Here is a 56,166-nt window from a genome sequence, read left to right as displayed (position 1 = left end):
CACGAGGTTCCAGATTTCGATGTAGCGGTCCTCGTTGGCCTCGGGGCCACCTTCGATGCCGTACTCGGGGCCGCGGTCGTAGTAGATCTCCGAACACGGGCCGCACGGGCCGGGGATGCCCATGGACCAGTAGTTGTCGGCCTTGCCGCGGCGCTGGATGCGCTCCGGCGGCAGTCCGGCGATCTCCTCCCAGAGTCCGATGGCCTCGTCGTCATCGAGATAGACGGTGGCCCAGAGCTTTTCGGGGTCGAAGCCGTAGCCACCCTCGGACACCGAGTTGGTCAGCAGATCCCAGGCCAGCGCGATGGCGCCGCGCTTGAAGTAGTCGCCGAACGAGAAGTTGCCGGCCATCTGGAAGAAGGTGTTGTGCCGGGTGGTGATGCCCACCTCGTCGATGTCCGGCGTGCGGATGCACTTCTGCACGCTGGTCGCCTTGTCATAGGGCGGGGTGCGGTCGCCCAGGAAATAGGGCACGAACTGCACCATGCCGGCGTTGACGAACAACAGGTTCGGATCGTCCAGGATCACCGATGCGCTCGGCACCTCGGTGTGGCCCGCTTTCACGAAATGATCGAGGAATCGTTTCCTGATCTCGTGTGTCTGCACGTGCTGCTGTCCTTCATCGACCGGGTAGTTGCCCGCATAACAGTACCGGTCTGCAGGTTCACGACTTTGACCCCAGCCCGTACATCCATTGTGCGTCGTACCGCCGGGGAGGACAGTTGTCTTTATCCCGGTGGCGCCACCGGAGCGCCGCCCTGAACAACAAGGGGGTGGACCGTGTTCGCACGTTCTACCACGATGATGGCGCGCCCTGACCAGATCGATGCCGGCATCGCCCACATCCGCGACGAGGTCATGCCTGTGCTGCAGGAACTGCCCGGCTCCATCGGCCTGTCTCTGATGGTCGACCGGGAAACCGGCCGGTGCATCGCCACCAGCGCCTGGGAGTCCGAGGACGCCCTGCACTACAGCGCCACAGAGGGCCGACGGCTCCGCAACCTGGCCGCCGAACGGTTCGGCGCCGGCGCCCCGATGGTCGAGGAATGGGAGATCGCCGTCCTGCACCGCGAGCGCGGCAACGGCGCGTGCGTGCGGGCCACCTGGCTCACCGTGCCGCCGGATCTGATGGAGGCCGGCATCGACTACTTCCGCGACACCGTGCTGCGGCAGATCGAGCACCTGCCCGGGTTCTGCAGCGCCAGCCTGCTGGTCGACCGCGGCTCGGGCCGCGCGGTGTCGTCGGCGTCGTTCCGCACCCGTGAATTGATGGAGGACTACTGGGAGCAGGCCACGGCACTGAAGATCGAATCGGTGCAGGCGGCCGGCGCGTCGGAGATCGCCGACTGCGCGTTCGACCTGGCCATCGCGCACCTGCGGGTGCCCGAACTCGTCTAGCGCCGGCCCGGGGCAGCCATCAACGACGCCGCCGGATGATGGCGCGCAGCTTCTCCAGTCGGCCGCCGATCTCCCGTTCCGCCCCGTGCGGGGTGGGCCGGTAGTAGTCGACGCCGACCAGCTCATCGGGCGGATACTGTTGCGCCGCAACACCACCCGGGTGGTCGTGTGCGTATTTGTAGCCTTGCGCGTGGCCGAGTGCGGCCGCACCGGCGTAGTGCCCGTCGCGCAGATGCGTCGGTACCTGACCGGCCTTGCCGGCCTTGATATCGGCCATCGCCGCCCCCAGGGCGACGGTCACGGCGTTGGACTTCGGCGCTGTCGCCAGGTGCACCGTCGCGTGGGCCAGCGTCAGCTGGGCCTCCGGTAGCCCGATGAGCTGCACGGTCTGCGCGGCAGCCACCGCCGTCGGCAGTGCGGTGGGATCGGCGATGCCGATGTCCTCGCTGGCCAGGATCATCAGCCGGCGGGCGATGAACCGCGGGTCCTCCCCCGCGGTCAGCATCCGCGCCAGGTAATGCAGTGCCGCGTCGACGTCGGAGCCGCGCACCGACTTGATGAACGCACTGACCACGTCGTAGTGCTGGTCGCCGTCGCGGTCGTAGCGCACCGCGGCCTGATCCAGCGATTGCTCGACAACCTCGACAGTGACGCGCTCTTCGCCCGCGGTTTCCGCCGCGACCTCCAGCGCCGTCAGGGCCCGCCGGGCATCCCCGGCGCTGAGCTTGACCAGCAGCTCCACCGCGTCGTCGTCGACATCCGCGCCGCCCAACCCGCGCGGGTCGGTGATCGCCCGCTCCACCACGGCCCGCACGGCGTCGGCGGTCAGCGGCTGCAGTTGCAGGATCAGCGACCGCGACAGCAGCGGCGCCACCACCGAGAACGACGGGTTCTCCGTGGTCGCCGCCACCAGCAGCACCACGCGGTTCTCGACCGCGGCCAGCAGCGCGTCCTGCTGGGTCTTGGAGAAGCGGTGCACCTCGTCGATGAACAGCACGGTCTGGCGGCCGTGGATGGCGGCGCGCCGGGCCTCGTCGATCACGGCGCGAACGTCCTTGACGCCCGCCGACAGCGCCGACAGCGCCTCGAACCGACGCCCCGTGGCCCCGGAGATCAGGGACGCCAGCGTGGTCTTGCCGGTACCGGGCGGCCCGTAGAGGATGACGCTGGCCGCGCCCGATCCCTCGACCAGCCGGCGCAGCGGCGACCCCGGTTTGAGCAGGTGATCCTGGCCGACGACCTCGTCGAGTCCGGCCGGCCGCATCCGCACGGCCAGCGGTGCGGCCACGACGGAACCGGACGCCGGCTCGGCATCGCCTCCTACATCGAACAGCCCGTCAGACACGGGTCCAGCGTGCCACGTCGCGAGTTCAGTGCATCGGACAACCACGCGGGACGTCGGGCGTGCGGTCGTGGTGCCGGTAGGGAGTGCCGGTGATCCCGCCGCGCCGGGCCAGCATCGTGGCGATCTGTACGTTGACGGCCCACCACGGATCGCTGTGGCGGGCCCGCAGCGCACGCCGCAGCCCGGCACCGGGAATGCGGTCCAGGACCATGCGGGACTTGACGCCGGCGTGCACAGCGACACCGGTCAGCGCTTTCCACGGCTGGATGGCGACATCGCGGTACGGCGTCGCCGACACCAGCGCACGTGCCAACGCATCACCGCTGTAGTAGGCGACCATCCCGACCACCGGCGCGACGGCGGCGCGAGCCAGCAGGCCGGGCAGGCCCGCGATGCCGCCGAGGCCGTCGGCCGCCGCCTGCGTCATCTGCGCGGTCCAGTCGGTCGGACCGCCGGCCGTGGAGATCATGTAGTCCGCCAACATGATTCCGTCCTGCGCGGTGGTGGGGATGATCTCCGGGGTGACCCCGAAGACGTACGCGATGTAGGCCCAGTAGCGCATGACGGCATCGAACTCGGCGACCGAGCGTCGTCTGCCGTGATTGTGGTCGGTCAGCATCGGCAGCAGGCCGAACGTCACCGCCGCACCCATGGTGGTGCTGGTCGAGATCGGGTTGCCGTGGACGCTGAAATGGTCATCGCCCCAAGACCTGCGCAGCCCCAGGCGGACCTGCGAATGCATGAGCCGGACGCGCACGGTCTCCTTGAACTCGGGGCTGTACCGGTCAATGAAGCCCGGCTTGGTCGCGTCGTGGAACCATTTGGCGGTTTCCAGGTTGCGCACCAGCGGAGCGGTGACGAAGCGCTTGGTGGCGCCGGTCGCCGACGACACCTCGGCGCCGACGAAGGTGCCGATCGCGTCCTGGATACCCATCCCGACCTTGCCTGCCAGCGAGCAGTCGATCCACAGCCGCCTACCGCGCTCCCACACCACCGGATCGTGCCAGTCCGGTGGATTGTCAAGGCTGGCAAACAAATCCACGAGTTCAGCCGGCGGGTCGTCGAGGCTGTCGATCCCGTGATCGAGCGCCTGCTCCAGCAATCGGCGGCCGCGCGCGACACTGATCACCCGGAACCGTTCCACCACCGCATCCATCAGCGGGTCGCCCTGCCAGTAGTGGTCGATGAACAGCTCCAGCAGGTCGCGTTGTGCGTCGGTCAGCGTTCCTGGCCGGAACTCGTCGAACACGGGCCGGTCCGCCCAGGCGGGGGCGCGACGCAGCCGCGGCGGCGCCGGCCGCATCGGCATGCCCGGCCGGTAGTAGTAGTCGTACGGGTGCAGGTCCTGCTGCGCCGGGATGGTCATGACGCGATCCGTTCGACCGGGCTGATGGATCGCACCCGTCGGTTGGCGGCTTCCACCTCGCGTATCTCACCGAGCATCCGCGGGGCATTGAGCAGCGTTCGAGCGAGTTGCCGATATCCATTGCGCACCAGTAGATTCGGCTGCTTGAAGCCGACCGCCTGCTGTACCGGTTCGGGCATCATGTCCATGATCACCCAGTACGCGAAGTCGTAGATCGGGCGCAGCGGCGTGATGCCGGGCGGGTTCAGCAGCTGAAGATATTTGATGTTGTCGGCGTTGAGCCCCACCTCGGCCGCCGACGGGGATTCGGTGAGCACGCGGCGGCATTCGGCTCGGGTCTGCGGCAGGTCCGTGCCACCCAAGGCCTCCCCGACCCGCGCGTAGTCGCGATAGAAGTCGTCCAGATCATTGCCGCGCAACGGCTTCGGGTGATACCGGCGGTGCGCTCCCGCCAGGCCGTCGACCACGCTGGCGTACGTCCACCGGAAGAACTCCGGTTCATCGGCGTCGTACGTTTTGCCGTCCGGCCGCGTCCCTTTGACCCGGTGGTGCATGGCCTTCACGGTCTGGCACAGCGACTCGGCGGTGTCGGTGGAGCCGTAGATGACCCCGGTGAAGAACGAAAAGGTATGTCCGGCACGGACGATGAGCCCGCTGCTGGAAAAGGTTCCGGACCGCACGCTGCCGTCGGGACGGCGTCCGACCAGCTTGGAGTGGTCATACACCGAGTACTGGATGTCCTGGTGCAGGATGTCGATCATCGCGGTGTTGACCATGCCGACGACCACCGACGGGGTGTGCGTGTGCACGTACCAGGCGGCACTGTCCGGGCCGAACCACCCCGGGTCGCCGGCCGGGCCGTCGAACCGCGCCTTTTTGAAGTACTCCGGCCGCTGGATCTCGAAGAACAGGTCCATGGGGTTGAGCAGCGCTGTCGGGCGCCTGCGCAGTTCGGCCCACACCGGCGACAGGTCGGGCACCGACCCGTCGTCGAGTGGCACCACCATGCGGATCAGGTCGTCGAGCAGCATCATGACTGGCCACCTCTCTGTGGCTGTGTTCGCCATCACATTCAGCCTAGAATCGAGCGGAACTCGTCTTCTACTCACTTTTTCTTCCATCAGGATGGGTTGAGAGGTTCGCTAAATGTCCAGTTCAGGCCGCAGTGTGCCGGTGCAGAAGCGCTCGCAGCAATCGATCAACGAGATTCTTGATTCGACAGCTCAGCTTTTGGACCGAGATGGTTATCACGCTGTGTCCACCAACCAGATCGCGAAGAACGCCCATGTGAGCATCGGCACCGTCTACCGGTACTTCGCCGACAAGGACGCGATCATCGTCGCGCTGCGGGCGCGCACCGAAGACGACATCATGCGCCGCTTGGTCGCGGCGCTCGCCGAAGGTCTGTCGCTGGACATGGTGACGGGCGCCCGCCATGTGCTCTCGGCACTGGTCGACGCCCTCGAAGACCACCGGGGCGTGATGGGCGCCGTGATCAACGACCTCCCGCTGGGCAGCCAGAGCAATGTGCTGCCCGGTATCGAGGAGCACCTGTATCACATTGCGCGCCTGGCGTTGTTGCACCATTACCCGCATCTCCCCGACACCGCGGTCGACGAGATCCTCTATCTCGGGATGGGCATGATGCTCCAACTCGCGCTGCGAATCGCCATCGACCGCCCTGCCGGGATGACGAAGGAGGCGCTGCTGGACCGGGCCGCCATGCTGGCCGTCAGCTCCAACTCGATCCTGATCTCACGGTCGGAGTGACCGCCCGGCTCAATCGGCGGGTGCGGTGACGAAGTCGATCAACTCCTCGACCCGTCCGATCAGCTGGGGTTCCAGGTCGTTCCAGTCCCGCACCCGGCCGCGGATCCGCTGCCACGCCTGGGCGATGTCGGCCTGGTCGGCGTGCGGCCAGCCGAGCGCGTCGCAGACCCCGTGCTTCCACTCGATGCCGCGCGGGATCACCGGCCACGCCTGCCGCCCGATGCGGGCGGGTTTGACGGCCTGCCAGATGTCGATGAACGGGTGGCCGACCACCAATGTGTGCTCGCCGCCGGGGCCGCGCCGCACCTGCTCGGCGATGCGCGCCTCCTTCGACCCGGACACCAGGTGGTCGACGAGCACGCCGAGGCGGCGGCCCGGCCCTGGTTCGAATTCGCGCACGATGGCGGCCAGATCGTCGACACCGCCGAGGTACTCGACCACGACGCCCTCGACCCGCAGGTCGTGGCCCCACACCTGCTCGACGAGTTCGGCGTCGTGGCGGCCTTCCACGTAGATTCGGCTGGCCAGCGCGGTGCGGGCGCGATGTCCTTGCACCGCAACCGAACCCGATGCGGTGCGGGTGGGGGCGGCGGGTGCGGTGCGCTTGGGCGCGGTGAGGATGACGGGATTGCCGTCGACCAGGTAGCCCGGACCGATCGGGAACGGCTTGCGGTAACCGTCGAAATCCTCGAGGACCATTCGGCCGTACTCGACCTGCACCACAGCGCCCACGAAGCCGGTCGTGGCGCACTCGACCACGAGCCCCTTCTCGGCGGGCTGCTCGGTCGAACGCTTCTTGGCGTTCGGGTTGCGGGCCAGCACATCGGATCCGTATCGGTCGCTCACAGGACCGATCCTAGAAACCCGCGCGGGCCAGATCTGGTTGCGCCACCCGCGTTTTCGTCACGGCCCGGTTACGAATGACGGGTTACGGGGCCTTCTCGACCTTGATGTCGCAGGTGATGCGCTCGCCGTCGACCTTGACGATCTTCATGTGCGCGACGTACTGCACCTTGCGCGGTCCGGTGAAGTGGCAGTCGAACTGGCCGCCCTTGGTGGCCTCCACGTCGGACGGGCACTTCACGTCGGTGGGCGTGAACTTGTTCTGGTCGGACACCAGTTTGACCACCTGCTTGGCGGCGTCGTCCGCTTTGACCGTGGTTTTCGAGCTACATGCAGCCGGCGAGAGGGCCACCAGACCCATTAGTACCGCTGCCCCCACCCTTACGCACATCATGGGCGCGATCGTGCTCTATCGCTGTGGGCCGCGTCAACGCGCCGCGCAGAACTGTGCCGGCGATCAGGCCGATTCGTTCACCGCCGCGTGGATGAACCGCATCTTCTCCAGTACCGCGGCCGGCAGCACGAACGGGTAGAGGTCGTCCTTGCCCATCGACCGGTTGACCATGTTCAACGCCCAGGCCAGCGGTAGCCAGAGCTCGATCAGCGTGTCAAATCCGCTGGGCCCCAGCACCCGCCGGTCGAAGGTGGCCCCGGCGGGCGCGAAACCGAAGGCCGCCGCGGTGTCGAGGGCATCACGGATGTGCAGATAGTGCGCGAACGTCTCGGCCCAGTCCTCGGCCGGATGCATGGTGGCGTAGGACGACACGTACTGCCGCTCCCAGCCGGTGGGCGCACCGTCGCGGTAGTGCCGGTCCAGCGCCGCCTGGTAGTCGCTGTCGGGGTCCCCGAACAACGCGGTGAAGCGTGCGCTCGCCTCTGCTGACGGCTGCACGAGCCGGTAGAAGTAGTAGTGCCCGATCTCATGACGGAAGTGGCCCAGCAGAGTTCGGTACGGCTCGGCCATGGCGACGCGCAGCTGTTCGCGGTGCACGTCGTCACCCTCGGCGAGGTCCAGGGTGATGATCCCGTTCTGATGCCCGGTGAGCACCGATTGGTGCTCGCTGGACAGCAGGTCGAAGCCGAGCCCGTCCATCGACAGGCCCAGTTCGGTCAGCTCCACGATCAGTCGGCGCTTGGCCTGCTCGGCATCGGCAAACGCCGACATGGCCTTGGTGTCATCGTCACCGGGACGGGTGCGGGTCAGCGCGCACGACACGCACAGTTGCGGCACCGGACTGACCCGAACCAGCCAATTGCATTCGGCCAGATGCAGATTCGCGCACAGCTGGTAGTCCGTCGAGGCCACCGAGCCGGCATGGTCGCTGTTACCCGTGCCGTCGGGGGGCGAGATCACCAGCAGCGCCATGTTCTCCAGCGAGAAGCCCAGTGCGCTGCCGCAGCCCAGGCATACCGAATTGTCGAACGCCAGCCGCTGACCGCAGTTGGGGCAGTTGAAGTCACGCATGCAGTGGGCCTCCGGCCAGCGGTGCGACGTCCACCGAAACGTCGATGACGCTGCGCTCGGAGTCGGTGTAGATGATGCCGCGCAGCGGCGGGACGTCGGCGTAGTCGCGGCCGAACCCGACCACGATGTAGCGCTCGTCGACCATCTGGTCGTTGGTCGGATCCAGCCCCAGCCACTGGTTCCCCGGTGTCCACACCGAGGCCCAGGCATGGGTGGCGTCGATGCCCACCATCCGTTCCTTGCCCGGCGGCGGATCGGTGGCCAGGTAGCCCGAAACATAGCTGGCGGCAAGGCCGTTCGCGCGCAGGCAGGCGATGGCCAGGCGGGCGAAGTCCTGGCACACCCCCTCGCGGGCAACCAGCACCTCCGCGACCCGGGTGGACACCGTCGTCGACCCGGACCGGTAGGTGAAGTCGGTGAAGATGCGCGAGTTCAGGTCGCGCAGTACCTCGATCAGCGGCCGCCCCGGAGCGAAACTCGGTGCGGCGTAATCCTTTACCGCCTCGGTGATCTCGGCGGATTTCAGATCCAGCACGAACTCGGCCGCCAGCGCCCCGTCGGGCCCGGCCGGGCGGGCGTGCTCCCACGGCGCCACGGCAGCCCCTGCCCCATACCACTCGACCGGCGGCGGGTCGACCTCCACGATGCTGCGCCCGGTCACGATGAGTTCGTGATGTGGTTCTGTCACATGAAAATACGAGCTGATGTTGCCGTAGGCGTCCCGACTGGTGGAGCGGTCGGCCGGCTCGGGATCGATGTTCAACCGATACGACTGGCAACGCTGCTGATCACTGTCGCGTGGGGTCAGAAACCCGCGGCCGTACGAGCTGGTGACGACGTCGGAGTAGCGGTACCGCGTGCGATGGGTGATCTGGTATTCGCGGGTCATGGCATCTGCCGCCGTTCGTCAGGACCCCACAGCGGCTGCATGCCGCTCGGGAGGGCCAGGTGCGCGGCCCGGATCAGCTCGGACAACTCCCGCAGATCGGCGTGCATACCGTCGAGGAGCTCGGCCAGTTCGGCGCGCCGCCCCTCCTCGGTGACGTGCTCCAGGTCGGCCGGATCCTGACGTCGCAGGCGGGCGGCGATCTCGTCGATCATGCGTTCCGGGCGGGTGGACCCGGTCGAGGACGGCAGTGCCCGCAGGTCGGCGCGCAACCGCTCGAACTGGAAGGCCAGCGACCGCGGGTTCTCCTCGTCGAACAACACCAGGTCGGCGATGGCGGCCACGCTCACCTGTCCCAGCATGCGCCTGCGGTACATCACCGCCGATTCGCACACCACGAGCACCGACTCGCTGACGGTCCGCTCGGTCTCGACGCTGTGGCCGGTGGTGAGGGTGGCCCGCAGCAGCGCCGTCAAGCCGAGGCCGCGCTCGATGCGCTTGCCGATGTCCATCATGGTCCAGCCCACGTCGCGGACCATGGATTCGGCCGCCACGCCGGACAGGGCCAGCATCCCGGCCAGGGTCTGGCTGGGCGCGGTGGACAGGTACGCCTCGCCCTTGGTCTTCGAATTCGGGGGCGACAGTGTCGTGCCCTGGCGCTGCCGCGCTCGGTCGGATGGCTGCAGCACCGCACGTTCGACGGCGGCCAGCACCATCCAGGTGTCGTTCGACATCTGGTCGCGGACCGCGCGCGCGGCCAGGCCCAGCCGTTCGACGGATTGCGCCAGCGAACCCGGGCGGTGCCGGTCGGCGGTGAGCGCCCACAAGGTCGTCGGCGTGATGGCCAGCTGTTCGGCGTAGTCGCCGTCGGCTCCGGTGTCGGTGCCGGTGATCTGGCCGAGTGCGGTCAGCAGTATCGGCACGCAGTCACTGCCGGCGAGGTCTCGCCGGTAACGGAATTCGTGGTAGCGCTCCCGGGTGACGGTGAGCAGTCGCGCCGTGAACTCGGCGCGTTCGGCGTACCGGCCCAGCCAGAACAGGTCGGAGAGCACCCGGGGCGAGCTTACCGCGCGCGTCGGGCTCGGAGTCATACCCGGTAGGTCGACCGGCTGCGCCTGCACCACCGCGGCCCGGTCGGGCGAACGCACCCAGACATCCTTGGCCGCAATGGTTTCCATGCCGTACGCGGCGTGTCCCCGCGCCAGCACGTAACCCAGCCCGCCGATCATGGGCGCGTAGCCGCCGCGCTGGGCGACGGTGAACAGCCGCATCCCGACGCTGCCCGCGGACAATCCACTGGGCAGCAGGTCCATCGGCGCCGTGGAGAACTCGGGCAGTTCCTGGCCCATCCACTGTGACGGGGCGGCGGTGATCCGGGCCGCCAGCTCGGACCGCTTGGCCGCGGACAGCGCTGGGCCGACGATCGCCGGGCCGCCGTTCACCGGCCGGATCAGCAGGGTGGACATCTTGCTCAACAGATGCGAGCGCTCGGCGTCGATACCGCCCCAGAAACATCGGGCGCTCGGCAGTTCCGGGGTCTCGCCGGTGAGCAGCTCGGCCAGTTCCGGCAGGAATCGGGTGATGCCCGGGCTTTCGAGGATGCCACTGCCGAGCGTGTTCACCACGGTCACCGCCCCGCGGCGCAGTACCTCGACGAGTCCGACCACGCCGAGCCGGGAGTCCGGGCGCAGATCCAACGGATCGGCATACTCGGCGTCCACGCGGCGCAGTACGACGTCGACCCGCTTGAGGGTGCCGAGCGAGCGCATCCAGAGCTTGCCGTCGCGCACCACGAGGTCGGCGCTCTCCACCAGCGGGAAGCCCAACACGCTGGCCAGGTAGGCCTGGTCGAAGGCCGTCTCGGAATGACTGCCGGGGCTGAGCACGACCACCACCGGTTCCCGCGCGGCCTCTGGCGCGGCATCGATCAGCGCCAGCCGCAATGCCTGGGACCACGGCGACGCCGGACGCGGGGCCACCTTCTCGTACAGCTCGGGCACCGCGTGCGCGACGACCCGACGGTCGGCCAGGGCGTACCCGGCCCCGGAGGGCGCCTGGGTCCAGTCGGCGTTCACTGCGAAGCCACCGTCGCGATGGCGGCTGACGTCGCAGCCATGCAGGAACAGCTGGTGCCGGCCCGGCACCGCGATACCGCGGGCCGCACGCACGTAACCGGGATGGCCGTACAACAACTCCGGCGGCAGCACGCCGGAGGTGATGGAGCGGCGGGCCCCGTACAGGTCGGTCAGTACCGCGTCGAGCAGCCGGGAACGTTGCACCAGTCCGGATTCGAGGGTGGACCAGTCTGCCGCGGACAACACCAAGGGCAGGGCGTCGAGCTGCCAGGTGTCCACCACCGGCGTGCCGTCGACATCGATGACGGCCGCGCCATCCCGGTCTACCTGCACGTAGCTGATGCCGTCGTTGTCGACGAGTTCCCGCACGACCCCGCGCAGCTGATCGAGGCCGGTCCGACCGCGGTCCCGAACGCAGTCGGTCAGCTCCTGCCAGGCCGGCCGGATCGCGCCCGACTCGTCGACCAGCTCGTCGTAGCCCGCACTGGCGGCCAGGTCACGGACGTCGAACAAGGGCTCCTGGGCGCGGTCGGCCCGATACCCGGCCAGTGGGTCGCCGACGGGCGCCGCATCCTCGGCCAGGGCTGGGGAACTGTGTGTACGGAGAACCATTACCGCAGAACGGTACGCACCCGGCGCAGATCGAGGATGCCCGACGCTCCGCCATCGGTGGATTGGCGGGCCTGCTTCTCCCGAAGATCGGCCAGATCGACCGTGCCGGGGGTGAAGCCGATGGCCTCGAAACGCCGGCTGCGCCGGGACTCGGCCTCGACGGCGTTGACGGGCGGGGTGTCGTACGCGCGCCCGCCCGGGTGCGAGACGTGGTAGGTGCAGCCGCCTTTCGAGAATCCGGTGAACCCGTCGACCAGTTCGAAGCGCAGCGGGCCGTCGACGGTGATGGTGGGGTGCAGCGCGCTCGGTGGCTGCCAGGCCCGGTACCGGACCCCGCCGACCTGGACGTCGGGGTTGTCGGTGGCCAGCAGCGGGACGGGGTGGCCGTTCACCGTGACGAGGTGGCGGTGCCGGTCGGCGCCGATCACCCGGACCTGCAGCCGCTCCACCGAGGAGTCGACGTAGCGGGCAGTCCCGGTGCCGGTGGATTCCTCACCGAGCGTGTTCCACGGTTCGATGGCCCCGCGCAGCTCCAGCTCGACGCCGCCCGCGATCACGCTGCCGATCCGGGGAAAACGGAATTCGGTGAACGGGTCCAGCCAGCTGGTGTCGAACGCGATGCCGTGCGCCCGCAGGTCGGCGGCCACTTCGGCGATGTCTTGAACAATGAAGTGCGGCAACAGGTATCGGCCGTGCAGGTTCTCGCCGTGCCGGATCAACGGGGCCCGCAGCGGCTCGTCCCAGAACCAGGCGACCAGCGACCGCACCAGCAGCGACTGCACCATGGCCATCTGGAAATGCGGCGGCATCTCAAAACCACGCAGCTCCAGCAGGCCCAGGCGACCGCGCGCGCTGTCCGGGCTGTAGAGCTTGTCGATGCAGAACTCGGCGCGGTGCGTGTTGCCGGTGATGTCGGTGAGCAGGTGCCGGAGGGCGCGGTCGGTGACCCAGGCGCGGTTTTCGCCGTCATCGGCAACCCGCGCGATCTCGGCGAACGCGATCTCCAGCTCGTACAGCGCCTCGATCCGACCCTCGTCGACCCGCGGCGCTTGCGACGTCGTTCCGATGAACCGGCCGGAGAACAGGTAGGACAGCGCCGGGTGGCGTTGCCAGTACGTCAGCATCGACACCAGCAGGTCGGGCCGGCGCAGGAGCGGTGAGTCGGCGGGCGTGATGCCGCCGAGGGTGATGTGGTTGCCACCGCCGGTACCGCCGTGGGTGCCGTCGACGTCGAAACCCTCGGTGCCGAGGCGGGCCTGCCGGGCGGCCTCGTACAGGGTCTCCAGTTGTGCGGCCTGTTCGGCGAAGGTGGCCGTGGGTGCCACGTTGACCTCGATGACACCCGGGTCGGGGGTGACGGTCATCTGCTCCAGTCGCGGGTCGGACGGTGGCCCGTATCCCTCGATCACGACGGGGACGCCGAGCTGGGCGGCGGCCTGCTCGATGCGGCCGATCAGGTCGGTGAAGTCGTCGAATGTCGTTGTGGGCGGCAGGAATACGTACAGCAGACCGTCGCGCACCTCGGCCACCAGCGCGGTGGGTGGTGCGCCGTCGGCGCTGACCACCGCGGCGGGCCGGTTCGGGACCGTGGCGCTCTCCCCCGCCAGCGGGTCGGCGTCCGGGACCGGCTGCGGCGGATGCCAGCTGATCGAGCTCAGCGGCAACCGCAGCCCGGCCGGCGAATCGCCCGCGGTCAGCACCAGCCGACCGCGGCGCAGTTGCCAGTCGGCGGACACCCAGCCGGTGTCGTCGTCTCGGCGATGCAGCGGCAGGACGTGGGCGGCAGGTTCGGTCACCGCGGCATCGAGCTTGTCCACCAGGGCTTTCCGCTGTGACGCAGCGTCGTCGGTCAGGTCCTCGGTGACCGGATCACCATCCGGCCGGCGCACGGCATCGGCCAGCCGGGCGAGCGCATCCTCGTACGCCGGACGCACCTGACTGTCCGGCAACCCGAGCCCGGCGGCGATCTCGGTGAGCAGCCGGCGGTCCACATCCGGCGCCGCCGTGTGGGTTTCCCCGGACCACGGGTCGGCCAGCAACGCCGGGTCGGTCCACAGCGGTGTCCCGTCGGTGCGCCACATGAGACCGATCTGCCAGCGCGGCAACGGTTCTCCCGGATACCACTTGCCCTGGCTCCGGTGCACCAGCCCGTCCGGGGCCCACGCCTCCTTGAGCTGCGCGGTGAGCGCGGAGGCGAGCGTGCGCTTGTGCGGTCCGTCGGCGGCCGTTGTCCATTCCGCGTCCGTCTGGTTGTCGATCGAGACGAAGGTGGGTTCGCCGCCGACGGTCAGCCGCACGTCGCGCTCGGCCATCCGTTTGTCGATGACCGCGCCGAGGGCCCGGATCGACTCCCAGGCCGATGCGGTGTACGGCAGGGTCACCCGCGGGTCCTCGTGCACCCTGGTCACCACATTGACGAAGTCCAGGGTGGTTTCGCACGGTTCGACAGCCCCGGTGATCGGCGCGGCCGACTCCGGATGCGGGGTGGCCGACAGCGGGATGTGGCCCTCGCCGGCCAGCAGGCCCGACGTCGGGTCCAGGCCGACCCAGCCGGCACCCGGGATGTACACCTCGGTCCAGGCGTGTAGGTCGGTGAAGTCGGCGACCGGTCCCGACGGCCCGTCCAGCGCCTCGATGTCGGCGCTCAGCTGCACCAGATAGCCGGACACGAAGCGGGCCGCGAAGCCCATCCGCCGCAGGATCGCCACCAGGAGCCAGGCGGAATCCCGACAGGACCCGATGCCGGTGCGCAGGGTGAAATCCGGTGCCTGGACGCCAGGTTCGAGCCGGACGCTGTAGCCGACGTCGGCATTGACCGCCCGGTTGAGCGCTACCAGGAAGTCGATGGTGCCCGTCCCCGGCACCACCTCGAAGTCTCGGACCCAGGCCTCCGTCAACTCGTCGGCGTCGTCGACCGGGCGCAGGTAGGGCTTGAGATCCTCGAGCAGGTTGTCCGGATACGTGAACGGGACGGTTTCGGCCCATTCCTCGATGAAGAAGTCGAAGGGGTTGATGACCTTGAGGTCGGCGATCAGTCCGACGGTGATGCTCAGGCTGGTGGCGCGGCTCGGAAAGACCAAGCGCCCCACGAAGTTACCGAAGGCATCCTGTTGCCAGTTGATGAAGTGATCGGCCGGTTCGACCTGCAGCGAGTACGCCTCGATCGGGGTGCGCGAGTGCGGGGCCGGGCGCAACCGCACCACGTGCGGGTACACCTTGACGAGTCTGTCGAACGTGTAGCTGGTGCGATGCTCCAGCGCCACCTTTATTGCCATAGCCGATCCCACCACAACAACTGGCGGGTCGCAGGATGGAGAAGCTACGTGAGCTCCACCGCGAGGTCGAAGTCACAGAACGCTTCCTTGACCGCTTGCATGAGTTGGTCACGGGTGTTCTCCGAGCCGACCTCCCAGGACGCCACCGATATCCACACCGCGCCTGCCATCGTGCCGGCGGCCAGCATGAGACGCCCGTCCATGCGGTCCAGGTCGGAGCCGGTGACCCCGGGCTCGGGCGAGCGCGACATGAAGTAGTCCGCGGGTGTGCCGTCCGGGCAGTTGACCGCTTCAGGGAGCACACCGACGTTGGACGAGCCGATCGGTTTGCCGATCCGCATCACCATCTTCTCCAGGCGGCGCACCAGGAATTTTGGGGTGTACGGCGTCAGCGGCAGCGGCGCCATCAGCAGGTCCCGCTTCGCGGTCATCTCGGCGAACGCGACCTTGACATCGCCCCGGAGTCCACCGAGGTCGGCCGCCACGTGCTCCGGATCGACGGTCACCGTGATGGCATTCAGCGCGTTGCCGCGGGTGTCACCTTCCACCCGCTCACTGACCGGGATCGACAACAGCACCTTGCCGTCGGTGTCGACACGGCCGATGTGGGCGCCGATGCGGCTCGCGATCCCGGCAAGCAAGACATTGCTGCTCCCACCAAGTGCGCGGGCCCGGTCGTCCCATTCCCCCTGGTCGACGCGCGCCGCGACCGTCGGCAGATGCACCGGCCGCTCCGACCGAACACCGAGCGACACCGGCGCTGCCTTGGCCGATGCGGCGAGATCGGCCGACTCTGCACGCGCCAGCTGGGCCGCGCCGACGACGGCAGCCGGTATCTCCGCGATGGCGCGCGCCAAGATGCGCAGGTCCTGCCCGAGCGCCTGCTTGCGAGTGCGGGACCGTGCCGCGGGATAGCGCAGGTCGCGGCCGGTGCCTGCGACGGCGTGAGTGATCGACTCGATCAGCGCGCCGGCGTCGGCCACGGTGTGCGACACCACGAGCGAGACGATGGAACCGCCGCCAACCAGCGGCTGGACTCCGAGATGCCACGGCGGTCCGTGCTCCGGGTCCACCTCGATGTCGGCACGCTCGTCGGCGAACTCCCACATCGCGTCGCGGGCGCGTTCCGTGGTGGCGATGTCGATGCCGGTCGGCGGGCTGGACACCCAGTGGTGACGGCCCAGTGGTACCGATGATCGTTCGACGCGTCTGCCCAGCAGCCCGTCCGCCAAGTTGCGCTGGAAGCGCCGCAGTCCGTCCAGGTCAACGCCCCGCTCGTAGATCCAGACGTACTGGATCACGGGACCACGCCCGAGCGCCCGCCGCGCGAGGTAGGACGCCTGGTCCATGTAGGCCAGCGTGCTGTCAGCCGGATCTTTCATAGCGCGCGGAGGCCTTTCTGGCGAAGGTGCCGCTGCGGCACTTAGTGTGGCAGCCGCCGGTACTGTAGCGCCTCTGGCAAATTCTCAGGCCGAAATCTACCGAGCCGGACGGACCGGCTTGATTCCGAATACGTGCGGCGGAACTGGTACCCCGCTGCGCACCGGAACCGGCGGGCCGCAGGGCGGGGAAAGCTAGCTGCGGCGGGCCCGGTTGTATCCGGCGAGCACCAGCACCGCCGCGATCACGATGCCGATCATGTTGACCGCCAGCTGCCCGGCCGATGCCAACGCCACATCCCAGTCGCCCGTGGTGGCCGCCACGACGGCCATGCCCGCGGCCGGAACTGTCGTCACCGAGATGAAAACCCCAACCAGTGCAGCCGATTTCGACGTCACCAGGGACAGCATCCCGGCAGCTCCGGCCAACAGCGCCACGACGAACGAGAACGGTCCGACCTGGAAGATGAAGTCGACGTTCTGCAGTTCATGGATGCTGCGTACCGCCACCCAGCCCAGTGCTTCGAATCCGAGCGTGGCCAGTGCTGTGACGAGCATCGCCGCCGGGAATCCGACGAGCAAGGCCAGCGCCGCGCGCTTCGCCAGATAGCCCTTCCGCCGGACCACCGCGACCGCCAGGGCGGCCAGCGGCCCGAATTCGGGACCCACGACCATGGCGCCGACCACGGTGATGGCCGAGTCGGTGAGTACGCCGACCGCGGCCAGCAGGCAGGCGATGCAGAGGAACGCCATATAGGAGATGCCGAGGCTGCTCTGCTCGCGGGTGCGCAGCACCAGTTCGTCCCAGACGACGGCGTCTTCGCCGTCGCCGTCGATCTCGTCCTCGGCGCGGTAGGCGGCGGTCGACAGCACTGTGTCGAGCGCCTCCATCGTGATGGCGCCGTCCTGGTCGATGCCGAGCGACCGCAGCCCGCTGATCAGTCCGTCTGCGGCGTCGCGGGCGATGTCGGCGGTGATGACGTCACCTCGCGGATCGATCGCCGCTCCGGGGTGGGCCACCACGTTGGCGATGCCGCCACGGTGCCGATAGAGGTTGAGCACCGATTCGGTGAGCTCCGGCGGGGTGATCACACGTAGATGCAGCACGGCCGAAGACTACCGACCGCGGCGACGGGCCAGCTTCATTCCGAGTTCGTCCGGCGGGACCTCGTGTCCTGCCGCGCACCGGATCTCCACGGTGGCGTCGGCGCCGCACCCGAGGTGGGTGAGCCGCAGGCCGGTGTCCCCCAGGTGGTGCCGGCCCCATTCGAACATCGCCCACACCACCGGCATGAAGTCGGTGCCTGCCGGGGTCAGCACGTATTCGTCGCGGCTGCGCTGGCCGGGCTCCTGGTACGGCTGTTTGGTCAGCAGGCCGGCCTCGACGAGTTCGGCCAGCCGGGCCGACGTGGCCGCCTTCGTGATACCGACCCGCCGCGCAAAGTCGTCGAAACGCGTTGTGCCGTAATAGGCCTCGCGCATGAGCAGCATGGCGGACTTGGTGCCGACCAACGACATCGTCTTCTCGATGGCGCACTGACCGACGGCCGACCACTTGTCACGTTCGGCGAGGACACCCTGTAGCGCTGTCATGCGAATCACTCTACCGCTGGGTTGCTCTTGCCATACTCAGGTGTTAGATCTGAGTATAGGAAGCAGTACTCAGCGTGGAGTTACAGGAGGATTCTCATGTCGGGTTACACAGACCGCGACGCCGTGATCGTGGCCGCGGTACGCACGCCGGTCGGCAAGGGCAAGGCCAATGGCGCGCTGCACGACGTCCTGCCCGCCGACCTGCTGGCCCACAGCCTGCGGTCCGTGGTGGCACGTACCGGCATCGACCCGGTCCTGGTGGACGACGTCATCGCGGGTGCCGTCACGCAGGCCGGTGACCAGGCCGCCAACATCGCCCGAAACGCCTTGCTGGGAGCCGGTTTCCCCGAGAGCGTCCCCGGCACCACCGTCGACCGCCAGTGCGGCAGTTCGCAGCAGGCCATCTCGTTTGCCGCGCAGGGCGTGCTGGCCGGCTCGTACGATGCGGTGATCGCCGCCGGCGTCGAGTCGATGTCCCGCGTCCCGATGGGCGCCGGAGTCCTGCCGGGCAGCAACCCGTTCGGCGCCGGCCTGGCCGAGCGCTACCCCGACGGCCTTGTCCCCCAAGGCATCAGCGCCGAACTGATCGCCGCACGCTGGAACCTGTCCCGCACCCAGTTGGACGAGTTCTCGGCCGCCAGTCACGAGAAGGCCGCCCGCGCTGCCAAGGACGGATTGTTCGACAACGAACTCGTGCCGGTGGCGGGGCTGGCCGCCGACGAGATCATCCGGCCGGGCACCTCCGTCGAAACCCTGTCCGGGCTGAGGCCGGCGTTCTACAGCGACGCCTACGCCGCGCGCTTCCCCCAAATCCGTTGGGAGATCACGCCGGGCAACTCGTCGCCGCTGTCCGATGGCAGCGCGGCGGTCATGATCACCAGCGGCGCCTTCGCCCGTAGCCACGGCCTGCAGCCGCTGGCCCGCATCCACACCATGACCGCGGTCGGCTCCGACCCGCTGTACATGCTCACCGGCGTCATCCCGGCCACCGAGAAGGTGCTGGCCCGCTCCGGGCTGTCGCTGTCGGACATCGACCTGTTCGAGGTGAACGAGGCGTTCGCGCCGGTGGTGCTGGCATGGGCTGCCGATACCGGAGCCGACTTGGCCAAGACGAACGTCAACGGCGGCGCCATCGCCATCGGCCACCCGCTCGGCGCCAGCGGCGCCCGCATCATGAGCACCCTGGTCAACGCCCTCGATCAACGCGGCGGACGCTACGGCCTGCAGGTGATGTGCGAAGGCGGCGGCATGGCGAACGCCACCATCATCGAGCGGTTGTAAGACCTCCTGAATGACGCAGCCCCGGCAGTCCGTCCCCCTGTCCTGCCGGGGCTGCGGCCAGGACGCTCAGGCGCGAACGAGCTCGAACAGTGGGATGACGCGTGACGTCTTCGCCTGGTAGTCGGCGAAGACGGGGGCCACGGCCGTGATCAACGGATACGTGGCCTCACGCTCGTCGTCTGGCAGTTCGCGGGCCACGACGTCATAGGTTTCTATCTTCCCCGTCGCTTCGCTCGCCCCGTCGGTACCGATCTCGATGCGGGCGCCGGGGTTGGCGCGCAGGTTGTGTACCCAGTCGGGATGGGTGTCGGCGCCAGCTTTCGAGCCGACGATGAGGATCTTGCCGTCGACCGGCAGGTAGGCCAGCGGCGACAGCCGCGGCTGGCCCGACTTGGCACCGGTGGTGTGCAACAGCAGCAGGTTGCCGCCCTCGAACTGGCCACCCACCTTGCCGCCGTTGGCGCGGAACTCGTCGACGATGCCGGCATTGAAGGCGTGGAAGGACGCAGCGTCCGTGAATTCGGTCATGACTGACCCAACCTCGTGAACTGACCCAAATGTTCCCGTTCCTCCGCGATACTTGTCTGATATTTGACGGAGGTGCCAATGACGCCAGAAGTCGACGCCGTCGTGGTCGGAGCCGGATTCGCCGGCTTGTACCTGATCCATGAACTTCGCGAGCGCGGCTTCTCGGTTCGCGTCTTCGAGGCGGCCGACGACATCGGCGGCACCTGGTACTGGAATCGGTACCCCGGCGCGCGGGTCGACATCCCCAGCCTCGACTACATGTTCAGCTTCGACCCGGACTGGCAGCGGGACTGGAAGTGGTCGGAGAAGTACGCGACCCAGCCGGAAATCCTGCGCTACCTCAATCACGTCGCCGACAAGTTCGACCTGCGTCGCGACATCACGCTGGGCACCAAGGTCACCAGCGCCCATTGGGACGACGGCACCTGGCGGGTGCGAACCGACCAGGGCGACGACGTCACCTGCCGTCACCTCGTGATGGCCACCGGATGCCTGTCGATCCCCAAGGAACCCGACATCGCGGGCATCGAAACCTTCACGGGCGAAACGTATTACACCAACCGCTGGCCCCACGAACCCGTCCACTTCGCCGGCAAGCGGGTCGGGGTGATCGGCACCGGATCGTCGGGCATCCAGTCGATTCCGCTGATCGCCGCGCAGGCCGCGCGGCTGACGGTCTTCCAGCGCACGCCGTGTTTCTCCATCCCGGCGCACAACGGCCCGGTGTCGGCGGAGAAGCAGGCCGCACTGGCCGACGAACCCGCCTACCGCGCCGCCGCGCGCGCGTCGTTCGGCGGGGTGCCGCAGGAGCGCACGCTGATCCCGACGTTCGCGGTGCCCGAGGCCTACCGCGAGCAGCGCTACGAACGCGCCTGGCAGATCGGCGAGCTGCTGGAAACGCTCAACATGTTCTCGGACCTGATGAGCAACCCGGCCGCCAACGAGTCGTTCGCCGACTTCGTCCGGGGCAAAATCCGCGCCGCGGTGCGCGATCCACACACCGCAGAACTGTTGTGTCCCAACGATTATCCGGTGGGCGCAAAGCGCCTCTGCCTCGACACCGACTACTACGCCACCTTCAACCAATCCCATGTGCGCCTGGTCGACCTGCGGACCCAGCCACTTGTCGGCGTCACCGAGACCGGCGTCGAGACCGTCGGCGAATCCTTCGACTTCGACGCGCTGGTGCTCGCCACCGGGTTCGATGCCATCACCGGCGCGGTGGCGGCCATCGACATCGTCGGCCGCGACGGACTCGCACTGAAAACCAAATGGGCACAAGGGCCGTCGACCTACCTCGGCCTCACCACGGCAGGGTTTCCGAACCTGTTCCTGATCACCGGACCCGGTAGTCCGTCGGTGCTGTCCAACATGGCGGTGTCCATCGAGCAGCACGTCGAGCTCGTCGCCGACACATTGGCGTACCTGCGTGCGCACGGCTTCGACACCATCGAAGCGACTCCGACCGCCGAGGCCGGCTGGATGCAGCACGTCGCCGATGCCGGCGCCATCACCATGTTCCCGCAAGCGAATTCGTGGTACGTCGGCGCGAACATCCCGGGCAAGCCGCGGGTTTTCATGCCCTACGCGGCGGGTGTCGACTTCTACGCCGCCGCCTGCGCCGACGTCGTCGGCCAGGACTACCTGGGCTTCCACCTGACCGGGCCGGCCGGTACGCAATGCCACGACGGCGTGGTCAGGCGGTTGCAGCCCGATGTCCAGCTGGTGCTGGAGATGGTCGCGGCGATGAATCCGCCTCCACTGGAATCACTTCCGGTCGAGCTGGCCCGGGCCGCGATGGTCGAGGCGAACAGCACCCGGCCGCCGGGACCGGAGGTGGGTGAGGTCCTCGACGGCGGATTTCCCGGGGCGGCAGGCGAACTCGACTACCGGCTGTACCGGCCGGCGAGCCCCGGACCGCACCCGGTGATCGTCTACTTCCACGGCGGCGGCTGGGTGCTGGGCGACGCCACGTCCGACGACCCGCTGTGCCGCGATCTGTGCGTCCGCACCGACGCGCTGGTCATCTCGATGAATTACCGGCACGCGCCGGAACATCCGTTCCCCGCGGCCGTCGACGACGGCATCGCCGCGCTGCGGTGGGTCGCCGACCAGGCCGCCGCGCTCGGCGGCCTGCCCGACCAGTTGGCGGTGGCCGGATGGAGCGCGGGCGGCAACATCGCCGCGGTGGTGTGCCAGTGGGCCCGCGACCATGGCGGCCCGCGCATCCGCGGGCAGCTGCTGCTCACCCCGGTGACCGACGCGCAGCCCTACCCGTCATACGTGGAGAACGCCGACGGCTACGGACTCACCACACCACTCATGCAGTGGTTCGCCGCGCTGTACGACGGCCCCGCCGACGATCCGCGACGGGCCCCGCTGCGCGGCGACCTCACCGGCCTGCCACCGGCAATGGTGGTGACCTGCGAATTCGATCCGCTGCGCGACGAAGGCAACGCGTACGCCGCCGCACTGGCCGCGGCGGGTGTGCCCACCGAGCACGTCCAGGCCCGCGGCCACACGCACCTGTCGACGACGATGGTCGACCTCGTCGTGTCCGGAGCCCCCATCCGCGCCCAGATGGCCGCGGCGTTGCGGGGGTTCCTGACTACTTAGCCTCGGCCTTCTGAGCCTCGGCCTTCTTGGCCTCAGGCTTGAAGTCGATGCCCGACTCCTTGCGCTGCTGCGCGGTGATCGGCGCCGGGGCGTCGGTCAGCGGGTCGACGCCGCCGCCGGACTTCGGGAACGCGATGACGTCGCGGATCGAGTCCACCCCGGCCAGCAGCGCCGTGATGCGGTCCCAGCCGAAGGCCAGGCCGCCGTGCGGCGGTGCGCCAAAGGTGAAGGCGTCCAACAGGAATCCGAACTTGTCCTGCGCCTCGGCTTCGTCGATGCCCATCATCGCGAACACCCGCTCCTGGACGTCGCGGCGATGGATACGGATCGAGCCGCCGCCGATCTCGTTGCCGTTGCAGACGATGTCGTAGGCGTCGGCCATGGCCGCGCCCGGGTCGGTGTCGAAGGTGCCGATCGAGTCGGGCTGCGGCGCGGTGAACGCGTGGTGCACGGCGGTCCACGCGCCGGAGCCGACAGCGACGTCGCCCGATGCGGTGGCCGCGTCTGCGGATTCGAACAGCGGCCAGTCGACCACCCAGGTGAAGGCCCAGGCGTCGGGGTCGATCAGGTCGAGGCGCTTGGCGATCTCGATGCGCGTCGCGCCCAGCAGGGCACGGGCGCCCTTGGCCGGACCGGCCGCGAAGAAGATGCAGTCACCGACCTTCGCGCCGACCTGCTCGGCCAGACCGGCACGCTCGGCGTCGGTGAGGTTCTTGGCCACCGGGCCACCCAGCTCGCCGTCCTCGCCCACGAGCACGTAGGCCAGGCCCTTGTGACCGCGCTGCTTGGCGAACTCCTGCCAGCCGTCCAGCGTGCGGCGCGGCTGCGACGCACCGCCCGGCATGACGACCGCACCCACGTACGGCGCCTGGAACACCCGGAACGGGGTGTCCTTGAAGTAGTCGGTGCACTCGACGAGCTCGACGGCGAAGCGCAGGTCCGGCTTGTCCGAGCCGAACCGGCGCATGGCCTCTTCGTAGCTGATGCGCGGCAACGGCAGCGGCAGGTCGACGTCGATCAGCTGCCACAGCGCCGCCAGCACCTCTTCGGCCACGCCCATCACGTCATCGGCGTTGACGAAGCTCATCTCGAGGTCCAGCTGGGTGAACTCCGGCTGGCGGTCGGCGCGGAAATCCTCGTCGCGGTAGCAGCGGGCGATCTGGTAGTAGCGCTCCATGCCGGCGACCATGAGCAGCTGCTTGAACAGCTGCGGGCTCTGCGGCAGCGCGTAGAACGAGCCGGGCTGCAGGCGGGCGGGCACCAGGAAGTCGCGGGCACCTTCGGGGGTCGAGCGGGTCATCGTCGGGGTCTCGATCTCGACGAAGTCGTGCTTGTCCAGCACACCGCGGGCCGCCGCGTTGACCTTGGAGCGCAACCGAATTGCGTTGCCCGGGCCTTCGCGGCGCAGGTCGAGGTAACGGTACTTCAGGCGGGCTTCCTCGCCTGGGGTCTCGTCGAGCTGGAACGGCAGCGGGGCACTTTCGGACAGCACCTCGAGCGTCGTCGCGTTGACCTCGATGTCGCCCGTCGCGATGTCCTTGTTGGCGTTGCCGTCGGGCCGCACCTCGACGATGCCGGTGACCAGAACACAGAACTCGGCGCGCAGCCGGTGCGCCTGCTCGAGCACCGCGGCGTCACGGAACACCACCTGGGAGACCCCGGACGCGTCGCGCAGGTCGATGAAGATGACGCCGCCGTGGTCGCGCCGGCGCGCCACCCATCCAGCCAGGGTCACCGTCTGACCGGCGTCGGTGGATCGCAACGAACCGGCGGCGTGACTGCGCAACACGAATATCTCCTCAAGAAGTCTGAATTCGAGCGCTAAGTCTAGAGGGGCGCCTCGACCGGTAATTTGGCGACAGTGAGCTTTGCCCTCGTAGGACCGGGTGCCATCGGATCGACGATCGCCGCACTGCTGTACGCGGCGGGCCGCGAGGTGCTGCTGTGCGGGCGGACGCCCCGCGGCGCCATCGAGGTTCGGGTGGACGGCAGCGCGCCGATCGTGCTGCCCGGCCCAGTGCACACCGATCCCGATACCGTCGCCGGACCGGTCGATGTGGTGCTGCTGGCGGTCAAGGACACCCAATACGCCGCGTCGGCGCCGTGGCTGGCCCGGCTGTGCGGTCCGGACACTGTCGTCTGCGCGCTCCAGAACGGTGTCGAACAAGCTGACAGGCTGCGCCCCTACTGCCCCGAATCTGCCGTCGTACCTGCGGCGATCTGGATTGCCGCGGAGACCCAACCCGAAGGCTGGGTGAAGGTGCTGCAGGCCCCGCGCCTGGTGCTGCCCGACGACCTTGCCGCGACGAGGCTGGCGGCGGCCATGGACGGCAGTGGGATCAACATCGAACTGGATCCGGACTTCCTCAGCGCTGCGTGGCGCAAGTTGTTGGTCAACGCCGTGGTGGGCTTCATGGTGCTGTCCGGCCGGCGCTCCGGGATGTTCCGGCGCGACGACGTCGCCGCAGTGGCCCGCAGGTATCTGGCCGAATGCCTGGCAGTCGCGCGGGCCGAGGGCGCGACACTGCCCGACAGCGTGGTCGACGAGATCGCCGACACGCTCAAGCAGGCGCCCACCGATATGGCGACGTCCATGCTGATCGACCGCGAAGCCGGCCGCCCACTGGAATGGGACATCCGAAACGGCGTCATCCAACGCAAGGGCGCCGCGCACGGCATCGCCACCCCGATCAGCGACGTGCTGGTGCCACTGTTGGCCGCGGCGAGTGACGGACCGGGTTAACGCAGCAGCCGGCGCACCTCGTCGTCGCTGACCTGGTCGAAATCGCAGTAGGACTCCCCCACTGCGGCGAACGGCGTCGGCAGGTCGGCGCAGACCACGTCGTCCGCGATCCCGGTCAGCTGCCGGCATGCCGACTCGGTGCCGACCGGGACCGCCACCACCAGCGTCCGCGGTCCGCTCTCCCGCACCACCTCGGCGGCCACGCGCATGCTGGCGCCGGTGGCCATGCCGTCATCGACGAGGATCACGGTCCGCCCCTTCACGTTGGGCGGTGGCCGCCCCTGGCGGTAGTCGGTTTCACGCCGCACCAACTCGCGGCCCTCGGCTTCGGCGACCTCGGACAGCGTCTGCTGCGAAATTTGTAGCGGCCCAACCACATCCTGATTGACGACGATGTGCCCACCACCGCCCAGCGCGCCCATGGCGTACTCCTCGTGACCGGGCACGCCCAGTTTCCGGACGACGCAGGCGTCCAGCGGCGCATCCAGCGCGGCAGCGATCTCCGACGCGACGGGCACCCCGCCGCGGGCCAGGCCGAGCACGAGGACATCGCGTCTGCCGCGGTACGCCGTCAGCAGACCGGCCAGTACGCGCCCTGCCTCTGCACGGTTACGAAAGACGCGCCTCGATAGATGGTTTCGCGTGCCTCAGATCCTATTCCCATCAGCGCCGTTGCGTGGTAATCCGTAATTGACACCAGCCAAATAAATAGCGTCGAGGAGGCAGAAGTGAAGCTCACCGGAACAGCTGTTGCGGTTCTCTCGGTGGTCGGCATCGCCAGTGCACCGATCGCGTCGTCGGCCGGCTATCCGCTCGTCGGCAAGCTCGGCAGCACCTTGAAGATGACCGACAGCGTCGGACAGGTCCAGCTGAGCTGGCAGGTATCTGACCTCAAGCCGAGCTCCGATGTCATGCCGGGCTATCCGGTCGCCGGAAAGCTGTGGGAGGCCACGGCCACTGTCCGCGCGCTGAGCGGCCCCGTCACCCCCGGTGTTTCGCAGTTCAACGCCGTCGCGCCGAACCGGGCCAGCTACCGCGTGCTCTGGATGGTCGCCAGCCCGATCAACATCAGCGGCGCAACCATTCCGCAGGGCGGGCAGTCGACCGGGAAGATTCACTTCGACGTCACCGGTGCCGCACCTACGACGGTGACGATGAACAACGGCATGGAAGACCTGATGGTCTGGACGCCGTGAACCAGTAGACACCCTGCTCTAGGGTGTCTACTCATGAAGACCTACCAGTGCGAGCCCGTCGGCGTCGACTTCATCGACAGCGCACCGTTCCGCTTCGTCAGCAAAGTCGAGCTGGCGATCAAACCGGAGCAGCTGTTCGAGGTCTTTTCCGATGAGACGTCCTGGCCGCGCTGGGCGACCCTGATCACCAACGTGGAGTGGACCAGCCCGAAACCGTACGGCGTGGGCACCACCCGTACGGTGACGATGCGCGGTCATATCGTCGGCGATGAGGAGTTCATCGGCTGGGAGCCGTTCTCCTACATGGCTTTCCGCTTCAACACCAGCACCTCCAACATGCTCTCGGCCTTCGCCGAGGGCTACACGGTCGAGGAAACCCCGGACGGTTGCCACCTGACGTGGGTGATGGCCATGAAGCCCAGCGGCCTCGCCGGTGAGCTGGGCATGCGGGCCGGGCGCCCGATGATGGCGTGGTTGTTCCAGCGGTTCCTGCACAACCTGCGCCGCTACTGTGACGAGCGCTACGGGGACGAGCGTTACGGCGCGTAGAGCCCTGCCCAGACCTGCCGGCGCACCTGGTCCGGGTCGTCGATGGTTTCGTCGCGCATCGAGCCGATGACCCTGGTGGCCCGCCGGTCGGTGTCGTAGGCCGGCCAATCGGCCATGCTGTCGCTCTTCGTGGCGAAGTCCAGCCGCTCGCGGGACGCGAAGTCCAGCCATAGCCGCTGCATCCGCCGGCCGACCGACGGCTGCACCTGACGGCCGAGCGGGTGCAGTATCCGGCCCATGTAGGAGCCGTAGCTGTGCTGGATGTGCACGATCTCGCTGCCGTGCGTCGCGCCGAGACCCAGCACCTTCAGCGTCCACGTGGTGTGGTCGAACCGGTAGACGTGCGTCGGCGCGTGCTGACTGTAGGCATCCGAGAAGGCCCACGTCGGGGCGCCGAACATGACGTCGGAGCCGATCCCGATCAGCGCCCGGCGCCGCGGATAGCTCGGATAGGCCTGCAGCACAGCTTCTTTCGCGTCCGGTGCGACGCGCGCGAAGTAGTCGTCGACCATCGGGACGGTGGTGGGCAGCATCGGCGGCTTGCCCCACGCGAACATCGACGCCTCGCGGCTGTTGGTGCCGACGATCAGCGGCACCTTCGCCACGGCCCCGGCCTGCGCGGCCGACACCGGATGCGCAGGTAGCAGGTCGACGCCGTAGGTCAGCCCGTAGGCCAGCTTCGGACTGTTGGCCGCGCTCTCCCCCTGCAGCTGTCCGGCGGCGCGGCGCAGTTGACGCTGCGGTAGCCCGACGATCTCGTCGACGGGGATGTCCAGGCGGCGCACGAACTCATGGGCCTGGCGGGCCCGGGTCTCGCGGTCGGCTATCAGCGGCAGCGCCGGACTCTGCGCGATGGCCCGGCCGAACAGTCCGTCGGCGGCGGGACTGGCCAGTAGCGCCAGCACTGATGTCGCACCGGCCGATTCGCCGAAGACGGTGACCTGGTCGGGGTCGCCGCCGAACGCGGCGATGTTGTCGCGCACCCATTGCAGTGCCGCGATCTGGTCCCGCAGGCACAGGTTGTCGTCGAATCCCGGGCCGAGGTCGCCGAGTTCGAAACCGCCGAACACGCCGAGTCGGTAGGTGACGTTGACGACCACCACGTCGCCGTTGGCCGCCAGCCGGGATCCGTTGTACAGCTGCAACTGACCGGCCCCGAACACGAAGGCGCCGCCGGGAATCCACACCATCACCGGCAGTGAGCCCGTCACATCGGGTGACCACACAGTGACGGTCAGGCAGGCTTCGTCCCGCATCTTGGGGTCGTCGCGCCCGCCGCCGACGAACGACTTGCCCTGCGGCGGGATGGGTCCGTGGTCGATGGCGTCACGAATGCCGGACCACGGGATCAGCGGTTGCGGAGCGCGGAACCGCAACGGCCCGACAGGCTGCTCGGCATAGCCGACGCCACGCCAGACGTGCACGTTGCCTTCGGTGGTGCCACGGAGGGCGCCCGCCACGGTGTGAACGATGGTCGAACGGTCAATGGTTTCGGGCTGGACGGCCACACTGGAAATCCTAGTGTGGAAAGCTGGCATCCAGTCGTATTCGAGGCCCGGACGGAGCGGTGATGACCTTCAACGAAGGTATGCAGATCGACACGAGCAATACGTCGACCAGCGGGGGTGGCGGTTTCGGCGGTCGTGGCATCGCGATCGGCGGCGGCATGGGTGGCTTGGTGATCGTGGTGGTCGCCATGTTCCTCGGGGTGGATCCGAGTTCGATTCTCGGCCAGCAGAACCAGGCGCCCCAGTCCAGCCAGGGATCCAGCGCTTACGACCTGAGCAAGTGCAAGACCGGCGCGGACGCCAACAAGTACCTGGAGTGCCGCATCGTGGCCACGGGCAACTCGGTGGACGGCGTGTGGTCGCAGCTGCTGAAGGGCTACACGCCGCCGAAGATTCGGCTGTTCCGCGGTCAGGTCAGCACTGCGTGCGGTCCGGCCGACACCTCGGTGGGCCCGTTCTACTGCCCCGGCGACAAGACGGCGTATTTCGACACCAGCTTCTTCCAGACCCTGGTCGACCAATTCGGTTCCAGCGGCGGGCCTTTGGCGCAGGAGTACGTGGTGGCGCACGAGTTCGGCCACCACGTCCAGAATCTGCTCGGTGACATCGGCAAGGCGCAGCGGGGGCCGAAGGGCGCCGAGGGCAACAGCGTCCGCACCGAGCTGCAGGCCGACTGCTACGCGGGCGTGTGGGCGCACTACGCCTCGACGGTCAAGCAGAAGAGCACGGGCGTCCCGTTTCTGCAGCCGTTGAGCGACAAGGACATTGCCGACGCCTTGTCGGCCGCCTCATCGGTCGGTGACGATCGCATCCAGAAGCAGGCCACCGGCCGCGTCAACCCGGAGTCGTGGACGCACGGATCGTCTGCCGAACGACAGAAGTGGTTCACCACCGGTTACCAGACCGGCGACCCCAAGCAGTGCGACACGTACAACGCACAGGAACTCGGTTAGGTCGCGTGACGGTGCCGGTAGGCCACGGGCCGACGACGCTCTGACATCCGCGGCCCCGGCCCGGCAACACTATTGAGTTGTCAAACTGCAGGTCGGGTGTCAGGCGGCCGCATCCAGTCGCATCGTGCGGCGGTTATAAGCGGGGACGGGTCGCCGGTGCGGGTCGACGGTGGCCGGTGGGATGAGCCACGGATGCTTGTCCATGCCCATGACGACGTCCCAGCCGTCGTGATGGATGTTGGCGCGACAGGCCGGGCAGAGCAGGCAGCCGTTGCTCAGGCTGGTTTCGCCGTGGTGGCTCCAATGCACGATGTGATGAGCATGGGTGCGCCCGGGAGGTGCGCCACATTTGATGCAGCACTGATCACGCAGATACAGCGCTTTGCGTAGGTGGGCCGGGAACAGGCGTTTCTCCCGCCCCATATCGAGGGGCACCTGTTCGCCGTCGACGATCACCGTGGTGACTGTGCTGTCGCAGGTTAGCCGGTCCAGGGTCAAGGCGGTGATCGGCCCCGTGAACTCCAACTCCGCCAGGTCCGGGGTGTCCGCGGGCACCGTCACCAACAACTGCGTACGCGGCGCCGACGCCACATCCCCACCACGGGCGGCGATATCCAACACCGCCTCCAACGCATCAGCACGCCGCCGCCCCGCCGACCGCACATCCGGGCTACCGTCCGGTTCGGGCCGCGGCGCCGACAACTCCTCCATCGCCGCCACGTACTTGGCGCCGACCTCGGCATCCAGGTCCGCGCGGATCTGTAGCCGTCCGTCACTGGTCACCCGATGGTCCACGGTGTTGATCGAGCGGTCCTCGGCCGCGGGCAAACCACCCTCGGCAGCGGCCACCCGATTCCCCAACCGACGGGCCCGGTCACCGATCTGGGCCGGAGTGGCCCCTGAGAAGAACTGCCCCAGCAGATCGGTGACCTGTTCAAACCGGGCCGCCTCATCGACAGGACCTGGCGACCGTGCCCGAATGTGATTGATGCCCTTCACGACCGCATCGACATGCTCACCCGAAATCGCCCCATCAGCAGCATGCGCCACCAAGGTCGGCAGCGACGGCAACGCACCACCAACACGCACCAACCGCTCAGCCACCGACGGTGCACACCCAAGACCGATCAACAGCTCCCGCGGCGTCCGCCCCTGCGACGACGCAACACCACACCGATCCAGCACTCCGGCGACCAACGCCGCCAGATGATCAACCACATTGCGCAACGCCAACAGCAGCCGCATCGCCGCCAGGGTGTCGTCCCTGGCCATGTCGGCGCGGACGAGCACGCCGCGGAGGGCGTCAAGGCTGGCGGTGAGTTCTCCCGTGATCCCCATACCTGATTGTATCGAACATACGTTCGAAGAGCAAGGGTTCGACGTTTTCGAACTTTCCGGCAGGCGCCAATTGCGAATCGGCATCTGCGGATAAATCAGAACCCCGGTGACGATGATCAGGTGAAGACACGGCCGCAGACGCTGAGCGACTCAACAAAACGCCTCGCGGCCCAACCGGGGCCAGGGGCACACCTCCCCAAAAACATCAGTTCCGCCATTCATTGACCACTTTGAACAAATTTCGTTAATGTGTGCAAATGCCCGCAAAGCCGCCGACGCCGCGCACCATCTCGCCGGCACTACTGGAAGCCACCGCGGAGACGCTTCATCGTTTGGGCCCAAGGCAATTCAGCCTCACCGCCGTCGCCGAAGCCGCAGGCGTCTCGCGCGGCACGGTATACAACGCGCTCGGCGGTCGTGACCACGCCATCGGCGTCGCGCTGGACCACCTGGCCTCGGCGTTCGTCGACGGCATGGCCACCGAGATCGACAAGCAGTCCACGCTGGCCGACCAGGTCGCCGCTGCCGCCGTCCTGATCTGCGCCCACCGGCAGAGCTCCCCCTCGGCACCGCAGAAGGGCATCAACGAGGGCATCGTCGTTCTGCTGTTGCGCAACATCGGCGAAGACCTGATGAAGCGTGCGGTCGAACTCTGGAAGCCGCGCGTCAAGGCCGCGCAACGCGACGGTGAAATCGGTGCCGGCGTCGACCCGGCCCGTGCCGGCGAGTGGATCGTCCGGGTGCTGCTGAGCTTCGAACTCCTGCCGCCCATCGGCGTCAACCTCGACAATCCCCGCGCCATCCGGCGCTTCGTCACCGACCACATCATCAACGGACTCACCGGAGAGACTCAATGACCACACCCGACCACGAAGTGGTCATCATCGGCGCAGGACCCGGCGGCATCGCCGCCGCGCACCTGTTGCAGCAGAAAGGTATTCACGACTTTCTCATCGTCGACCGCGGCGACGACTTCGGCGGCACCTGGCGCGACAACCACTACCCCGGACTCGCCGTCGACATCCCGTCACCGTGGTACCAGCTGTCGTTCGCGCCCAACCCCAACTGGAGCCGGTTCTTCGCGCCGGGGCCGGAGATCTACGCCTACCTCCGCGACACCGCCGACACGCTGGGGCTGCGTCCGCACCTGCGCGCCACCTCCGAGGTGCTGCGCCAGCAGTGGGACGACGACGCCGGCCTGTGGCGGCTGTCCATCCGCAACCAGCCGGACGTGACGGCACGGTTCCTGATCAGCTCGGTCGGCGGCTATGTCAATGCCAAGAACGTCATCGACATCGACGGCATCGAGGACTTCGAGGGCACCATCATGCGCCCCAACGCCTGGGACGACGACTACGACGTCCGCGGCAAGCGGGTCGCGGTGATCGGCACCGGCTCCAGCGGCGTGCAGATCACCGGCGCATTGTCCGGGGTCGCCGCGAATCTCGATGTGTATCAACGCACTCCGGCATGGGTACTACCCAAGGTCGACTTCGACATCCCGCCATGGCTGCGGCGGCTGTTCAAGGTGCCCGGCTTCGTCACCGCGATCAACATCTTCGGCCGGCTGCTGATGGACGCCACGATGGTCGTACCGATCATCCACGTCTTCTCCCGGCTGCCGCGCAAGGTGCTGACCAAGCTCATGCCCCTGTACGACGGCAACAGCCGCAACCTCTATCGGCTGCTGCTGCGCACCACCGTGCAAGACCCGGCAACGCGGAAAGCACTGCTGCCCCGCTACGGAATCATGGCAAAGCGTCCGGTGATCTCCAGCTCGTTCCTGCCGGCGCTGAACCATCCCGATACGCACCTGATCACGACTCCCATCGAGCGGATCACCCGCGACGGCGTTCGCACCGTCGACGGCGTGGACCATCCGGCAGACCTGCTGGTCACCGCCACCGGCTACGAACTGTGGACCGACCCGGAAACCTATCGACCCGGAACCATCCTGGGCACAAACGGATTCGACCTCGCCGAGTACTACCGCGCCCACGGACTGCACGCCTACGCCGGCACCGCCCACCCCCGGCTGCCGAACAGGTGGGAGATCGTCGGTCCGCTCGGGTTCGTCGGCTTCGCCTGGATGGACTGGGTCGAAACCGTGGCCGCCCATGCGGTTCGGCTGATCGACGAAGCCCGCCGGAACGACGCGCCGGTCGTCGCGGTGAGCAACGACGCGTTCCACAAGTGGAACGCCCTGATGGACCGGCGCGGTCGCACCGCCCACACGTACTACACCCGCGCTACCGAACTCAACACCTATTTCGTCAACTCCCAGCACGAGACGCCGTACTACCGACCGCAAACAATCACCGGCTCAAGGATTTTCGCGCGGCGCTCGCCGCTCACGGACTACGAGTTCAGCGACGTCCGGGCCACCACGATGAGTGAGGAACTCAGCGCATGACCGATCAACCATTGGCCGGCAAGGTCGCCTTTGTCACCGGAGCCGCTCGGGGACAGGGTCGTTCGCATTGCGTCCGGCTGGCTCGAGCCGGAGCCGACATCGTCGCGATCGACGCCTGCGCACCCGTGGCCGCGGCCAACGGGTACGAGCCCGCGACGCCGGCGGACCTGGTCGAGACGGTCAATCTCGTTGAGGGCGAGGGCCGCAAGATCTACGCCAAGGAAATCGACGTCCGGGACGCCGAAGGCCAGCAGCGAGTGGTCGCGGAAACCATCGAGCAGTTCGGCCGGCTGGACATCGTCGTCGCCAACGCGGGCGTGCTGAACTGGGGTCGCCTCTGGGAGATTTCCCAGCAGCAGTGGCAGGACACCCTGGACATCAACCTGACCGGAATGTGGAACACCATCCGGGCCGTGGTGCCGGCGATGATCGAGGCCGGCAACGGCGGCTCGATCATCGCCACCAGCTCAGCCGCCGGGATCAAGGCGGTCCCGGGCTGCGGACACTATTGCGCCACCAAATTCGGGGTCGTGGGGATGATCAATTCGCTGGCCGTCGAGCTGGGCGAGTTCGGGATCCGGGTGAACTCGATTCACCCGTACGGCACCGACACCCCGATGGGCATGGACGTGTCGATGTACCAGGTCCTGCAGGACCATCCGCAGTACATCCACAGCTTCTCCCCCGGCGCCCTGCCGACGGATTCGCTGATCAAGCCGGATCAGATCTCCGACATCGTGGTGTGGCTGGCCGGCGACGCGTCGTCGTTGGTAACGGCTGCGCAGATCCCGGCAGACAAGGGATATCTCAAGATTTGACCGGGTAACCTCAGTCGCCATGGCGAAATCGACCGCCGGAGTGGCAAACAACAGTTTCGACGGTGAGACGCGCGCCAGACAGTTCATGCGCTCGGCGCTCGACATCCTCGGTGAGACCGGCCGCACGGAGTTCACCGTGCTCCAGGTCGTGGAACGTTCGAAGACCTCGTTGCGGGCTTTCTATCAGCACTTCGCCACGAAGGACGAGTTGGTACTTGCGCTGATCGACGCGATGCTGACCGAGTTCGTCACGACATGGCAAGCCGAAGCAGCGGAGCTGGAGCCCGCGGCGGCGCTGCGCGCGCTGGTCGACCGCATCTGCGTACCGCCCGCGTCCAGCACGCAGGACAGCATCAATCGCGGGCTGACCTTCTACCACGATCGCCTGGCCGAGACGATGCCCGACGACTACGGCCGGGTGCTGACACCGCTGCACGCACTCATCGTCGACATCCTCGAACGCGGCACCGCCGATGGCACCTTCCGGCCGGGCCTGGATATCGAAACCTCCGCGGCACTGGTCATGCAGACCATCTTCGGCGCCCTCCGGTTGCGTGCGCTGGGTCCAGGACTCGAACTCACCCCGATCGGCAGCGACCGCATCTACGCGTTCTGCCTGCGCGCGTTGGAAAGATGATGACTTCTGGCCCTGTCTGAGCCGGCCCGCGGCCGGGCAGTGTGGGCTCATGACGAAAACCGCCATCGCACTTCGGGACCTCAAGGACGCAGTCCATTCGGCATGCCGCGCCCCGTCATTCCACAACAGCCAGCCGTGGACCTGGGTGCTGGAATCGACGACCTTACGGCTGTTCCTCGATCCCGATCACCTGGTGGACACCGATGGCTCCGGCCGACAGGCGCTGCTGAGCTGCGGGGCCGCGCTCGACCATCTGCGGGTGGTCGCGGCGGCACGCGGCTGGGACATCCTGGTAGACCGCTTTCCGAACCCGAACAACCGGAACCACCTGGCGGACATCGAGTTCCGACAGTCTGCCGGCGTCACAGCGGCACAGCGCCGGGACGCTGACGCAGTTGCGGTCCGGCGGTCCGACCGGCTGCCCTACGACCCGGTGGAGGATCCGTCGGCGTTCGAGATGATGCTGCGGCTGGCCGTCGAGGACCGCCCCACCCACGTCGACCTGATTGCGCCGCAGCAACGTAGCGAGGTGGCCAATGCCTCCCATCTCGCAGAGGCGCTGCGCATGTACGACACCGCGTATCATGCCGAATTGGCGTGGTGGACCGCACCTTTCGGGGCAACCACCGGGATACCGCACAGCGCGCTGGTTTCGGCCGCCGAATCCGACCGGGTCGAGGTCGGACGCACCTTCCCCGTCACGCACAACCGGGAACGGCGCCAACATACCGGGGACGACCAGGCCACCATCGTGGTGATCTCGGCGTTCGACGACACCGCGCGGGACATCCTGGCGTGCGGGGAGACGTTGTCGGCGGTGCTGATCGAAGCCACAGCCGCGGGGCTCGCCAGTTGCACCCTCACCCACGTGACCGAACACCCCGCCACTCGCGACATCATCAGCAAGCTCACCGGGCACCCCCTACCGCAGGTACTGGTACGGATCGGAAACGCGCCGGCGCTGGACGACGTCCCACCGCCGACACCGCGCCGTCCACTGGCGGACGTTTTTCACGTCCGGCTCGAATGACGGCGACGTAGGCTGGGCCCATGCGTGCATGGCGAGTGCGTACGCCCGCGCCGATCGATCGCGGCCCGCTCGAATTCTGCACCGCCGCAGTCCCTGAACCCGGTGCCGACGAAGTGCTCATCGCCGTGCGGGCGTGCGGCGTATGCCGTACCGACCTCCACATCGCCGAAGGCGACCTGCCGGTCCACCGGCCGTCGGTCACCCCTGGCCACGAAGTGGTGGGCGAGGTGGTGGCGATAGCCGAACACACGGACACCGACCTCGTCGTCGGTGATCGGGTCGGCGTGGCCTGGCTCAGGCAGACCTGCGGACGCTGCCGGTTCTGCCTGCGCGGAGCGGAGAACCTGTGCCCACAGTCGCGCTACACCGGCTGGGACGCCGATGGTGGTTACGCCGAATTTCTCACGGCGCCAGCCGACTACGTCCACCGCTTGCCCGCGGGATACACCGATGCCGAACTCGCCCCGCTGCTGTGCGCCGGCATCATCGGCTACCGGTCGCTGCTCCGCGCCGACCTACCCGTCGGCGGCCGGCTCGGAATCTACGGCTTCGGCGGAAGTGCGCACATCACCGCCCAGGTGGCGCTCACCCGCGGTGCCGAGGTACACGTCATGACCCGCGGTGAGGCCGCACAACAGCTGGCGCTCGAGCTCGGTGCCGCCTCGGCCCAGGGCGCCACGGCGCGGCCACCGGTCGAGCTGGACGCCGCCATCCTGTTCGCCCCCGTGGGCGATCTGGTGTTGCCGGCGCTGGAGGCCTTGGACCGCGGCGGCACGCTGGCGATTGCCGGCATCCATCTCAGTGATATTCCGGTGCTGAACTACCAGCGGCACCTGTTCCAGGAACGCCAGGTGCGATCGGTGGCATCGAACACCCGCGCCGACGCCCGAGAATTTCTCGCCTTCGCCGGCGCCCATCGCATCCAGGTCACCACCCCGACCTACCCGTTGGATCAGGCGGACCGCGCCCTGGGGGATCTGGCCGCTGGTCGAATCTCGGGCGCCGCAGTGCTCCACGTCGGCTGAGTCAGAACAACGCAGGCTGCACCGCCCCGGCGGCCMCTGCCGCCGGGGCGGTACGCACGGTGTCAGGTCTGTGTCCGCTGCCGCCGAGGCCGTACCGGGCAACCAGCGGTGCCACTCGGGTACGTAACCGTTCGCGGTACTCCGGTCCGAGATACGCACCGCGCCCATACAATTCGCGATATCTGGGCAGCAGTTCCGGATATGCCGAGCCCAGCCATGCCAGGAACCATCCGCGCGTCGCGCCGCGCAGATGCAGCCCGAACACCGTCACGCCGGTGGCACCGGCCGCCGCGATCCGCGACAACAGCGCATCCAGATGTGATTCCGAGTCGGTCAGGTACGGCAACACCGGCGCCACCATCACATGGCAGCCAAGGCCCGCCTCGGCGATCGCCGAAATCAGCTCCAGCCGCGCGGCGGGCGTGGGCGTTCCGGGCTCGACCGACCGGTGCAGGTCCGGGTCCAACATCGCCAGCGACACCGCGACGCTGACCCCGACCCGCGTTCCCGCATCGACGATCAGCGGCAGGTCGCGCCGCAACAGCGTGCCCTTGGTCAGGATCGAGAAAGGGGTCCCGGAATCAGCCAGCGCCGCAATGATTCCCGGCATCAGCGCATATCGCCCCTCGGCCCGCTGATAGGGATCGGTGTTGGTGCCCAACGCGACCGCATCGCGCGTCCACGACCTCCGAAAGAGCTCCCGCCGCAACACTTCTGCGACGTTCGTCTTCACCACGAGTTCACGGTCGAAGTCATTTCCGGAGTCGAAGTCCAGGTACTCGTGGGTGGGCCGCGCGAAGCAGTACCGGCAGGCATGCGAGCAGCCGCGGTAGGCGTTGACGGTGTACCGGAACGGCAGGTTCGACGCTTCCGGCACCTTGTTCAACGCCGACTTGCAGAGCACCTCATGGAACGTGATGCCATCGAACTTCGGCACCCGGATGCTGCGTACCAACCCGAGACGTTCCAGGCCCGGCAGGGCCCCGTCCGCTTCGGCCCGCGTCACCGCCTGCCCGTCCCACCGCATACCTACATTCGAACAATTGTTCGACTACTTGTCAAGCCTCGTCATCATCGTCATCACCGGGACCGTCGACGAGCAACAGATGGTCGATCGCGGTGACGGTCTCGGGAGCCAGGCCCTCGTGAATCACCGCCTCCAGCAACCGGGTGGCGACAGTCCGGAGCTTCGTCTGGGTGGCCTGCGAACGCCATTTCAGAATCTCGAAGGCGCGATCATCGTCGATTCCGTAGGCCGCCATGAGGATGCCCTTGGCCTGATCGATCACAGCGCGCGATTCCACCACCGAGGCCATCGCCACGGTGAGATCGGACTGGATACCGGCCGTGACATCGATGTAGTAGCCGTGGGTACCGATCGTCTCGCCGGCATCGTCGGTCATCCGGTCGCTGACCACGACGACCCAGTGGATTTTCCCCTCTGCATCGACGATGCGATGCCGGCTGCTGAACAGGCCACCGGTCTGGACCCGCTTGAGAATCTCGGCGACTTTGGCGCGGTCGTCCGGATGCTTGTGGCTCAGCAGCAACTCGGTGGTGGGCTCCACTTCCCCCAGCGCGTAGCCGTGCATTCGGGCGACCGCCGCGGACCACACCCACCTCTGGTCGGCAAGAAGAAACTGAAAGCTACCCACATGCTGGCTGTCGCCGCCGCTGAATACGGCAGCGACGTCCCAGGATTCGGAGTCGGCGATCTCGCCGTTAGATTTAGTCATATCGTTGTTGGGTGGCAGGGAGCCGAGCAATATATTAACGCGATCCAGGGATTGTCCGCCCCGCATGCCAGGTAACAGCCCAGCTCTGCCGCCGTTTAGTGCCGGCGCGCTGGGGTACCCGAGGCGATTGCTGTGGGCTGTCGAGTGTGCCGCCGGCCAGCCGATTGCGGCACGACTTCACCGAACTGCCCCGAATCCGTTCGGAGCGAACGGCTTTCGATCTGCACTATCCTCACACGACTGAGCGGATGCACGCCGAGGCGCATGTGGGGCGCGATCATGAGATCGCGTCCCCACCGAGGACCCGGTGCACCACCGGTCAAACTGGCCAGTGTCAGCGGGTGTAGAACACCGCAGCAGCGGGCATTACAACACTGAGGACTCATCCCCAGGAGGCATTGATGAAAGACCCAGTCGACCATGTCCGTACCACCCGGCCCCACGCCGGTGAGTCGTTCAAGGACGGCCAGAACGCTCCTGGCCTCTTGGCCGTAGCCGTGGCGGTGGTCGTTCTCGTGGTCAGCTTGTACTTCTTCGCGACCGGCCAACCGATGATCGGCGGCACCACCCTGATCATCGCGCTGGTCCTTGGCTTCGTGGGCGGCTGGTGGCTGTCCATGACGCATCGCCGGGTGCGGCACCGTGAACTGGAGTACCTCGACGCGCGTCCCGGTGCACCCCGCACTCCGCCGACCAGTTGACGCGTCAGGCTTCGGCTCGTAACACGCGGCGTGTTTTCTGGCGTCCGTGCCGGGTATCCCCTATGTCATGAGAGAAGAAAAGGTCACTGACGCGGTTCCTGATGCAGACGCCGCCGAGCAGTCGCGCGACGTACTCGAACAAGTACCCGACGACGAGGCCGCCGTGACCGGCAGCGACAACCCACCGATGGAGGCCGCGCCACATGACTGGCTGGACCAGATCGAAGACATCGAAATCGACGCCGACGAAGACGACTTCGGACGCGATGCGTGACATGTTGACACGAGTCGGCCGACGATGTTTGGCCCAGTGCTGACTGGGAATCCAACCGCCATGATCATTCGTAGGATCGCCCGCCCGCTACTGGCAACCGCCTTCATCGGGCAGGGCGTCGAGACCCTGTTGAACATCGACTCAGGTGCCGAGGTCGTGCGTCCCACGCTCGACGGCCTCCGGGACATGCCCGACCCGGTGGCCCGCAACGTTCCGTCCAACGCGGCTGCGGTAGCGCGCGTGACCGCGGCTTCCCAGGTCGTCGGCGGACTGTTGCTGGCAACAGGCCGCATACCTCGAGTCGCTTCAGCGGTACTCGCGGCGACGGTCATCCCCGCGAATCTCGGCAATCACATGTTCTGGACCGAGGACGACCCCGAAGCAAAGGCCGAGAAGCGTCGTGCGTTCCTGGCCGATGTCAGCCTGGTCGGCGGCCTGATCCTGGCCTCGGCGGACACCGCCGGAAAGCCGTCACTGGGCTGGCGCGGCCGTCGGGCAGGACACCGGGTGGTCGAAACACTTTCCTCTGCAATGCCTTCCAGTAATGACGGCCCGCTGTCCCGCGTCCCGGAATTGAGCGAGAAGGTCGGTCACAGCGTGCAAACCGGGTTCGAGCACGGACGTGAACTCGCCGGCGTCGCGCTCGACAAGTTGGAGAGAACTGCAGAAAAAACTGCTCCGCTGGCCGAGTCCGCGTACCGCAAGGCAAGTGAGCGCGCCAGTGAATTGGCCGGCACCGCACGCGAACTCACGGCAAAGGCCCGGGCCTGAGCCCGAGCCTTTGCCGTCAGCCTCAACGAGTAGGTCAATACCAGGTACGCCTGCCACCGACTGCATGGCCGGCGGCTCCGAGCATCCAGAACACCGCACCTACCACGACGAGCACGATGCCCAAGACCCACAAAAGGTAGATGTTGAAGACGAAGCCCAAGATGAGCAGGACAACTCCCAGAGCAATCATGATGACCGTTTCCTTATCTCTTAATTACCGCATCGAACTTGGTTGGGGCAGACGACAATCGACCACCTTTGGGTTGACCCCGGCGTAATTCAACGGTCCGGCGATCACCGTCAAGGCGATGCGGCCGGCCGTTCCGCAGCTGGCATCGCCACCGCGGAAGTAGTCACGCTGCCACGCGGCCAGTACACCGACCAGCAGCCAGACCAGCACTATGACGCCAACGCTTCCTCGCAACATCGCTCCTCCTACATCGGCCTGGATGGCCTCATGAGGGTGAGTACCCCAGCGTTGCCAACGGCAAACTAACGCGGACGATAACGATCACCGCACCAATTCACGATCCTCGCCACGTCCGAAATAGCGAGGGCGTTTGCCGGGCCTGCCCCGGCCGGTCCGAGTTGCCGACCGCGATGCCCTCTATCCCACCGAGAGATGTTGTGCCCGAAGACGTCTCGATCAGGTTTCGCCTCGACCAGTGGCAGTCGCGCTGTGAGCGCCGAGCTCCCCTCGGCGACGATGTTGACCTCGGCGTTTGACCGCTCAATCCGCCGGGTACATGACGCACAGAAGAGAGGCCGAAGAAGGACGAAGGCAGCCGTACTACCCGGGAGGTATCGATGTCTGAGGTTCAGGCCGGGGCGATCGCACAACAGGATGCACACGCACAGCGAGCCGGACACCGGCGACGCACCATCACCAACTGGGTACTGGCCGTCCTCACCGTGCCAGGCGCCTTCCTCATCGTTCTTTATCAGTACGCCCAGGTCCTCGCGACCGCGGGCTGTTCCGAACGCACCTGCGCCAAGCTGGGTCCGAGTCCGTTCGTGTTCGGGCTGGTCGAATACGGCGCGCCCGTCGTCGCGGTACTAACCGTCGCGTTGTCGGTCGTCACCGCACGAGCCCGCTACGGCATCGTGGTGCCCATGGCCGCCTGGGCGTTGTTGATCGCCGGATTCGTCGTGCTCACCTTTACCTTTGAAACCCCCTGAGAGAAAAGGGGTTCAGATGACCGACCACGCGCACGTCGAAGCGGTCGAACCGGCCGATGACGACGACCAGTCCGATCAACAATGGGATCGGATGGCCCGCGACGAAACCGAGATCGAACGTCTGGACCGGAACTGGTCGAGCCTGCTGCAGGAGCTCAGGGTGGCGCAGACCGGCGTGCAACTGCTCACCGGGTTTCTGCTGACCCTGCCGTTCCAACAACGGTTTACGACGCTGGATTCGACGAGCCGTAACGTGTACCTGACGACCGTCGCCTTCTCGGTGGCATCAACCGTTCTGCTGGTGGCACCAGTTGGCATGCACCGCATCCTGTTTCGCCAACGGCGTCTGACGCTGCTGGTCGCCGCCGCGCATCGATGCGCCTTCTACGGGCTGCTCCTGCTCGGCGTAGCCCTGGCCGGCGTGACAGTGCTGATCTTCGGCACCGTCGCGGACCCCATGGCAGGCTGGGTCGCCGGCGGCATCGCCCTGGCCGGCTTCATCACGTTCTGGGTGCTGGTGCCGTTGGCAATGCGACATTCAGGACATACCGATAACGCCCGCGCACAATAGCTTTCGACCAAAACGACCCGACCTCCCCCATGGCGTGGGAGAGGTCGAGCCATTCGAGCTACTGATTCTGCTGTTGTCGCTTCTCAGCCGCCTTCGCGCCGGCGCGCGCCGCTTCGGCTTGCGCCTCTCGCTTGGCCGCGTCGCGTTCGGCCTCGGCCTTGTCCTGCTGGGCCTGTCCCTCACGGACCAGGTCGTCCCGGCCGATGACACTGCCGGCAGCTTCCTTCAGCTTGCCTTTGACACCCTCGACGGCGCCCTTGATGCCCTCTTCGGGACCACTCTTGTGCTCACCCACTGAATTTCCTCCTGTGTGTTGTGTTGTCCGGTGTGATCGATGTCCGTCACACCACTCGCTTTGCAAGCAGCGCCTTGAACAATCCGGCACTATCCACATACCTGTTCTGCGCCCATCGGAAACCTCCTCTGGCACAACGTTTCACCACAATCCGGTGCGGGTACGTGTGAGCCACAGGAGTTGATCACCATGCGAAATACCCGACATGACCAGGGATTACGGGCACGGCGAGTACGGCGCAAGGGTGTTCGGCATCACCATCACCGACGTAGTCACCACCGCATCGAACGAGGACCCGATCGCACCCGAATATCCGGCGGTTGCGTCACTCTGAATTCGACGGTCTCAACCCCGCGTTTGTCGCCGGTCGCGGCGGGTTGTGAGAAGGCCGGCGACCACTGTGAAGCGAACGGTCAGCGAGGTCCCTCCGGCGGGCGAGCCGCAGTTCCTGAGCGGTACCGTCACGCGCGTGGCCGAACTGCTGTTCTCCTACGGGACCCTGCGCCAGCGCGACGTCCAACTGACCACGTTCGGCCGTGAGCTGGATGGCTCCGACGACGCCATCGTCGGCTACCGCCTGGACTGGGTCAACATCACCGACCCGCACGTCGTCGAGACCAGCGGCAGCGACCGGCACCCGATCCTCAAGTCGGGTACGCCGGAGGACGCCGTGGACGGCAGCGTGTTCGAGATCACCGATGCCGAACTGGTCGCCGCCGACGAATACGAGGTCGACGACTACCAGCGCGTGCAGGTGCCGCTACGGTCCGGCCGACAGGCCTGGGTCTACGTGTTCGTGGGTTAGGGAACTACCACTGGCCGAGCTGGCACTGGACGTTGTACGGCGCGGTCTGGTGCGCCGCCGACTGACCGTCGACCGCGATATCGCACGTCGAATCAGGGGCAGCCTGGCCACCGTGCGTGGTGCTGCTGACGGTGAAGATGGCCCACTGCGGGTCGGCGAGTGTGGTGGTGAACACCCACGGGGCGTCCGGTCCGACAGTGACCGTCTCACGCTTCAGGTAGGAGTAGGCGTCCGCGTTGTACGCAGCCTTGTTTGCCGGCTGGTTGACCAGGTAGAGCAGGTCGAAGGTCGCCGGGCCACCCACCGACAGCGTGTATCGGACTTCGTGACCAGCCGGGGCCGCAGACGCCACAGGCGCCATCAGCCCAGCGGCTGCCACCGCTGCCGCGCCACACACCACTCCGAGCTTGACTGTCGCTTTACGCATGCCGGTCATATCGACTGACCGTACCGGACCGTTACACCCTGCATCAGGCGTATCACCCCGCCTGCAGTTCCAGCAGCACCGTCACCGGGCCGTCGTTGACCAGTTCGACATGCATGTGCGCGCCGAACTGCCCGGTGGCGACCACTGCCCCCAGTTCCCGCAGCGCCGCCGCGAACTCGTCCACCAGCGGCTCGGCCACCGGTCCAGGAGCGGCGGCGTTCCACGACGGCCGCCGGCCCTTGGCAGTGTCGGCGTACAGGGTGAACTGGCTGACCACCAGAATCGGGGCACCCGCGTCGGCGGCACTGAGTTCACCGTCGAGGATGCGCAGCCGCCACAGTTTGTCGGCCATCTTGCGCACCACCGCAGCGTCGTCGGTGTGGGTGAGACCGACGAGCGCCACCAGGCCCTGAGGATTCGGGGTGATCTCGCCGACGGTGTGCCCGTCGACCGTCACCCGCGCCGACGTCACCCGTTGCACCAGTACCCGCACGTTCGCAGATGTTGCCACAGGACTTTGTGGTACCAGTGGTGGTCATGGACGGCCCATCCTGGCGCGGCACTCCCCTGACCCGGCGTTCGACCCTGGCCGGGCTCGGCGCCGTCGGCGCATTCCTCGCCGTGGATCTCGGACTGGTCGCGTACACCAGCCGCGCCGGCACCCTGACCCGCCAGACGTTCCTCGACGGCTTCCAGAAGGTCTTCGGCGATCACCCCGGATTCCGGAAGAACCACGCCAAGGGCGTCTCGGTGGTCGGCCATTTCATGAGCAACGGCAACGCGGCGGCCCTGTCCCGTGCCGCGGTCTTCGGGCCGGGTGAGGCGCCCGTCGCGGGCCGGTTCTCGCTGGCCGGCGGCAACCCGACGGTCGCCGACACTCCTGGCGCGGCACGCGGGCTCGGCCTGGCCATCGGCTTCCCCGGCACCGGCCAATGGCGGACGGCGATGCTGAATATCCCGGTATTCCTTGATAATTCACCGCAGGGCTTCTATGACCGGTTGCTGGCGTCCAAGCCGGTCGCCGACACCGGTAAGCCAGACCCGAAGGCAATGGCCGACTTCCTCAGCCGGCATCCGGAGACCGCGGCAGCGATGGCACTGGTCAAGAAGAGCCCGCCCACACCGGGTTTCGCAGACAGCACGTTCTGGGGTCTGAATACGTTCTATCTGGTGAACCACTCCGGCGCCCGCACCCCGGTCCGCTGGTCGTTCGTCCCTCAGCAGACCGCGCTGCCGCCGAAGTCCGACGACCGCAATGCATTGTTCGACGCGCTGATCCTGCAGTTGAAAAAGGCTCCGCTGCAGTGGAATCTGCGGCTGACCGTCGGACGGGACGGCGACCCGATCGACCCGACGTTGCCCTGGCCGGCCGATCGGCAGGTCATCGATGCCGGGGTGCTGACCCTCACCGAAGCCCAGACCGATGCCGCCGGCAACGCCCGCGACATCAACTTCGATCCCCTGGTCCTGCCCGACGGCATCGAGCCGTCCGACGATCCACTGCTCAGTGCGCGGTCGGCGGTGTACGCGGGCTCGTACCGGGCGCGAACCACCGAGCCGAAAACCGCTCCTGCCGTTCAGGTGACCCCGTGACCGGCCGCTTCCCGATCCGCACCCGGGTGTTGCACTGGCTGACCGCGGTGGCGGTCTTCGCCGCACTGCTGATCGGCTTCACGATGACCAACGAGATCGGCTCCCATGGCGCCCTGGTCGCCGTCCACATGACGCTGGGTATCAGCATCCTGGTCATCGTGATCGTCCGCGCGGCAAACAGATTCACGCACAAGCCGCCGAAATGGCCCGACACGGTGGGGCCACTGGAGGGCAAACTGATCGCCGGGTCCGAGCTGGCGATGTACGCCATGCTGCTGGCGCAACCGCTCGTCGGCTGGGCGATGGTGTCGGCGTCGGGCACCCCGGTCCGGGTCTTCGGCAGCCTGACACTGCCCGACATCGCGCCCTTCGACGCCGACCTGTACGGCATTCTGCGCCAGGCGCATTCGGTGGTGGCCTACCTGTTGGTCGCCGCAGTCGCCGCGCACGTCAGTGCCATCCTGCTGCACACCCTGACGCTGCGCGACGGCATGCTGCGCCGCATGACCCACTGACCCATCTCCCGCGAGCGGTCAGGAAGAAACGCGCGCCACTACCTGGGTGACGACGTCGGCGATGGGCACGTCGACCTGCTCGCCGGTCGACAGATCCTTGACGCCGACGGTACCGGCCTCGATGTCGCGGTCACCGGCAACCAGGGCCACCTTGGCGCCGGAACGGTCGGCCGCTTTCATCGCGCCCTTGAGGCCGCGGTCGCCGTAGCACATGTCGGTACGGACACCCGAACCACGCAGGGCCGCAACGATCTTCGCCAGTTCCAGCTTGGCCGGCGCACCCAGCGGCACGGCGTACACGTCAACGGCCGCAGGCGACGCGACCGTCTTGCCCTCGGCCTTGAGCGCCAGCACCGTGCGGTCCACACCCAACCCGAATCCGATGCCCGACAGGTCCTGCCCGCCCAGCTGCTTCATCAGCCCGTCATAGCGGCCGCCGCCACCGATCCCGGACTGCGCGCCCAGGCCGTCGTGCACGAACTCGAAGGTGGTCTTGGTGTAGTAATCCAGACCGCGGACCATGCGCGGGTTGATCACGTACGGCACGCCCAGCGCGTCCAGGTGCGCCAGCACGGTGTCGAAGTGCTCCTTGGCGGCCTCCGACAGGTGATCGAGCATCACCGGGGCGTCGGCCGTCATCTCCTTGACGTGCGGCCGCTTGTCGTCGAGCACCCGCAGTGGGTTGATCTCGGCCCGGCGCCGGGTGTCCTCGTCGAGGTCCAACTTGAACAGGAAGTCCTGCAACAGCTTCCGGTACTGCGGGCGGCAGGTGTCGTCACCCAGCGAGGTGATCTCCAGGCGGAAACCGTCGAGCCCCAGCGAGCGGAAGCCGGCGTCGGCGACCGCGATGACCTCGGCGTCCAGCGCCGGGTCGTCGATGCCGATGGCTTCCACGCCCACCTGCTGCAGCTGGCGGTAGCGGCCGGCCTGCGGCCGCTCGTAGCGGAAGAACGGCCCGGAGTACCGCAACTTGGCAGGCAGCGCGCCGCGGTCCAGACCGTGCTCGATGACGGCCCGCATGACGCCGGCGGTGCCTTCCGGGCGCAGCGTGACCGAGCGGTCACCGCGGTCGGCGAAGGTGTACATCTCCTTGGACACCACATCGGTGGACTCACCCACACCGCGGGCGAACAGCGCGGTGTCCTCGAACACCGGCAGCTCGATGTGGCCGTACCCGGCCAGTCGCGCGACGTTCAGCAGGCCGTCGCGCACCGCGACGAATTCCGCCGAGTCCGGGGGCAGGTAGTCCGGGACGCCCTTGGGTGCCTGAAAATCGCTCAACTTGATAAGCCTTCGAGGAATGGGTTGGTACGGCGTTCGGCGCCGATCGTGGTCTGTGGGCCGTGCCCAGGTAGTACCACGGTGTCGTCGTCGAGCACCAACAGTTTTGTCACGATCGAGTCCAGCAGGTCCCGGCCGCTGCCGCCCGGGAGATCGGTGCGGCCCACCGACTGCTTGAACAAGGTGTCTCCGGTGAATGCCAGCTCGTCGGGTCCATCACTCACGCGGAACACCACGGAGCCCCGGGTGTGCCCCGGGGTGTGGTCCACCGTGACGGTGATCCCGCCCAGCTCCAGCTTGTCGCCGTCCCGGTCGAGTTCGACGACCTGCTTGGGTTCGGAGAACAGCACTCCGAACGCCAGCTGGGCCAGCCGCGGACCGAACCCCTTGATCGGATCGGTCAGCATGAACCGGTCCTCGGGGTGGATGTACACCGGGCAGCCATAGGTGTCCGCCACCTTCTGCGCCGACCAGATGTGGTCGACGTGACCATGCGTGAGCAGCACCGCCGACGGGGTGAGCCGATTTTCATCCAGAATCTCGCGGATGCGGCCCATGGCCCGCTGGCCCGGGTCGACGATGATGGCGTCCGACCCGGCGCGCGCCGCAAGGACGTAGCAGTTGCACTGCAACATCCCGGCCGGAAACCCCGTCAACAACACGGCAACCAGTTTCCCACGTGGGAAACTGCCTCCATGACTCAGCCAGGACCGTGGGGACCCCCGCAGCCCAACCAACCCCAGTACTACGGTGTGCCACAACAATTTCCGGGTTTTCCGCCGCCGAAGAAGTCCCGCACCGGCTGGGTGCTGTTCGCCGTGATCGCCGTCATTGCGCTGGTCGCGGCCGGTGTCGCCGCCATCATCGTGCTTCGCCACGAGAACACGCCGGTCGGTGGTGCCACCGAGACGTCCTCTGCCGATCACGGACCGACCCCGCTGCGCTCGATCCGCCTCGCCGCGCCGAATGTCGCCACCAAGCCCGGCAGCACCGAGCCGAAGGCCACGCTGACGGTCTACGAGGACTTCCTGTGCCCGTTCTGCGCTCGGTTCGAGCAGGTCTACGGCCCGACCATGAGCAAGCTGATCGCCGACGGCCGGGTCGCCGTGGACTACACCATGGTGTCGATCCTGGGCCGTGGTGACGTGAAGGCGTACTCGGTCCGTGCCGGTGCGGCGGCCTACTGCGTCGCTGACGCCGACACCGCCGCCTTCCAGCGGTTCCATGCCGCGCTGTTCGCGCGCCAGCCCGACGAGTCGGCCGCGACGTTCCCGTCCGACGACGAGCTGGTCGCGCAGGCCGAGAAGGCCGGCGCACCCGATTCGGTGGCCGACTGCATCACGAGCGGCAAGAACCGCGACATGGTCAACGACGCCGTCAAGAGTTCGGGCATCAATTCGACCCCGACGGTCCTGCTCAACGGCACCGATGTCGGCGACGCCCTGCTGCAGCATCCCGATCCGCAGGCGCTGCTGGACCAGCTCAAGTCCGTCAACTGACGGCTGGTCACGCGGGTCGCGGCCCCCGCATCCAGGGTGACCTGGCACACTCGGTGCCGACCATACGTCGGGGCACGTGACCCCGACCGTGACGAGGAGGGCTTCGGCGGTGCCGACGAACGAACAACGGCGGGAAACCGCCAAGCGCAAGCTGGAACGCCAGTTGGAGCGCCGGGCCGAGAAGGCCCGCAAGCAGCGCATCATCACGATCGCCGCGTCCGTGGTCGCGGTGCTCGCAGTTGTCGGCGGCGTCGTCGGCGGCGTCATCTACCTCAACAAGGACTCCAAGTCCTCGTCGGCGACGGCCTCGGCATCGACCGAGAGCTCGACGGCCCCGGCGCAGAACCCGCCCGCCGACGGCAAGCTGCCGCCATTCGTGGCGCCCGCCGGCCTCGGCGAGAACTGCCAGTACCCGGCGTCGTCGGAGCAGGCCAGCAAGAAGGTCAACCCGCCGCGCACCGGCAAGATCCCGACCACCCCGGCCACGGTGACGGCCAGCATGAGCACCAGCCAGGGCAACCTCGGGCTGACGCTGGACAACGCCAAGGCCCCGTGCACGGTGAACAGCTTCGTCAGCCTCGCGCAGCAGGGCTACTTCAACGACACCCCGTGCCACCGGCTGACCAAGGGCGGCCTCGACGTCCTGCAGTGCGGTGACCCGACCGGCTCCGGCATGGGCGGCCCGGGCTACCAGTTCGCCAACGAGTACCCGACCAACCAGTACCAGCCCGACAGCCCCGCGCTGACCCAGCCGGTCGTCTACCCGCGCGGCACGCTGGCGATGGCCAACGCCGGACCGAACACCAACGGCAGCCAGTTCTTCCTGGTGTACCAGGACTCGCAGCTGCCTCCGGGCTACACCGCGTTCGGCACCGTCGACGCCACCGGCCTGGCCACCCTGGACAAGGTCGCCCAGAACGGCATCGAGGGCGGCGCCGGCGACGGCAAGCCCGCGCAGCCGGTCAACGTGAAGTACATCCAGCTGGACTGACAGCTTCGCGTCGAGGCCCGGTCACCGATCACGGTGGCCGGGCCTTCTTCGTTGTAGGTCCTGCGCGGACCCCGTCGCGGTGGAATCATGCGCATCGTGGCGAACACCAAACCGCAGACCATCTCGTATCCGGCGCCCGGCTCACGACCCAACCGCAGCGACGATGTCGCCGTCGATCCCCACGTGATCGTGCTGTTCGGCGCGACCGGAGATCTCGCCAAACGCAAACTGCTGCCCGGCCTGGCCTATTTGGACCAGTCCGAGCTGGCACCTGACATCCAGATCGTCGGGACCTCGTTGGAGGACCTGACCATCGACGAGTTCCGCGAGCTGGCGAAGGCGGCGATCGACGAATTCGGCAGCCACCACCTGACACCCGAGCAGTGGGAACGGTTCGCCGCGACGCTCACCTACGTCCCGCAGGGCGCCGGACCGTCGGGACTGGCGGCAGCGGTGGCCGCGGCCGAAAAGCGGCTGGGCCCGAATGTGCGCCGGCTGCACTACCTTTCGGTGCCGCCGAAGGCCGCGCGCGCAGTGATCGCGACGCTCGACGAGGCCGGACTGGTCGAGCACTCGCGCGTTGTGATGGAGAAACCGTTCGGTACCGACCTGGCCAGCGCGGTCGAGCTGAACGACTTCGTCCACGAGACTTTTGACGAGGATCAGATCTTCCGGATCGACCACTTCCTGGGCAAGGAAGCCGCCCAGAACATCCTGGCGTTCCGCTTCGCCAACGGCCTGTTCGAGCCGATCTGGAACCGCAATTTCATCGACCACATCCAGATCGACATCCCGGAGATGCTCGGACTGGACCAGCGGGCGAACTTCTATGAGAGCACCGGCGCCTACAAGGACATGGTGGTGACCCACCTGCTTCAGGTGATGGCCTTCGTGGTGATGGAGCCGCCGACGGCGCTCGAGCCACGGGCCATCAGCGAGGAGAAGAACAAGGTCTTCCGGTCGATGCTGCCGATCAAATGCTCCGACGTGGTCCGGGGCCAGTTCACCGGCTACCGCGAACTCGACGGCGTATCAAGGGATTCCGATACCGAGACGTTCATCGCGCTGAAGGTTCGCGTCGACAACTGGCGCTGGGCCGGTGTGCCGATCTACCTGCGCACCGGCAAGAGGATGGCCGAGGGCATGCGCATCATCTCGATCGCGTTCAAAGAGGCCCCGCGCACCATGTTCCCGTCGGGCTCGGGCGTCGGCTCCCAGGGACCCGACCATTTGACCTTCGATCTCGCCGACAACTCGAAGGTGTCCCTGTCCTTCTACGGCAAGCGGCCTGGTCCGGGCATGAAGCTGGAGAAGCTGTCGATGCAGTTCTCGGCCGGGGAGGCCGACGGAGCCGACCAGGTGCTGGAGGCCTACGAGCGGCTGATCCTGGACGCCATGCGCGGCGACCACACGCTGTTCACCACCGCTGAAGGCATCGAGTCGCTGTGGGCGAATTCGGCTGCACTGCTGGAGGATCCGCCGCCGGTGAAGAACTACCAGCCCGGCACCTGGGGTCCCAACGCCATTCACCAACTGATCGCGCCCAACGCCTGGCGACTGCCGTTCGAACGGGGTTGGCGGGAGGCCAAGAAGAAGTAGACGAGGCTAGGCCCGCGGCGTTGCCGCCGCCTGCTCGAGCTGCAGGATGGCCGCATCGACCATGGTCTGGATGATTTCGCAGGTGCTGAAATCGCTCATCCACAGATGCGGGGTGTCGGTGCGGTGCAGCATCGCCACGCCGTGCAGCGCCACCGACAGCGCCGCGGCCACCCGCTGCGCGTCGGGTCCCGGCTCGGAGTCAGGGTCCATGCCGCCGGCAGCCAGCAGCCCGCGGGTCACCACCTCGAGAGCCTGACGCGCCGACGGGGTGATCTCGTCGACCTTGACCATCAGGACGTACCGCAACGGAAAGCGTTGGGCGAAGGCGACATACGCGCGGCACCCGAGCAGCAGCCGCTCTCGTCGCGTCTTGCCGCCGGGCACCTGCTCGGCGATGTCCCGGCGCACCTGGTCCCAGCTCAACTCCGCAACGGCGGCCAGCACGTCCTCGCGGCTGTCGAAATGCGCGTACACCGACATGTTGGAGATGCCGGCTTCGCGCGCGATGCTGCGCAACGACACCTCGTTGGTGGACGCGGACGCGTCGACCACCCGGATCGCGGCGGCCAGGATTTCATCGCGCAGCAGTGCGCCTTGTCCTCGCACATTTCGCTGCCGTGTCGACCCTGCCATGCCTTCACCCTAATCGCCGCCGGGTGGCGAGGTGTGACGGTCGCCACCGCACCGTAACTATACATGCGTATACATACGGTCGTATGGTGCTTTCCATGAACTGGTTGCTCAAGGCTGCGCGGCGCAGCTGGGTGCTGTTGACCGTTGTCGCGGTCGTCACGGTCGGGGGTTTCATCATCGACCGCTTCCACGGCGTGTTCGGCAGCCAGCAATCCGCCGAATCCCGCACGGACAACATCGTTTCCACGATCCCGAAGTACGTGACGTACGAGGTGGACGGACCGTCGGGCACCTCCGGGATGATCAGCTACGTCGATGAGCGGGCGCAGCCGCAGCAGGAGCGCTTCACCTCACTGCCCTGGTCGAAGACGCTGACCACGACGGTGCCGAGCGTGTTCGCCAACCTCGTCGCGCAGGGTGACAGCAACCGGCTGACCTGTCGGATCACGGTCAATGGCGAACTCCGCGACCACCAGGCCGCCGATGGCGCATCGGCGACCACCTTTTGCCTGGTGAAAGCAGCATGAGCGGCCAGCACACAAACACCCGCGGCGGCTATCCCCGACTGATCCGCATCCTGTCGGTGCCGATCATCCTGATCTGGCTGGCTGCCACCGCGGCCACCAATCTGTTGGTGCCCAAGCTCGAAGTCGTCGGCGCGAACAACGCCGTGTCGCTCTCCCCGCAGGATGCGCCGTCGGTGATCGCGACCAAGCACATCGGCACCAAGTTCGGCGAATTCGACTCGGACAGCGTGCTGATGATCATCATCGAGTCCGACCAGACGCTCGGTGATACAGCGCGGCAGTACTACGGCGATCTGGTCCAACAGCTGCAGCGGGACACCACCCACATCGAGCATGTGCAGGACTTCTGGGGCGACCGCATCACCTCGGCGGGGTCCGAGAGCGAAGACCACAAGGCGGCGTACGTCCAGGTCAACCTGCGCGGCGACCAGGGATCCACGCAGGGCGTCGAATCCGTCGACGCGGTGCGGCACATCGTCGATCGCAGTCATCCACCGGCCGGCGTGAGAGCCTTCGTCACCGGCCAGGCAGCCCTCGTGGCCGATACCAACGAAGCCGGCGACAAGAGCATGGTCAAGATGACCGTGGTGACGCTCGTCGTCATCACTGTCATGTTGTTGGTCGTATACCGCTCCCTCGCAACGACATTCATTGCCCTGCTGGTCGTGCTGACCGAGATGAGCATGGCCCGCGGACTGGTCGCCGTGCTGGGTCACATCCACGCCATCAGCCTGTCGACGTTCGCGGTCAGCGTGCTGACCGCCCTGGCGATCGCCGCCGGCACCGACTACTGGATCTTCTTGGTCGGCCGGTATCACGAAGCGCGCAGTGCCGGCGAGGACCGGGTAACCGCTTACTATTCAACGTTTTCCAGCGTCTATCACGTCATCCTCGGCTCCGGGCTGACCATCGCCGGCGCCATGATGTGCCTGCTGTTCACCCGGCTGAACTACTTCAACACGCTTGCCCTGCCCTGCGCGACCGCCATGATCGTCATCCTTGTGATGGCGTTGACATTCGCACCCGCCGTGATGGTCGTCAGCACCCACTTCGGCCTGCTGGACCCCAAGCGCGCCAACAAGACCCGCGGCTGGCGCCGCGTCGGCACCGCCGTGGTCCGGTGGCCCGGGCCCATCCTGGTCGCGGCCACCGCCGCCGCGCTGGTCGGCGTGCTGGCCCTGCCCGGTTACCGCACCAACTACGACAACCGCTTCTACGTGCCGAAAGACGTGCCGTCCAACATCGGCTACGCGGCTGCCGAAAAGCACTTCACCTCAGCGCGAATGAACCCCGACATGCTGATGGTCGAAGCCGACCACGACCTACGGAACTCCCGGGACATGCTGGTGCTGGACCGGATCGCGAAGAACATCTTCCGGGTGCCGGGCATCGCGCGGGTGCAGAGCATCACCCGGCCCCTCGGGCCGCCGATGGAACACGGCTCGGTGCCGTTCCAGATCAGTGCTCAGGCCGTCTCGATGAACGAAAACCTGCAGTTCATGAAGGCGCGGCTCGGCGACATCCAGACCATGACCGACCACCTCACCTCGATGATCGGCATCATGCGGCACATGCACGAGCTCAGCGTGCAGCTGGCCGACGCCACGCACGCTGGAGATGTTGCGGCACAGGACATGTCGGCCACCACCGCCGAATTGCGCAACCAGATCGCCGATTTCGACGACTTCTTCCGGCCGCTGCGGAACTACTTCTACTGGGAGCCGCACTGCTTCGACATTCCGATCTGCCATGCGATGCGCTCGGTGTTCGACGCGACCGATGGCTTCGACCGGCTCGCCGACAACACCAAGGCGCTGTCCGACGCGATGGGCAGGCTCGACACGGTGACACCGCAGATCGCCGCGCAGCTGCCGCCGATGATCAGCCTGTCCTCCGACGTCCGCGATCTGATGCAGACGATGCGCAGCACCTTCGACGGCATGGTCACCCAGATGGAGCGCATGACCGACACCGCCGCGGCCATGGGCCAGACGTTCGACGACGCGAAGAACGACGACATGTTCTATCTGCCGCCAGAGGCGTTCAGCAGCCCCGATTTTCAGCGCGGTATGCAGCTGATGCTGTCCCCCGACGGCGAGGCGGCGCGATTCATCGTCACCCATGATGTGGATCCGGCCACCCTGGAAGGCATTTCACACGTCGACGCCGAATTGCAGGCCGCCAAGGAAGCGGTCAAGGGAACGCCGTTGGCCAGTGCGAAGTTCTACCTGGGCGGTACCGCCGCCACCTACAAGGACATCCAGCAGGGCGCGCACTACGACCTGCTGATCGCGGCGCTCGCGGCCATCATCCTGATCTTCGTGGTGATGCTGCTGATCACCCGGGCGCTGGTCGCGGCGATCGTGATCGTCGGCACCGTGGTGCTGTCCCTCGCCGCGTCCTTCGGCCTGTCCGTGCTGATCTGGCAGTACTTCCTGGGCATCGAGTTGCAATGGCTGGTGATCGCGATGTCGGTGATCGTGCTGCTGGCCGTCGGTTCCGACTACAACCTGCTGGTGGTGTCGCGCTTCAAGGAGGAGATCGGCGCGGGTCTGCGCACCGGACTGATTCGTGCCACCGGCGCCACCGGCGGCGTGGTCACCGCGGCCGGGCTGGTGTTCGCGTTCACCATGATCTCGATGATCGCGAGCGACCTGCGCTCGGTCGGCCAGATCGGCACGACGATCGGGCTCGGCCTGTTGTTCGACACCTTCGTGGTGCGCTCCCTGATCACCCCGTCGATCGCGGCGCTACTCGGACGCTGGTTCTGGTGGCCCCTGAAGGTCCGCACCCGTCCCGCTCGCACCGCTGAATCCGCTACCACAACACCGGAATTGGAGATGGCATGACATCCCACCCCTTCACCGACCTGATCACTGTCACCGCCGTCGATGCCGGTACGTTCACCGCCAACATCGACGCCAGATGGACCATCGGCCCCAAGGTGCACGGCGGCTGCATGATGGCAGTGTGCGCCGCAGCCGCTCGACGCAGCGTCCCCGACGCCGCCGAACTGGCACCGATTGCGTTGAGCGCCAACTACCTCAGCGCACCTGACCCCGGAGAGGTCCAGCTCAGCACCACGATCCGCAAACGCGGCCGCCAGGTGAACCTCGTCGAGGTTGAGCTGTCCCAACGCGGCCGAGTCGCCGTGACATGTTCGGTCACGCTCGGGCAGCTCGACACCAAGCCGCCGCGCCATCAGGTGCCACTGGCCGCGACGGCCATGCCGGCCGAGCCACCCGCTGACGCCGTACTGGTCACGCCCGACCATCCCCTTGGCCACGTCGTCCACGTAGCGCAGGGCTGTGACATGCGTCTGGACGCCGCGACGCCGTTCCTCACCGGCGCCGAAGGCGAACCCGTCACTCGGATATGGTTGCGTCCCTTCGCATCCGATGAAGCCGATCCGGATGCGGCCCTGCTCTTCGCGCTGATGGCCGGTGACATCACACCCCCGGTCACGATGAACCGCGGGCATTTCGGGTGGACGCCGACGGTCCAGCTGACCACCTACCTGCGTCGTCGGCCGGCACCCGGTTGGCTGCGCGTCATGGCCAGTTCGACCGTCGTCGGCGACAGCTGGTTCGAAGAGGATCACGTCATCCTCGACGCCAACGGCCAGGTGGTCGTGCAGAGTCGACAAATGGCAATGCTGCCGTTGGGGTCGTAACCCCTACGGCAGCATTGACGTGATCAGTAGGCAGAAACCGCGTTCTCTGCGACCCAACGCTTTTCAACGTCGGAGCCCATGGGCGGCGGAATCAATCCGTTGATCATCCAGAGGTCCTCGCTGGTCTCGTCGACGTGGAACTCCCAGTGCAGGTTGTCGCGACCGTCCAGGTACGGACTCAGGATCGACTTGATCCAGTGCGCAACCCGGTTGCGGTGCTCTTTGTCTGCGGCGCGGCGGGCGATGTGGTCGATGACCACCCGCAGCGCGACATCTGTTTGTTCACCGCCGACATACAGGTCGCCCGAACGGGTTTCATTGAAGATGACGACGACGTAGAACCGCGGCAGCCCGGCCTTCTCGTAGTGATCAGTGATCCGGGACGCCAGCTCGCGCTTATCCTCGGCGGTGAAGAAGTCCGGTGTGTGGTGAATGGTCCACAGCGGCATGGCTT

General features: G+C 67.2%; 57 protein-coding genes and 2 pseudogenes (1 of these 59 cut by a window edge). 30 read left to right on the top strand and 29 right to left on the bottom strand.

The features are described 5' to 3' along the window. Window positions 1-606, bottom strand: the 5' portion of a protein-coding gene (alaS, locus tag AC1U2B_RS03650) for an alanine--tRNA ligase (RefSeq protein WP_480215690.1). It extends 2,091 nt beyond the left edge of the window; only the first 606 of its 2,697 coding nucleotides appear in the window; it begins with the start codon at window positions 604-606; its stop codon lies beyond the left edge, outside the window. Between the two features lie 174 nt (window positions 607-780). Between alaS and AC1U2B_RS03645 the strand changes: the two genes are divergently transcribed. Further along, window positions 781-1,398 (top strand): antibiotic biosynthesis monooxygenase, encoded by a 618-nt coding sequence (locus tag AC1U2B_RS03645; protein ID WP_480215689.1) that lies wholly within the window; start codon window positions 781-783, stop codon window positions 1,396-1,398. 19 nt (window positions 1,399-1,417) lie between these two features. On the opposite strand, the gene AC1U2B_RS03640 is transcribed toward AC1U2B_RS03645, so the two are convergent. The 3 genes from AC1U2B_RS03640 to AC1U2B_RS03630 are packed head-to-tail and all read right to left on the bottom strand — an operon-like array spanning window position 1,418 to window position 5,143. Further along, a complete protein-coding gene (locus AC1U2B_RS03640; RefSeq protein ID WP_043392766.1) occupies window positions 1,418-2,743 on the bottom strand; it encodes a replication-associated recombination protein A in 1,326 nt (441 codons plus the stop codon). Window positions 2,744-2,768: 25 nt separating this feature from the next. After that, window positions 2,769-4,109 carry an oxygenase MpaB family protein gene (locus tag AC1U2B_RS03635; RefSeq protein ID WP_480215688.1) on the bottom strand — a complete coding sequence of 447 codons (1,341 nt, stop codon included), beginning with the start codon at window positions 4,107-4,109 and terminating at the stop codon, window positions 2,769-2,771. Next, complete coding sequence (locus AC1U2B_RS03630) at window positions 4,106-5,143, bottom strand: oxygenase MpaB family protein (protein ID WP_480215687.1); 1,038 nt, start codon at window positions 5,141-5,143, stop codon at window positions 4,106-4,108. Before AC1U2B_RS03630 ends, AC1U2B_RS03635 begins: the two co-directional genes overlap by 4 nt. 112 nt (window positions 5,144-5,255) lie before the next feature. Here AC1U2B_RS03630 and AC1U2B_RS03625 point away from each other — a divergent pair, with 112 nt between their 5' ends. After that, on the top strand, window positions 5,256-5,879 hold the full coding sequence (locus tag AC1U2B_RS03625; RefSeq protein ID WP_260939154.1) for a TetR/AcrR family transcriptional regulator: 624 nt from the start codon (window positions 5,256-5,258) through the stop codon (window positions 5,877-5,879). Window positions 5,880-5,888: 9 nt separating this feature from the next. Here AC1U2B_RS03625 and AC1U2B_RS03620 read toward each other — a convergent pair whose 3' ends face one another. From AC1U2B_RS03620 to AC1U2B_RS03580, 9 genes are all read right to left on the bottom strand, one after another. Further along, a complete protein-coding gene (locus AC1U2B_RS03620) occupies window positions 5,889-6,725 on the bottom strand; it encodes a DUF3097 domain-containing protein (RefSeq protein WP_480215686.1) in 837 nt (278 codons plus the stop codon). An 82-nt stretch (window positions 6,726-6,807) separates the two neighbouring features. Further along, window positions 6,808-7,074 carry a DUF4333 domain-containing protein gene (locus tag AC1U2B_RS03615; RefSeq protein WP_480215685.1) on the bottom strand — a complete coding sequence of 89 codons (267 nt, stop codon included), beginning with the start codon at window positions 7,072-7,074 and terminating at the stop codon, window positions 6,808-6,810. Window positions 7,075-7,179: 105 nt separating this feature from the next. Further along, window positions 7,180-8,187, bottom strand: a complete 1,008-nt coding sequence (locus AC1U2B_RS03610) for a zinc-binding metallopeptidase family protein (RefSeq protein WP_480215684.1) — start codon at window positions 8,185-8,187, stop codon at window positions 7,180-7,182. Continuing rightward, complete coding sequence (locus AC1U2B_RS03605; protein ID WP_480215683.1) at window positions 8,180-9,076, bottom strand: transglutaminase family protein; 897 nt, start codon at window positions 9,074-9,076, stop codon at window positions 8,180-8,182. The genes AC1U2B_RS03610 and AC1U2B_RS03605 overlap by 8 nt, the downstream gene beginning before the upstream one ends. Beyond that, window positions 9,073-11,760 carry a circularly permuted type 2 ATP-grasp protein gene (locus AC1U2B_RS03600; protein ID WP_480215682.1) on the bottom strand — a complete coding sequence of 896 codons (2,688 nt, stop codon included), beginning with the start codon at window positions 11,758-11,760 and terminating at the stop codon, window positions 9,073-9,075. Before AC1U2B_RS03600 ends, AC1U2B_RS03605 begins: the two co-directional genes overlap by 4 nt. Next, on the bottom strand, window positions 11,760-15,035 hold the full coding sequence (locus AC1U2B_RS03595) for a transglutaminase family protein (RefSeq protein WP_480215681.1): 3,276 nt from the start codon (window positions 15,033-15,035) through the stop codon (window positions 11,760-11,762). Before AC1U2B_RS03595 ends, AC1U2B_RS03600 begins: the two co-directional genes overlap by 1 nt. A gap of 44 nt (window positions 15,036-15,079) precedes the next feature. Then, the gene (locus AC1U2B_RS03590; protein ID WP_480215680.1) at window positions 15,080-16,417 is read right to left on the bottom strand and encodes a hypothetical protein; all 1,338 of its coding nucleotides are present in this window, start codon (window positions 16,415-16,417) and stop codon (window positions 15,080-15,082) included. 192 nt (window positions 16,418-16,609) lie between these two features. After that, the gene (locus AC1U2B_RS03585; RefSeq protein WP_480215679.1) at window positions 16,610-17,521 is read right to left on the bottom strand and encodes a DUF389 domain-containing protein; all 912 of its coding nucleotides are present in this window, start codon (window positions 17,519-17,521) and stop codon (window positions 16,610-16,612) included. Window positions 17,522-17,530: 9 nt separating this feature from the next. Beyond that, a complete protein-coding gene (locus AC1U2B_RS03580) occupies window positions 17,531-18,007 on the bottom strand; it encodes a winged helix-turn-helix transcriptional regulator (RefSeq protein ID WP_043392794.1) in 477 nt (158 codons plus the stop codon). A gap of 96 nt (window positions 18,008-18,103) precedes the next feature. Between AC1U2B_RS03580 and AC1U2B_RS03575 the strand changes: the two genes are divergently transcribed. Next, a complete protein-coding gene (locus AC1U2B_RS03575) occupies window positions 18,104-19,288 on the top strand; it encodes a thiolase family protein (protein ID WP_480215678.1) in 1,185 nt (394 codons plus the stop codon). Window positions 19,289-19,354: 66 nt separating this feature from the next. Here the strand turns inward: AC1U2B_RS03575 and AC1U2B_RS03570 are convergent, their stop codons facing one another. Beyond that, the gene (locus tag AC1U2B_RS03570; RefSeq protein WP_480215677.1) at window positions 19,355-19,816 is read right to left on the bottom strand and encodes a nitroreductase family deazaflavin-dependent oxidoreductase; all 462 of its coding nucleotides are present in this window, start codon (window positions 19,814-19,816) and stop codon (window positions 19,355-19,357) included. A 78-nt stretch (window positions 19,817-19,894) separates the two neighbouring features. On the opposite strand from AC1U2B_RS03570, the gene AC1U2B_RS03565 reads away from it, so the two are divergent. Beyond that, window positions 19,895-22,432 carry a flavin-containing monooxygenase gene (locus AC1U2B_RS03565; RefSeq protein WP_480215676.1) on the top strand — a complete coding sequence of 846 codons (2,538 nt, stop codon included), beginning with the start codon at window positions 19,895-19,897 and terminating at the stop codon, window positions 22,430-22,432. On the opposite strand, the gene aspS is transcribed toward AC1U2B_RS03565, so the two are convergent. Then, entirely contained in the window at window positions 22,425-24,221 is a 1,797-nt protein-coding gene (gene aspS, locus AC1U2B_RS03560) for an aspartate--tRNA ligase (protein WP_480215675.1), read from the bottom strand. The two genes, AC1U2B_RS03565 and aspS, sit on opposite strands and share 8 nt — an antisense overlap. Before the next feature lie 72 nt (window positions 24,222-24,293). On the opposite strand from aspS, the gene AC1U2B_RS03555 reads away from it, so the two are divergent. Then, complete coding sequence (locus tag AC1U2B_RS03555; RefSeq protein ID WP_480215674.1) at window positions 24,294-25,175, top strand: oxidoreductase; 882 nt, start codon at window positions 24,294-24,296, stop codon at window positions 25,173-25,175. Between the two features lie 2 nt (window positions 25,176-25,177). Here AC1U2B_RS03555 and AC1U2B_RS03550 read toward each other — a convergent pair. Next, window positions 25,178-25,801 (bottom strand): annotated as a pseudogene (locus tag AC1U2B_RS03550) (phosphoribosyltransferase); the annotation flags it as partial. 102 nt (window positions 25,802-25,903) lie between these two features. Between AC1U2B_RS03550 and AC1U2B_RS03545 the strand changes: the two are divergent. Continuing rightward, on the top strand, window positions 25,904-26,371 hold the full coding sequence (locus tag AC1U2B_RS03545) for an MPT63 family protein (RefSeq protein WP_133763596.1): 468 nt from the start codon (window positions 25,904-25,906) through the stop codon (window positions 26,369-26,371). Window positions 26,372-26,404: 33 nt separating this feature from the next. Beyond that, a complete protein-coding gene (locus AC1U2B_RS03540) occupies window positions 26,405-26,920 on the top strand; it encodes an SRPBCC family protein (RefSeq protein ID WP_480215673.1) in 516 nt (171 codons plus the stop codon). On the opposite strand, the gene AC1U2B_RS03535 is transcribed toward AC1U2B_RS03540, so the two are convergent. Next, window positions 26,908-28,458 (bottom strand): carboxylesterase/lipase family protein, encoded by a 1,551-nt coding sequence (locus tag AC1U2B_RS03535; RefSeq protein WP_480215672.1) that lies wholly within the window; start codon window positions 28,456-28,458, stop codon window positions 26,908-26,910. The genes AC1U2B_RS03540 and AC1U2B_RS03535 overlap by 13 nt on opposite strands. A gap of 32 nt (window positions 28,459-28,490) precedes the next feature. Between AC1U2B_RS03535 and ypfJ the strand changes: the two genes are divergently transcribed. Beyond that, window positions 28,491-29,381: a KPN_02809 family neutral zinc metallopeptidase gene (gene ypfJ / locus AC1U2B_RS03530; RefSeq protein WP_480215671.1), complete on the top strand. Its 891-nt coding sequence runs from the start codon at window positions 28,491-28,493 to the stop codon at window positions 29,379-29,381. A gap of 99 nt (window positions 29,382-29,480) precedes the next feature. On the opposite strand, the gene AC1U2B_RS03525 is transcribed toward ypfJ, so the two are convergent. Further along, window positions 29,481-30,719, bottom strand: a complete 1,239-nt coding sequence (locus AC1U2B_RS03525) for an HNH endonuclease (RefSeq protein ID WP_480215670.1) — start codon at window positions 30,717-30,719, stop codon at window positions 29,481-29,483. 257 nt (window positions 30,720-30,976) lie between these two features. Here AC1U2B_RS03525 and AC1U2B_RS03520 point away from each other — a divergent pair, with 257 nt between their 5' ends. Genes AC1U2B_RS03520 through AC1U2B_RS03495 form a run of 6 tightly spaced genes read left to right on the top strand, consistent with a single transcriptional unit; the run spans window position 30,977 to window position 36,642 of the window. Continuing rightward, complete coding sequence (locus AC1U2B_RS03520) at window positions 30,977-31,576, top strand: TetR/AcrR family transcriptional regulator (protein WP_043988283.1); 600 nt, start codon at window positions 30,977-30,979, stop codon at window positions 31,574-31,576. Then, window positions 31,573-33,132 carry a flavin-containing monooxygenase gene (locus AC1U2B_RS03515; RefSeq protein WP_480215669.1) on the top strand — a complete coding sequence of 520 codons (1,560 nt, stop codon included), beginning with the start codon at window positions 31,573-31,575 and terminating at the stop codon, window positions 33,130-33,132. The genes AC1U2B_RS03520 and AC1U2B_RS03515 overlap by 4 nt, the downstream gene beginning before the upstream one ends. Then, window positions 33,129-33,950, top strand: a complete 822-nt coding sequence (locus tag AC1U2B_RS03510; protein ID WP_480215668.1) for a mycofactocin-coupled SDR family oxidoreductase — start codon at window positions 33,129-33,131, stop codon at window positions 33,948-33,950. Before AC1U2B_RS03515 ends, AC1U2B_RS03510 begins: the two co-directional genes overlap by 4 nt. Before the next feature lie 19 nt (window positions 33,951-33,969). Further along, entirely contained in the window at window positions 33,970-34,587 is a 618-nt protein-coding gene (locus AC1U2B_RS03505) for a TetR/AcrR family transcriptional regulator (protein WP_480215667.1), read from the top strand. 49 nt (window positions 34,588-34,636) lie between these two features. Continuing rightward, window positions 34,637-35,617, top strand: coding sequence for an Acg family FMN-binding oxidoreductase (locus tag AC1U2B_RS03500; RefSeq protein WP_480215666.1), 981 nt, complete (start codon window positions 34,637-34,639; stop codon window positions 35,615-35,617). 20 nt (window positions 35,618-35,637) lie between these two features. Further along, complete coding sequence (locus AC1U2B_RS03495; protein WP_480215665.1) at window positions 35,638-36,642, top strand: zinc-binding alcohol dehydrogenase family protein; 1,005 nt, start codon at window positions 35,638-35,640, stop codon at window positions 36,640-36,642. Window position 36,643: 1 nt separating this feature from the next. Here AC1U2B_RS03495 and AC1U2B_RS03490 read toward each other — a convergent pair whose 3' ends face one another. Continuing rightward, window positions 36,644-37,669 carry an Rv2578c family radical SAM protein gene (locus AC1U2B_RS03490; protein ID WP_480215664.1) on the bottom strand — a complete coding sequence of 342 codons (1,026 nt, stop codon included), beginning with the start codon at window positions 37,667-37,669 and terminating at the stop codon, window positions 36,644-36,646. A 31-nt stretch (window positions 37,670-37,700) separates the two neighbouring features. Continuing rightward, window positions 37,701-38,297: a PAS and ANTAR domain-containing protein gene (locus AC1U2B_RS03485; RefSeq protein WP_480215757.1), complete on the bottom strand. Its 597-nt coding sequence runs from the start codon at window positions 38,295-38,297 to the stop codon at window positions 37,701-37,703. A gap of 193 nt (window positions 38,298-38,490) precedes the next feature. Between AC1U2B_RS03485 and AC1U2B_RS03480 the strand changes: the two are divergent. The 4 genes and pseudogenes from AC1U2B_RS03480 to AC1U2B_RS03465 all read left to right on the top strand — a co-directional run. After that, window positions 38,491-38,725: pseudogene (locus AC1U2B_RS03480) on the top strand (hypothetical protein); the annotation flags it as partial. 54 nt (window positions 38,726-38,779) lie between these two features. Then, on the top strand, window positions 38,780-39,079 hold the full coding sequence (locus AC1U2B_RS03475; protein WP_480215663.1) for a hypothetical protein: 300 nt from the start codon (window positions 38,780-38,782) through the stop codon (window positions 39,077-39,079). 67 nt (window positions 39,080-39,146) lie between these two features. Next, a complete protein-coding gene (locus AC1U2B_RS03470; protein ID WP_480215662.1) occupies window positions 39,147-39,353 on the top strand; it encodes a hypothetical protein in 207 nt (68 codons plus the stop codon). A 60-nt stretch (window positions 39,354-39,413) separates the two neighbouring features. Next, window positions 39,414-40,124 (top strand): DoxX family protein, encoded by a 711-nt coding sequence (locus AC1U2B_RS03465; protein ID WP_480215661.1) that lies wholly within the window; start codon window positions 39,414-39,416, stop codon window positions 40,122-40,124. Between the two features lie 34 nt (window positions 40,125-40,158). On the opposite strand, the gene AC1U2B_RS03460 is transcribed toward AC1U2B_RS03465, so the two are convergent. Both AC1U2B_RS03460 and AC1U2B_RS03455 read right to left on the bottom strand, forming a co-directional pair. Further along, window positions 40,159-40,314, bottom strand: a complete 156-nt coding sequence (locus AC1U2B_RS03460; protein WP_480215660.1) for a DUF6131 family protein — start codon at window positions 40,312-40,314, stop codon at window positions 40,159-40,161. 24 nt (window positions 40,315-40,338) lie between these two features. Then, complete coding sequence (locus AC1U2B_RS03455) at window positions 40,339-40,548, bottom strand: hypothetical protein (protein WP_480215756.1); 210 nt, start codon at window positions 40,546-40,548, stop codon at window positions 40,339-40,341. A 383-nt stretch (window positions 40,549-40,931) separates the two neighbouring features. On the opposite strand from AC1U2B_RS03455, the gene AC1U2B_RS03450 reads away from it, so the two are divergent. Together AC1U2B_RS03450 and AC1U2B_RS03445 are read left to right on the top strand one after the other, a co-directional pair. Further along, complete coding sequence (locus tag AC1U2B_RS03450; protein WP_480215659.1) at window positions 40,932-41,303, top strand: hypothetical protein; 372 nt, start codon at window positions 40,932-40,934, stop codon at window positions 41,301-41,303. 16 nt (window positions 41,304-41,319) lie between these two features. Further along, the gene (locus tag AC1U2B_RS03445; RefSeq protein WP_480215658.1) at window positions 41,320-41,874 is read left to right on the top strand and encodes a DUF6328 family protein; all 555 of its coding nucleotides are present in this window, start codon (window positions 41,320-41,322) and stop codon (window positions 41,872-41,874) included. Between the two features lie 58 nt (window positions 41,875-41,932). Here AC1U2B_RS03445 and mbp1 read toward each other — a convergent pair whose 3' ends face one another. Then, window positions 41,933-42,169, bottom strand: coding sequence for a microaggregate-binding protein 1 (mbp1, locus tag AC1U2B_RS03440; protein WP_043399113.1), 237 nt, complete (start codon window positions 42,167-42,169; stop codon window positions 41,933-41,935). Between the two features lie 205 nt (window positions 42,170-42,374). Between mbp1 and AC1U2B_RS03435 the strand changes: the two genes are divergently transcribed. After that, window positions 42,375-42,503, top strand: coding sequence for a hypothetical protein (locus AC1U2B_RS03435; RefSeq protein WP_480215657.1), 129 nt, complete (start codon window positions 42,375-42,377; stop codon window positions 42,501-42,503). 135 nt (window positions 42,504-42,638) lie between these two features. Beyond that, a complete protein-coding gene (locus tag AC1U2B_RS03430) occupies window positions 42,639-42,974 on the top strand; it encodes a gamma-glutamylcyclotransferase family protein (RefSeq protein WP_480215656.1) in 336 nt (111 codons plus the stop codon). A 4-nt stretch (window positions 42,975-42,978) separates the two neighbouring features. On the opposite strand, the gene AC1U2B_RS03425 is transcribed toward AC1U2B_RS03430, so the two are convergent. Both AC1U2B_RS03425 and dtd read right to left on the bottom strand, forming a co-directional pair. After that, a complete protein-coding gene (locus AC1U2B_RS03425; RefSeq protein ID WP_133761933.1) occupies window positions 42,979-43,410 on the bottom strand; it encodes an Rv2576c family protein in 432 nt (143 codons plus the stop codon). 43 nt (window positions 43,411-43,453) lie between these two features. Beyond that, a complete protein-coding gene (gene dtd / locus AC1U2B_RS03420) occupies window positions 43,454-43,894 on the bottom strand; it encodes a D-aminoacyl-tRNA deacylase (protein ID WP_480215755.1) in 441 nt (146 codons plus the stop codon). 44 nt (window positions 43,895-43,938) lie between these two features. Between dtd and AC1U2B_RS03415 the strand changes: the two genes are divergently transcribed. Further along, window positions 43,939-44,994: a catalase family peroxidase gene (locus AC1U2B_RS03415; RefSeq protein WP_480215655.1), complete on the top strand. Its 1,056-nt coding sequence runs from the start codon at window positions 43,939-43,941 to the stop codon at window positions 44,992-44,994. Further along, the gene (locus tag AC1U2B_RS03410) at window positions 44,991-45,509 is read left to right on the top strand and encodes a cytochrome b (RefSeq protein WP_480215654.1); all 519 of its coding nucleotides are present in this window, start codon (window positions 44,991-44,993) and stop codon (window positions 45,507-45,509) included. Before AC1U2B_RS03415 ends, AC1U2B_RS03410 begins: the two co-directional genes overlap by 4 nt. 18 nt (window positions 45,510-45,527) lie before the next feature. Here AC1U2B_RS03410 and hisS read toward each other — a convergent pair whose 3' ends face one another. Both hisS and AC1U2B_RS03400 read right to left on the bottom strand, forming a co-directional pair. Continuing rightward, on the bottom strand, window positions 45,528-46,790 hold the full coding sequence (gene hisS / locus AC1U2B_RS03405; protein ID WP_480215653.1) for a histidine--tRNA ligase: 1,263 nt from the start codon (window positions 46,788-46,790) through the stop codon (window positions 45,528-45,530). After that, complete coding sequence (locus AC1U2B_RS03400) at window positions 46,787-47,452, bottom strand: MBL fold metallo-hydrolase (protein WP_480215652.1); 666 nt, start codon at window positions 47,450-47,452, stop codon at window positions 46,787-46,789. The genes hisS and AC1U2B_RS03400 overlap by 4 nt, the downstream gene beginning before the upstream one ends. 33 nt (window positions 47,453-47,485) lie before the next feature. On the opposite strand from AC1U2B_RS03400, the gene AC1U2B_RS03395 reads away from it, so the two are divergent. From AC1U2B_RS03395 to zwf, 3 genes are all read left to right on the top strand, one after another. After that, entirely contained in the window at window positions 47,486-48,289 is an 804-nt protein-coding gene (locus tag AC1U2B_RS03395; protein WP_480215651.1) for a DsbA family protein, read from the top strand. Between the two features lie 109 nt (window positions 48,290-48,398). Further along, on the top strand, window positions 48,399-49,280 hold the full coding sequence (locus tag AC1U2B_RS03390; RefSeq protein WP_480215650.1) for a peptidylprolyl isomerase: 882 nt from the start codon (window positions 48,399-48,401) through the stop codon (window positions 49,278-49,280). Between the two features lie 96 nt (window positions 49,281-49,376). After that, window positions 49,377-50,879 carry a glucose-6-phosphate dehydrogenase gene (gene zwf / locus AC1U2B_RS03385; protein ID WP_480215754.1) on the top strand — a complete coding sequence of 501 codons (1,503 nt, stop codon included), beginning with the start codon at window positions 49,377-49,379 and terminating at the stop codon, window positions 50,877-50,879. Between the two features lie 6 nt (window positions 50,880-50,885). On the opposite strand, the gene AC1U2B_RS03380 is transcribed toward zwf, so the two are convergent. Further along, a complete protein-coding gene (locus tag AC1U2B_RS03380) occupies window positions 50,886-51,512 on the bottom strand; it encodes a TetR/AcrR family transcriptional regulator (protein WP_480215649.1) in 627 nt (208 codons plus the stop codon). A gap of 95 nt (window positions 51,513-51,607) precedes the next feature. On the opposite strand from AC1U2B_RS03380, the gene AC1U2B_RS03375 reads away from it, so the two are divergent. Genes AC1U2B_RS03375 through AC1U2B_RS03365 form a run of 3 tightly spaced genes read left to right on the top strand, consistent with a single transcriptional unit; the run spans window position 51,608 to window position 55,712 of the window. Continuing rightward, complete coding sequence (locus tag AC1U2B_RS03375; protein ID WP_480215648.1) at window positions 51,608-52,039, top strand: MmpS family transport accessory protein; 432 nt, start codon at window positions 51,608-51,610, stop codon at window positions 52,037-52,039. After that, complete coding sequence (locus AC1U2B_RS03370; protein WP_480215647.1) at window positions 52,036-54,888, top strand: MMPL/RND family transporter; 2,853 nt, start codon at window positions 52,036-52,038, stop codon at window positions 54,886-54,888. Before AC1U2B_RS03375 ends, AC1U2B_RS03370 begins: the two co-directional genes overlap by 4 nt. After that, window positions 54,885-55,712, top strand: a complete 828-nt coding sequence (locus AC1U2B_RS03365; RefSeq protein WP_480215646.1) for a thioesterase family protein — start codon at window positions 54,885-54,887, stop codon at window positions 55,710-55,712. Before AC1U2B_RS03370 ends, AC1U2B_RS03365 begins: the two co-directional genes overlap by 4 nt. Window positions 55,713-55,735: 23 nt before the next feature. On the opposite strand, the gene AC1U2B_RS03360 is transcribed toward AC1U2B_RS03365, so the two are convergent. Next, window positions 55,736-56,161: a tautomerase family protein gene (locus AC1U2B_RS03360; RefSeq protein WP_480215645.1), complete on the bottom strand. Its 426-nt coding sequence runs from the start codon at window positions 56,159-56,161 to the stop codon at window positions 55,736-55,738. Between the last annotated feature and the right edge of the window lie 5 nt (window positions 56,162-56,166).

The sequence above is a fragment of the Mycolicibacterium sp. P4_G11 genome (genome assembly GCF_056555145.1).
The sequence above is the reverse complement of the archived record's forward strand: the minus strand, read 5'-3'. Positions and strand labels throughout refer to the sequence as shown.

Excerpts from the sequence above, each read along its gene's own strand:
- AC1U2B_RS03635 (WP_480215688.1), bottom strand. The coding sequence starts at position 4,109 with ATGACCATCCCGGCGCAGCAGGACCTGCACCCGTACGACTACTACTAC.
- AC1U2B_RS03630 (WP_480215687.1), bottom strand. The coding sequence starts at position 5,143 with ATGATGCTGCTCGACGACCTGATCCGCATGGTGGTGCCACTCGACGAC.
- AC1U2B_RS03625 (WP_260939154.1), top strand. The coding sequence starts at position 5,256 with ATGTCCAGTTCAGGCCGCAGTGTGCCGGTGCAGAAGCGCTCGCAGCAA.
- AC1U2B_RS03610 (WP_480215684.1), bottom strand. The coding sequence starts at position 8,187 with ATGCGTGACTTCAACTGCCCCAACTGCGGTCAGCGGCTGGCGTTCGAC.
- AC1U2B_RS03605 (WP_480215683.1), bottom strand. The coding sequence starts at position 9,076 with ATGACCCGCGAATACCAGATCACCCATCGCACGCGGTACCGCTACTCC.
- AC1U2B_RS03600 (WP_480215682.1), bottom strand. The coding sequence starts at position 11,760 with ATGGTTCTCCGTACACACAGTTCCCCAGCCCTGGCCGAGGATGCGGCG.
- AC1U2B_RS03595 (WP_480215681.1), bottom strand. The coding sequence starts at position 15,035 with ATGGCAATAAAGGTGGCGCTGGAGCATCGCACCAGCTACACGTTCGAC.
- AC1U2B_RS03590 (WP_480215680.1), bottom strand. The coding sequence starts at position 16,417 with ATGAAAGATCCGGCTGACAGCACGCTGGCCTACATGGACCAGGCGTCC.
- AC1U2B_RS03580 (WP_043392794.1), bottom strand. The coding sequence starts at position 18,007 with ATGACAGCGCTACAGGGTGTCCTCGCCGAACGTGACAAGTGGTCGGCC.
- AC1U2B_RS03575 (WP_480215678.1), top strand. The coding sequence starts at position 18,104 with ATGTCGGGTTACACAGACCGCGACGCCGTGATCGTGGCCGCGGTACGC.
- AC1U2B_RS03570 (WP_480215677.1), bottom strand. The coding sequence starts at position 19,816 with ATGACCGAATTCACGGACGCTGCGTCCTTCCACGCCTTCAATGCCGGC.
- AC1U2B_RS03565 (WP_480215676.1), top strand. The coding sequence starts at position 19,895 with ATGACGCCAGAAGTCGACGCCGTCGTGGTCGGAGCCGGATTCGCCGGC.
- AC1U2B_RS03540 (WP_480215673.1), top strand. The coding sequence starts at position 26,405 with ATGAAGACCTACCAGTGCGAGCCCGTCGGCGTCGACTTCATCGACAGC.
- AC1U2B_RS03535 (WP_480215672.1), bottom strand. The coding sequence starts at position 28,458 with ATGCCAGCTTTCCACACTAGGATTTCCAGTGTGGCCGTCCAGCCCGAA.
- ypfJ (WP_480215671.1), top strand. The coding sequence starts at position 28,491 with ATGACCTTCAACGAAGGTATGCAGATCGACACGAGCAATACGTCGACC.
- AC1U2B_RS03525 (WP_480215670.1), bottom strand. The coding sequence starts at position 30,719 with ATGGGGATCACGGGAGAACTCACCGCCAGCCTTGACGCCCTCCGCGGC.
- AC1U2B_RS03520 (WP_043988283.1), top strand. The coding sequence starts at position 30,977 with ATGCCCGCAAAGCCGCCGACGCCGCGCACCATCTCGCCGGCACTACTG.
- AC1U2B_RS03515 (WP_480215669.1), top strand. The coding sequence starts at position 31,573 with ATGACCACACCCGACCACGAAGTGGTCATCATCGGCGCAGGACCCGGC.
- AC1U2B_RS03510 (WP_480215668.1), top strand. The coding sequence starts at position 33,129 with ATGACCGATCAACCATTGGCCGGCAAGGTCGCCTTTGTCACCGGAGCC.
- AC1U2B_RS03505 (WP_480215667.1), top strand. The coding sequence starts at position 33,970 with ATGGCGAAATCGACCGCCGGAGTGGCAAACAACAGTTTCGACGGTGAG.
- AC1U2B_RS03500 (WP_480215666.1), top strand. The coding sequence starts at position 34,637 with ATGACGAAAACCGCCATCGCACTTCGGGACCTCAAGGACGCAGTCCAT.
- AC1U2B_RS03495 (WP_480215665.1), top strand. The coding sequence starts at position 35,638 with ATGCGTGCATGGCGAGTGCGTACGCCCGCGCCGATCGATCGCGGCCCG.
- AC1U2B_RS03475 (WP_480215663.1), top strand. The coding sequence starts at position 38,780 with ATGAAAGACCCAGTCGACCATGTCCGTACCACCCGGCCCCACGCCGGT.
- AC1U2B_RS03470 (WP_480215662.1), top strand. The coding sequence starts at position 39,147 with ATGAGAGAAGAAAAGGTCACTGACGCGGTTCCTGATGCAGACGCCGCC.
- AC1U2B_RS03465 (WP_480215661.1), top strand. The coding sequence starts at position 39,414 with ATGATCATTCGTAGGATCGCCCGCCCGCTACTGGCAACCGCCTTCATC.
- AC1U2B_RS03460 (WP_480215660.1), bottom strand. The coding sequence starts at position 40,314 with ATGATTGCTCTGGGAGTTGTCCTGCTCATCTTGGGCTTCGTCTTCAAC.
- AC1U2B_RS03450 (WP_480215659.1), top strand. The coding sequence starts at position 40,932 with ATGTCTGAGGTTCAGGCCGGGGCGATCGCACAACAGGATGCACACGCA.
- AC1U2B_RS03445 (WP_480215658.1), top strand. The coding sequence starts at position 41,320 with ATGACCGACCACGCGCACGTCGAAGCGGTCGAACCGGCCGATGACGAC.
- AC1U2B_RS03435 (WP_480215657.1), top strand. The coding sequence starts at position 42,375 with ATGACCAGGGATTACGGGCACGGCGAGTACGGCGCAAGGGTGTTCGGC.
- AC1U2B_RS03425 (WP_133761933.1), bottom strand. The coding sequence starts at position 43,410 with ATGACCGGCATGCGTAAAGCGACAGTCAAGCTCGGAGTGGTGTGTGGC.
- AC1U2B_RS03415 (WP_480215655.1), top strand. The coding sequence starts at position 43,939 with ATGGACGGCCCATCCTGGCGCGGCACTCCCCTGACCCGGCGTTCGACC.
- AC1U2B_RS03395 (WP_480215651.1), top strand. The coding sequence starts at position 47,486 with ATGACTCAGCCAGGACCGTGGGGACCCCCGCAGCCCAACCAACCCCAG.
- AC1U2B_RS03380 (WP_480215649.1), bottom strand. The coding sequence starts at position 51,512 with ATGGCAGGGTCGACACGGCAGCGAAATGTGCGAGGACAAGGCGCACTG.
- AC1U2B_RS03375 (WP_480215648.1), top strand. The coding sequence starts at position 51,608 with ATGAACTGGTTGCTCAAGGCTGCGCGGCGCAGCTGGGTGCTGTTGACC.
- AC1U2B_RS03370 (WP_480215647.1), top strand. The coding sequence starts at position 52,036 with ATGAGCGGCCAGCACACAAACACCCGCGGCGGCTATCCCCGACTGATC.
- AC1U2B_RS03365 (WP_480215646.1), top strand. The coding sequence starts at position 54,885 with ATGACATCCCACCCCTTCACCGACCTGATCACTGTCACCGCCGTCGAT.
- AC1U2B_RS03360 (WP_480215645.1), bottom strand. The coding sequence starts at position 56,161 with ATGCCGCTGTGGACCATTCACCACACACCGGACTTCTTCACCGCCGAG.